The sequence below is a fragment of the Microcoleus sp. Z1_A1 genome (genome assembly GCF_036700305.1).
Taxonomy (GTDB): domain Bacteria; phylum Cyanobacteriota; class Cyanobacteriia; order Cyanobacteriales; family Microcoleaceae; genus Microcoleus.
In genome coordinates this window covers 1-55,809 of record NZ_JAUBOR010000031.1, presented here as the reverse complement: position 1 = coordinate 55,809, position 55,809 = coordinate 1, and the positions used below count along the sequence as shown (strand labels likewise).

Here is a 55,809-nt window from a genome sequence, read left to right as displayed (position 1 = left end):
TCGGTTAAAACCGACTAAAATACTAATTTTCAGTCCTCTTAAGAGGACTTTCGCTATGAGACAGGGAATTCATTCCCCGTCGGACTGTCGGACTCTCCCAAAACCCGCCAGGGAATGAATTCCCTGGCTAATAGCAGAAGTCGGTTAAAACCGACTAAAATACTAATTTTCAGTCCTCTTAAGAGGACTTTCGCTATGAGACAGGGAATTCATTCCCTGTCGGACTGCCGGATGATGGAATTAACTGAAAAACCAATAACAATAGCTAACAAATTACTATGCGCGACTCCGATAAAGTTCAATCGAGTGCAAAGGGAAAAGAGTATCTCCGAGAACAAATTAAAGAAAAAGATTTTACTCAAGAAAAATTTGCCCAACTCGCCAAAGTTTCCACCGACACGATTAAGCGCTTACTCGGTACAAAAGACTGCCCCAATGGCGTAGAAAGATGGTCAGTTACCAACATCGCTAAAGCATTAGGAATAGAACCCACAGATATTGTTGACCCAAAAGATTGGAATGCCGACAATTCGCTGCCACCAGAGTTTCAATCACTTATAGCAGAAAAAATTAAAACCTTTTGCGGCCGCCGATTTGTTTTTGATAATTTTCAGCAATTTGTCAGCGAAAATCCTCACGGTTATTTTACAATCATCGGGGATGCGGGAATGGGCAAAAGTTCGATCGTTGCCAAATACGTCTCCGAACATAAATCTCCCTGCTATTTCAATATTCTCGTCGAACGCCGCAACAGACCAGAATTGTTTTTGAAGAGCATTCGCCAGCAATTAATTGACCGCTATCAATTGCCAAATTCAGAAAATGCCGATTTACCAACTTTACTGGCAAAGGTGGCGGGAAAACTCCCTGCTGGCGAGCGTTTGGTAATTGCGATTGATGCACTGGATGAAGTCCAACAAGAAGCGGGAGAAAATCTTTTACATTTACCGACTACTCTGCCAGATCGGGTTTATTTCTTGCTGACGAGGCGACCCTATAACCTCGGAAAAAAGCGGCTTTCCGTATCTCCTGGAGTTTTGGTAACCGAGTTAGATTTAAGAGATGAAAAGTATGCTAATTATAATCAAGATGATATCAAAGAATATATTAGATTTGTTATAAATACCGATTCTGAGTATAATAATGGGCTGAGGAACTGGATTCAAAGTCGCAGCATTGCCGATACAGCTTTTGTCGAACAATTGGCAGACAAGAGCGAAAACAATTTTATGTATTTGCGGTATGTTTTGCCAGCAATTGCTAAAGGCGATTACAACGACCTCAGTTTAAAGCAATTGCCCGACGGGCTGCAAGAGTATTATCAAAACCATTGGGTGCGGATGGGGATGGACGCTAAGCCTGGGCAATTGATGGAGATTGTTTTGTATATTTTACTAGAGATTGGCACGCCGATTCCCTGCGAGATGATTGCTGGAATTGCCGGGGTGGATGAATGCGATGTGGCACAGGTTTTAGAAGATGAGTGGGTTGAGTATTTGAAAAAGCAGAATGTAGACGGAAAAATCTGCTACAGCATCTATCATGCGAGTTTCCTTGACTTTCTGAAAGCCCAACGAGAGATGGATTCAAAGCGTAAAATTTTTCAGGAAGTATATCAACGGATTGCTGAGAATTTAGAAAAAGGGATGGCGTGAGATGGGAGAATTTGCTGAGAAGTTAGAGGCCAAACCACTTTTCTTTCAACGTGCTTATCTGGGCAGCTTACTGCCAAATTATATCAAGTCTGGAAAATTAGGAAAATATTATGAAAAGCTGACAGATTTTAACTTCCTGATGGCAAAAATTCAGCATCCTGAGTTTGGAGTGCAGGCACTGATTGATGATTTCCATTTAGTTGACGATTCAGAAGCATTAAGTAACCCAGAGTACAACCCAGAAAAAGCAAAAGCTCTGAACTTGATTCGATCGGTATTGTGGAGATCATCGGATATTTTAGAGCGAGACAAAACGCAACTAGCAGAGCAATTGTGGGGGCGATTGGTACACTTTAAAAAACCACAAATTTATACAATACTGGAGAAAGTAAAGCAACAGAAAATAGGATTTTGGTTGCGTCCTTTGACACCTTGTTTAACTCCCCCTAGCAGGGAAGTAATCCGTACCCTCAAAGGTCACAGACACTGGGTAAATGCAGTAGCCGTCACTGGTGATGGCAAGCAGGCGATTTCTGGTTCCAGAGACAACACCATTAAAATCTGGGATTTAACAACTGGAGAGGAACTGCTTACTCTTACTGGTCACAGAAAAGTGGTAAATGCAGTAGCCGTCATTACTGATGCTAAGCGGGCGATTTCTGGTTCAAGAGACAACACTATTAAAGTCTGGGATTTAACAACTGGAAAGGAACAGTTTACTCTTACTGGTCACAGCAAATCGGTAAATGCAGTAGCCGTCACCGCTGATGGCAAGCGAGCGATTTCTGGTTCCGATGATAAAACTCTCAAAGTCTGGGATTTACAAACAGGAGAAGGATTTTTTACTCTTACTGGTCACAGCAAATTGATAAATGCAATAGCCGTTACTGCGGATGGTAAGCAGGTGGTTTCTGGTTCGAGAGACAAAACCCTCAAAGTTTGGGATTTAACAACTGGAGAGGAACTGCTTACTCTTACTGGTCACAGTGACTGGATAAATGCAGTAGCAGTCACTGTTGATGGTAAGTGGGCGATTTCTGGTTCGAGAGACAAAACCCTCAAAGTCTGGGATTTAACAACTCGAAAGGAACTGTTTACTCTTACTGGTCACAGCAAATCGGTAACAGCAGTAGCCGTTACTGCTGATGGCAAGTGGGCGATTTCTGGTTCGAGAGACAACACCCTCAAAGTCTGGGATTTAACAACTCGAAAGGAACTGTTTACTCTTACTGGTCACAGGCAATCGGTAAAATCAATAGCCGTCACTACTGATGGCAAGCGGGCGATTTCTGGTTCAGATGACAAAACCCTCAAGGTATGGGATTTAACAACAGGAGAGGAACAGTTTACTCTTACGGATCACAGCTACTCGGTAACAGCAGTAGCCGTTACTGCTGATGGCAAGCGGGCGGTTTCTGGTTCGAGAGACAAAACCCTCAAAGTCTGGGATATAACCACTGGAAAGGAACAGTTTACTCTTACGGGTCACAGATACCCGGTAACAGCAGTAGCCGTCACTGCTGATGGCAAGCGGGCGATTTCTGATTCGTCGCGCAACCCCTGTGTTGGTGAAAAGCTGAATCTTTCTGATATAAACAGCACCATTAAAGTATGGGATTTAACAACTAAAAAGGAAATGTTTACTCGCGAAGATAGCCGATTCTTGGAAAATGCACTAGCATTTACTGCTGATGGCAAGCGGGTGCTTTCTCGTTATTTCAAAAGCATCAGAGTCTGGGATTTAACAACTGGAGAGAACCTGTTGATTCTTGCTAATGAGAGTTCCTTGGTAACACCAGTAGCTGTCACTGCTGATGGAAAGTGGGCGATTTCTGGTTCGTGGAACTACATCACAGTCTGGGATTTAAAAACTGGAGAGAAACTGTTTATTCTTGCTGGTCACAGCGACTGTGTAAACGCAGTCGCTGTCACTGCTGATGGCAAGCACGCAATTTCTGCTTCGAGAGACAACACCCTTAAAATCTGGGATTTAACGACTCGAAAGGAACTGTTTACTCTTACCGAACACAGCAAATCGGTAAATGTAGTAGCCGTCACTACTGATGGCAAGCGAGCGATTTCTGGTTCAGATGACAACACCATCAAACTATGGGATTTATCGACTGGAAATCTCATTGCTAGTTTCACCCTTGAAAATCCGATCGCCTCTTGCGCGATCGCCCCCGATGGAGTCACAATTGTCGCAGGCGACGAATCCGGCCGCGTATATTTCCTGCGGCTAGAAGGGATGGAGGAACTAACATGAATTCCTTACCTCTCTCAACTCCCATCTCTACCGATTCTTACCCAAAAGAATTTCAGCAACTCCTGCGAGAAAAAACCGAGAATTTTGCAGGCCGCAAGTTTGTTTTTTCTGCGATATCCGACTTTCTGAACTCCCACAGCCGCGGTTATTTCACAATTGTCGGCACTCCCGGCTGCGGCAAAAGTTCCATCCTCGCCCAATATGTCAGGGCCCATCCTCGCAGTATCTATTACAACGCTGGAGTTGAGGGCAAAAATCGAGCTGAAGATTTTCTCGCTTCTGTCTGCACTCAACTGATTGACAAATACCTTGCCGCCAATGGGGAAACATCCGAAATTCTCAAGCTCAAATCTCAACTTCAAAATCTCGAATCCGATGATGGGAGTTGGTTTCTGTCTTTGTTGCTTCAGCAAATTAGCGATAAATTAGACTCTCGCCAAAAGTTGATAATAGTCATTGATTCTGTAGACGCGATCGCCCGCACCAGTCAGCCTCCCAGCACAAATCTGTTTTATCTGCCGAGATATTTGGGCGATCGTACTTATTTTATCCTCGCCCGCCGCCCGTTTTTGAGAGAGAAATCCGGTTTGTTAATTGAAACTCCCTCCCAAACTCTCGATTTAAGAGATTATCCCGCCCAAAATCGCGAAGATGCCCTGAACTACATTCAGCAATACCTATCAACCGCACCGGATTTAACTCAACCCGAATTCTGCCAACAACTCGCCACTGTCAGCGAAAACAATTTCATGTATCTGAGTCAGATGTTAAGGGCGATCGCCGAGAATTCACGCCCCGATGCTAATCTGGGAGAGTCCTCACTTCTCTCTGAACTTCCTCCCGGTTTAGCAGCGTATTATCAAAACCACTGGCTGCGGATGACAGGTGATGGCTTATCGGCGATCGACTTGTCTGCGATCAATGTTTTGGTAAAATCCCCAACAGGTTTGTCTGTAAGTGTGATCGCCAATATAATTGATCGGGATGAATACGATGTTGAAAAAGTGTTAGACAATTGGATCGAGTTCTTAAATAAACAAGAAATTGGAGGAGAAATTTGCTATAGTTTGTATCATAATAGTTTCCGCGAATGGCTAGGCAAACAATCTATTTTAGAATGATGATGAGGACACGGCGCCGTGTCCATTGGAGTCAACAAACACGTTAAACCGATAGTCCGACAGGGGTTGAAACCCCTGCCTCAAAGCTGAACTCCTCTAAAAGAGGACTAATGAATGAGTCAGTCCTCTTTTAGAGGACTTTCGCTATTAGACAGGGAATTCATTCCCTGGCGGACTGGCGGGTAGGCGGGAGGACTAGCCGACGAAAAGCTTAAGTAATATCAATTCCGATGCCACCGAGTTTTATATTATATCAAAAACAATACAACAATGAAACGAGCAGTATTTCTTGACAGAGATGGCGTCCTCAATATCGAAGCTGGTTACATTCACAAAGTAGAAGATTTGCATTTAATCCCCGGAGTCGCCCAAGCTGTACGCCGTTTAAATGACCAACAAATATTTTGCTGTCTGGTTTCCAATCAATCCGGCCCAGCGAGGAATTATTATCCGGTTAGCCACGTAGAAGCTTTGCACAAACGCCTTTGTCAGCTATTAGAAAATGAAGCAGGAGCCAAGTTAAATGCTCTTTATTACTGTCCTTATTTAAGCGCAGCAGAAGGCGGAACCAACCCAGAATTTACGCGCTATACAACCTGGCGAAAACCCAATACGGGGATGTTGGTAGCGGCCGCTTGGGAACAGGATTTAGATTTGCGAAATAGTTTTATGGTGGGGGATAAAGCGACTGATGTTGATATGGCTCACAATGCCGGCTGTACTGGTATTTTGGTGCAGACTGGTTACGGGGAAAGCGTGTTGAGTGGGGAGTATCAGCACCATACTAAACCGGATTTTATTGCAGCAAATTTAGCGGTGGCGGTGGAGTGGATTTTGCAACAGTTTGATTAGTGTTTGTAGGGGCATTTAAGTTTTTTGCCGTTGAGTCGAACAGGAAAGTGCTACGTAAGGAAGGGCGACGGTGAAGGTTGTACCAACGCCGATTTTGCTTTCGCAGGCGATCGCCCCTCCTTGCAATTCCACAGCTTTTTTAACAATTGTTAATCCCAAACCATTACCTTTAATTTTCCCACTATTCTTGCAGCGGTAGAACATTTCAAATATTTTCCCTACTTCGGTTTCTGGGATGCCGATACCTTGGTCTCGGATACGTATAATTAGTGAGGGAGAGTTAATTTTTGTAAATTGGGAATTGGGAAACAAACACTGAGGAGACAAGCAGAAAATAGCTTCTTTGTCTCCTTCGCTTGCTGGACGGTATTCCAATTCCAAGGTGACTTGCCCGCCGTTGGGAGAATATTTGATGGCATTGACGATTAAGTTAGAAATAATGCCGTGCAGCAATTGTTGATCTAATATTGCACTGGTAACATCTGACGGGATTAATGTTAGTTTGTGCTTGGCTTCATTTCCTAACTGCAATTGAGCGAGCAAGTCTTGACAAAATTCGACTAAATTTATCGGTAATGGATTGCATTTGAGTTGGCCTGCTTCTGCTCGACCCATAAACAGCATATCATCGATTAGCTGGTTCATCTTTTGGGTAGCTGAGTGCACCAGCCGCAGGGTTCTAACTTGGGATTCGTCACTGCTGCGAGTTCGATCGAGAAGTTCCGCAGAGATTAAAATCGCGTTGAGGGGATTCCGCAATTCGTGAGCGGCCATTGAAATATACTGGTTTTGGCGGTGCGATTTTTCTTCCACCGACTCTCTGACTGCTTCCGCGGCTTTGAGAGATTCTCGCATCTTGGTTTCGATTTCGTGTCTGTGCAGGGCAATCTCGATCGCCACCCGCAAATCATTTTGTTGAAATGGTTTGATAATATAACCGAATGGATCTGTAAGTTTCGCTCTTTGCAGCGTTTGATCGTCGGCATAAGCTGTTAAAAATATTGTCGGCACATTCCTATTAGTTCGGATTTTCTCGGCTGCTGTTACCCCGTCCATGTCACCTTTAAGCACGATATCCATCAACACTAAGTCGGGCGGGTTTTCGATCGCTTTTTTAATTGCTTCTTCTCCTGAAGAAACTGTAGCTGTTACTACATATCCCAGTTTTTTTAATCGACCTGCTATGTCTTGGGCTACAATAACTTCGTCTTCTACAACCAAAATTTGTATAGGGTTCATTTTTTGTTAAATACGCTGCCGATAATTTAACTCTTGGAAAATCAGACTGTAGCAGGTTCCACGCTGACTGTCAATGGCAATACTCGCCTCTAATTGGTAAGCCAACATTTTTACTAATCGCAATCCTAATGTTTCAGTATTTTCCCAGTCAAAATTCGCCGGAAATCCGCGACCGTTATCTTGAATAGTTAAATGAAATTGGGAATTATTTATTTCATGAAAATTGATATATATTTCACCAGCAAGACTTGAGATAAAGGCATATTTTAAAGAGTTAGAAACCAGTTCGTTAATAATTAAACCGCACGGAATTGCTGTTTCTATGTTTAAATAAATGGGGTCAACTTTGAGATTAAATTTGATTGAAGTGTTGCCGCAACCAAAAGATTGATACAAATTAGCAACCAAGTTTTCGACGTAGGGGGAGAGGGCGATGCGATCGAGATGTTCGGATTGATAAAGTTGCTCGTGAATCAGAGCCATTGAATGGATGCGGGTCTGGCTTTCTTCAAATAAAGTTAGCGTCGCTTCGTCTTCAATGTATTGAGCTTGAAGTTGCAGCAAGCTGGAAATTACCTGCATATTATTTTTGACTCGGTGGTGAATTTCTTTGAGCAATACTTCTTTTTCGCGGAGTGCTGCTTGGATGCGGGCATCGGTCAATTTGCGATCGCTGATATCTTCGCCAATACCCGCGATGCGGTAAATTTTACCCGATTCGTCGTAAATGGGAAAAGCTCGATCGCACACCCAGCGAATTGTGCCCTCTGGCAAAAAAATCCGATATTCGGTATTGGTGGACTCGCCCTGCAACACTCGCCCCATTGCCTCTTCCAACAGGATTTTATCTTCTGGATGCACCCACTCCATCATTTTTAATGGATCAGCATACAATTCTTCGCGACTGCGCCCCCAGATTTGTTCGTAAGCTGGACTCAGATACAATAAATCGGTGAATTCTGCAGACATTAGCCAGACGGAATCTTGGATATTTTCTGCTAGCTGGCGGAAGCGTTCTTCACTTTCACGAATGGTTTTTTCTGCCTGTTTGCTTTCACTTATATCTTCTGCAATGCCAACGATGCGGTAAACTTGACCAGCTTGATTTCTAATCGGAAAAGCCCGAGCGCGAATCCAGCGAATTTGGCCGTCAGGTCTGAAAATTCGATATTCGATATCCTTTTCAGACTCCATTTGTTTCGTGAAGGTAGCAATAACGCGGTCGCGATCTTCTGGATGGAAAGACTCTGTAAAAAAGCGCCCGTAAGCATACAAATCAGCACAGCTTCTGCCCCATATTTTTGCATAAGCCGGACTAATATAAATAATTTCCTGGGGTTGAACGTTTACCATCCAAAACACGCTTTCAATGTTTTCTGCTAGCTGTCGGAACCTTTCTTCGCTCTCTTTCAGTGCTGCTTCGGTTTTTTTGCGATCGCTAATATCTTCTGTCACTACTACATTGTAAATTGCCCCACTCAGCGGTTCTTTGATTAGCGATACTGTAATATTTACCCAAACTACAGTGCCGTCTTTGTGCAGCAAGCGTTTTTCCATTTTAAAACTGTCAATTTTTCCGGCAAATAATTTCTTGTTTTGTTCTAAATCTGCATCTATATCTTCTGGGTAAGTAACGTCCATCCAAGTTCGCGACAGCAGTTCAGTCGCAGTATATCCCACTATCTCGCAGAATTTTTGATTGACTCGCAAATAGCGGCCTGTTGCGTCAGGGTGCGTAATACCGACTGCCGCTTGTTCGACGGTGGCCCGAAAGCGTTCTTCGCTATCTCTGAGGGTTGCTTCTGCTTTTTTGCGATCGCTAATATCGCGCTGCACGCCAAAATAGCCCACGATTCTGCCGTGGGAATCGTAAATGCAAATATAGTCGCCTTCCACCCAAATTAGAGCCCCGTCAAACTTGCGATTGTCATTTTCGATGTGGATTCTGCCCGCATCAAAAAATTCCCTGATTATCTCTCTGCCACCAGTCAAGTTGTGCGATAACAAAGAGTAAAGCGTGCGACCAATAAACTCTTCCCTAGTACCCCCGTATTGAGCTATCAAAGCATCATTTGCCTTCGTTACCCGCCCGTTAGTAAATACATAATCCAAAACTTTTTCTTTGTCAACTGTATCGTCCCAGTGCACTGGTTCGTCCAGCATCATAAATAAAAAACCATCTAAAGATTGAGAGAAAAACAATTCTAGCTGTTCCTGGCTTTCTCGCAAAGCTTCTTCTGCCTGCCAGCGATAGATAATTTCTTCCCGCAATTGAGTGTTAGCTGTTTTTAAGTCTTCTGTGCGCTTTTGATATTTAATTTTTAGCTGATTTTTGATTTCTTGCAGCGCTATTTCTGCCTGTTTTTTTTCGGTGATATCATGAGTAACTACCATGCCGGCAAAAATTTCTTCTCGGTCGTTTTTGACGGGAACAGTTGTTGTTAAATAAACGCGATCGCCGTATTTATATTCAAAAGTATTCTCTTTTCCTGCCAAAGCAGCGCGATATGTAGTCTCAAAAAGTTGCCAATCTTCAGGTGGCGATGCTTCCCACAATGTTTTGCCTTCCAACAGTTCTTTGGACAAACCAACTACTGCCAAACCTTGGCCGTCAACCAGAGTATAGCGCAAATCGCGATCGAACAAAAACACCGACCCATTGGGATAATGTTTGATGAGAGTTCGGTACATTTCCTGGCTTTTTTCCAGAGATGTGATTAACCCAATGCGATCGTCCTCGATGATATCAAATTCTGTTGCCGAACCCGAAAAGCCAGCATTCTCGACTGCTTTGAGTTGTGCTTCTAATTTCTGGCACAATTCTCTCTGCTGCTGCAAATCCTCTTCTAGTTGTAGAATTTTTGCTTTTTGCTCTGCTACTAATGCTTCGCAGGTTTCCAGAGGTCGATCGATCTTGGTAGGATCAATACACATAATTGCTCTAGGTTTAGCAGTTGCGGACTTGAGCTTTTTCAAGTTAATACTAACTCACATTTTGCACCATTGTCAGCAACAGGCTTTCCGGCCTGTTCCACAAGAAAATTTATCTTTTGTGGAACAGGCCGAAAAGCCTGTTCATAAAAGGCTAATTGAGAAGGGTGCAATATCTCAATACTAACAAAGCTCAAGCCTTTACTGCCAACTTAATTAATCAATTTTTCTTGACTTATCCCCAAAGCCTTCTATCTTTATTTAGGAACTCCCGCCGTCAAGACTTCATGACTTTCCAACGTCACCAAAACATCATCTTCAATTCTCACACCAATACCGCGCCATTTTTCAGGGACCTCCGGCTGTCCTTCAACCGGTTTAATATAAGGAGAAATATAAATCCCCGGTTCCACCGTCAGCACTTGTCCTGCCTGCAAAACTTGCGGATTTTCGCCGTACTGATAAACGCCGACATCATGTACATCCAATCCCAGCCAATGACCAGTGCGGTGCATATAAAATGGCTTGTATTTCTCTTCTTTAATTATCTCTTCAATGTCCCCCACCAAAAGTTTTAAATCCATTAAACCTTCCACCAAAACGCGCACCGCTGTTTCATGAATTTTGCTGTAAGGATTTCCGGGATATACTTGACTAATTGCCTGCAATTGTGATTGCAAAACTAAGTCATAAATTATCTGTTGTTCAGTTGTAAATTTGCCACTAACAGGAAAGGTGCGAGTAATATCAGCGTTGTAGTAGTCGCAAGCACAACCGGCATCTATTAGCAACAAATCGTTTTCCTGCATTTGGCGGTTGTTTTCGATGTAGTGGAGGACGCAGGAATTGTAGCCGGATGCAACAATTGAAGGGTAAGCGGGAGTGCAGCCATTTAAGCCGAAAGTATGTTCTATTTCAGCTTGAATTTCATATTCGTATCTGCCCGGTTTAGCGAATTCTTGGGCGCGGTTGTGCGCTGCAACTGAGATATTAGCGGCTTTTCGCATTAATGCTAATTCAGTTTCGCTTTTCACCAGCCGCATTGGGTGTAAAATGATGTTGGAATCTTCGATTGCTGTCGGGCCTGTGCCACGTTTGGGATAGGTTGCCATCAAGCGCTGCCAGTGATTGAGGACTGTTTGGTCGAAACTACGATCGCGCCCGAAGTGATAATATATGCGATCGGCTTTTTCTAAATATTTCGGCAATTTTTCCGCAAGTTCGGCGATGGGGAAAGCTTCATCCGCGCCGTACAATTCCTTAGCGCCTTCTACTCCGGCGCGATAACCGTGCCAAGTTTCTTTTTCCAAGTCTTTTGGCTGCACAAACAAGACAAATTTGTGTTCTTCGTGGTGCGGCGCGAGCACCGCTACCGCCGCAGCTTCGTTGAAACCGGTTAAATAGAAAAAATCGCTATCTTGTCGGTAGGCATATTCTACATCGTTGTGCATGACGGCAGCGGGGGCGCTGCGAAATATCGCCGTCCCGCTGCCAATTTTTGCCATTAATTGTTCGCGTCTTTGCTGATATTCGGTGGGGTTTGTCATCCGATTTTAGATTTTAGATTTTAGATTTTAGATTGAGTGTCATATTAACACTCGGCGGTTTCAAGCGCTGTCAAACTTGCACCCGCAAGGCAAGGGTGGAAGATATAGGTGTCTGTTTTTTTCTGGGTCTACTTATTTATTCTCTTGTTCTGCGATCGCCAATTTACAAGTATAGTCAACCAGCCGAGACAAAGATGAGTGGCCATCGACTAAAGTCCATTTCGGAGAGAAATTCGACCAATTTTCGCCATCTTGGCTAACTCTGACAGTTCTCAACTGTCGTTGCTGGCAGTCAACTTCCATTTGCGCCAACAATTTATCGTTACTAAACTCTTGAGTTACTAAAATAGTTCTGACTGGATAAGAGGGAGCACCGGGAATATCGGATTTGCTTAATTCAACGCTGCTGGAGTCGATGCAAATATCTACAAAACATCTTGATTTTTCGGCGCGGACGCTCAAAGTATTGACACCAACACAAATAAAAGCTGCTATAAAAAAAAATGACAAATTCTTAGTATGTAGGGCCAATGTAGTATTCATCTGCGTTAATTGGCGTTTAGGGGCGGTTTAATATTATTGACAGTTTAATAAAAAAGTAGGGACGTGGCAATAGTCTTGCGTCCCTACTTTTTAAAGACACGGCAATGCCGTGTCCCTAATGTTCAAACAAGTATTAAAGCTGAGGAACGTATTGTTCTTTTTCAGGAACAAAAGTGTATTCAGAGACGATTAGGCGCAACTCTTCGCCGTCGATGGTTTCTTTTTCGATCAACAAATCGACTAAGCGATCGATCACGGTGCGATTTTCGCGAATAATTCGGCGGGCGTCGTCGTAGCAGTGATCGACAATTGCTCGAACTTGTCCGTCAATCCGAGAGGCTATTTCTTCGGAATATTCTGATCGCGCTGTGTAGTCGCGGCCGAGGAAAATTTCGCTTTGCTGGGCTTCCAGGGCGATCGGGCCCAAGGTAGACATCCCGTAGCGAGTTACCATTTGGCGCGCCATACCGCTGACTTGCTGCAAGTCGTTGCCGGCACCGGTGGTTACTTCGGCATCGCCGAAAACTACTTCTTCGGCTGCGCGGCCACCTAAAGCACCGCTAATCCGGGCTAAAATTTGCGATCTTGAAATCAAACCTTGGTCTTCGCTGGGCATGAACCAAGTCAAGCCCCGGGCCTGTCCGCGAGGAACTAAGGTAACTTTTTGAACTGGATCGTGGGCTTGAATGATTGTACCGACGATCGCGTGGCCGATTTCGTGGTATGCAATCAAGCGCTTGCTCTTGCTGTCCACCAAAGGAGTGCCTTCCATACCTGCTACCACGCGATCGACTGCATCGTCAATTTCGAGCATCGTAATCGCTTCTTTGCGGCGGCGGGCGGTTAAAATCGCAGCTTCGTTGAGCAAGTTAGCCAAATCAGCGCCGGTAAAACCAGGAGTGCGGCGGGCGATGGCGTCCAAAGAAATCTCTGCAGACAGCTTCTTGTTGCGCGCGTGAACTTCCAAAATTTCCAAGCGGCCTTTGATATCTGGCGTATCTACGGTAACTTGGCGGTCAAAACGTCCCGGACGCAGCAGCGCCGAGTCGAGCACGTCGGGGCGGTTCGTGGCAGCAATGATGATAATGCCAGTATTGCCCTCAAAACCGTCCATTTCGGTCAGCAACTGGTTCAGGGTTTGTTCCCGTTCGTCGTTACCGCCACCGATACCGGCGCCGCGCTGGCGGCCGACTGCATCGATTTCATCGATAAATATGATGCAAGGAGCATTTTCTTTAGCTTTCTTGAACAAGTCCCGAACGCGGGAAGCGCCGACACCGACGAACATTTCGACAAATTCTGAACCGGAGATGCTGAAGAAAGGCACGCCGGCTTCGCCTGCGATCGCTTTTGCCAAGAGGGTTTTACCGGTTCCGGGAGGGCCCACTAGCAGCACGCCTTTGGGAATCTTCGCCCCGACTGCGGTGAAGCGTTCGGGTTTTTTGAGGAATGTCACTACTTCTTGTAGTTCTTCTTTGGCTTCCTCAACGCCTGCTACGTCGTCGAACAGTACGCCTGTTTTAGCTTCCATTTGAAAGCGAGCTTTGGACTTGCCAAAGTTCATGGCTTGGCCAGGGCCCCCTGGCACGTTGCCACCGCGGCGGAAGAGGAAAAACAGCCCTCCTACTAACAAGAGGGGAAATACTAGATTGCCTAAAAGTCCCCAGACAGCGCCGTCGTTGCGTAGTGGGTGAGTGTCGAAGCTGATTTTGGAGTCTCTGAGCCTAGAAACCAGTTCCGGGGCATTTGATGGCAAGTCTACCCGCCACCGCTGCTCGTGATTGTCCAGTTCGGGATCGACTGCTAGGACAATAGCCGTCCGACCTCCGTCGTAAAGGTCAACGCTGGTCACTCGACCGGCGTTTAAGTAATCTAAGAATCGACCGTAGCTCAGGCGGGTGCTGGCGGTGTTCTTGCTCATTTCTGCCGGGGATGGCGCAAAGGCCCCCTGCCACAAGAAAAAGCCGATGACTAAGGCGGGTAAAGTCCAAAGTAGTATAGTTCGCCAAGAAATTTTCATAAACGCGGATGCCTTGAATTGGGGACAGATCGGGTAAGATCGCGGTGTGGGAGAAGTGCGACAAAAGTTTACACTCAGAATCTTAACTAAATTTAACTTAACAATGCACTCTCAGGCAACAGGCCGTATTGCCGCGATCGATCGAGAATACTCCTCGACCGAAACCATCCAGGGTACAAGCCCCCGGACCGCGGCCCCTGTTGTCGCCTCTAAAATCTAAAATCTAAAATCTAAAATCTAAAATCTATTAAGGGCGATCGTCCCGAATATAATGTTTGGTGCTGATTTCGATACCGATCTAGGTAGAGTTAGAAGAATCGCCGCAAAACCCACTGTCTTTAAGCGTGGCAGTGTCAAGGGATAAGGCATGATAATGGTGAGGCTCAGTGAGGTAACACATTTCAATGACAACTAGACAGCTTGTTCCTAATTCGGCTATGCTGACCCAGCAGACTAAAGTCGCTTCTAACAAATCGATTATTAGTGCTGATTTGGGTCGGACGGCAACTAAAGCTTGCGTGAGTCGCAACCCGAGTAGCGTTGTTTTCATCCCTGCCAACGTGGCTACTATGCCCGTAGAAAAGGTGCGGGGCGGCAGCTTTGAGTCCAAAGCAACAGACCCTCTGTTGGATATGTGGCTGGAGTACCAGGGCAAGGGCTACGCGATCGGTCAATTGGCAGCAGATTTTGGCGCTAATCTCGGTGGCGCTGACCAATCGAAAGTAGTAGATGCTTTGGTTAAGGTCTTTTCCTGTGCTGGATATTTCCAGATGAAAGGCGAAATAGCAGTTGTGCTGGGTTTGCCGTTTTATTCGCAGGATCAGTTTGAGAAGGAAAAGGAAGAGATTATCAGCCAACTGCGCTCTCCCCACGTTGTGGTGTACCGGGGCGAGCGGGTGGATATTAACATCAGTCACGTTTGGGTGATGCCGGAAGGGTTCGGCAGCCTGATTTGGTGCGAGGCTCAAGATAACAAGGAGTTTACGCCGGAGTTGCCCGAACTGTCGGTGGCTGTTGTTGATATCGGACACCAAACTACCGATTTGTTAATGGTCGATCGTTTCCGTTTCGCCCGGGCGGCTTCAAAGAGCGATTCCTTCGCAATGAACAAGTTCTACGAACAAGTTGCCTCAAAGATTCCGGGGGCAGACCCTCAATCTCTGTCTTTACTGGAAGCGGTGAATAAACCCGAAGGCCAGCGTTTCTACCGTCCCAGAGGAGCGACTAAGCCGACTAATTTAGATCCGATTATTAAGGACTTGCGGGAGGCTTTCGCTAACGAACTGTCCGAACGTTTGGTGCAGTGGCTGCCGGAACGTGTGACGGATGTGGTTCTGACTGGCGGTGGCGGCGAGTTTTTCTGGGAGGTTTTGCAACCTTTGCTTAAAGACGCCAATCTTAAGGCTCACTTGGCTCAGCCTTCCCGGAAAGCTAATGCTTTGGGACAGTTTATTTATGCTGAGGCTCAGCTAGCCACGATAAAGTAACGCATTAAGGCTTGAACCCTATGGCACTGTGGGCAAAAAATAAGGCGAATTTCTCGGTGGCGTTTACGGAAGATGCTGCGGATCAAACTTTGCTGGCCGCTATTGAAAAAGAGTTGGCTTTCACGAAGTATCAGACTTTCAGCAATCTCTGCAAGCAAGCTTTGTGGCAGTTTTTGTCTGTATCTGAGTCTGCTAGCTCTACACAGAACTTTCAGCGGTTGGAACAGCGTATTGCTGAACTTGTGGTGAAATTTGCTGAGTTTGAGCACAATGTTTCGGCAGAGGAATTAAGCCGTTTGGAGGGACTGGAACATCAACTGAGTCAACTCAGCGCGCAGTTGGATCAGTTGCAGGGGAGTGTTAACAGTAAGTTTGCTCAAGTTTCTTTTGCCCCAGTTTCAAAAGTAGTAGAGCCTGGCCCGATTGAGTCTGACTCTGTGGCGGATGATAATGTAGTGCCTGATGCTGAAGTTGCTCCTCCTCGGAATTCCGATCCTTTGTTGGAGCGTTTAAGTTCTTTGTTACCCCAAGATTTCTAAAATGAGGTAGACCCAGGCTAAAAAGCCTTGAGATGTAATGTTAGTGGCCCGCTGTTAGCAGCCGGTACTGAATACAGAAACAAAGCGATCGCTCTTTTGAAAAAAAAGGGCGATCGTTTTGTTATTGCCGATTTTAGATTTTAGATTTTAGATTTACTCATTTTTGTCTATACCATTCCCATTATTCGATTAATCCTAATTTTTGTAATCGCGAACGAATGGCACTAGGCTGTCGCTGAAATCTCTGAGCTAATTCGTCAATTTGTTGACCGCTAGCGTATTCTTGCTTCAAATTTTCGTCTTCATCCTGACTCCACTTGACATAAGCTCTGGGATATTTCTGGCGAATTTTCTCATTCTGGGTTTTAGGTCGATAACCATTCTTTTGCTCGCCATTCAAACCAGAACCCAACTGTGGGTTAATTTCCCCACCGCGATGGGCTAGCGCCTCTTGCACGCGGTTGGGAATCACAGCAATTTCTTCTGAGAGTTCCGCCAAAGCATTGTCTACTTTTTGCTGAAGTTCTGTTAGCTGCCGCTGCTGCAAATTGCCCCACTGTGGCAGTTCGTTGATAAACTGCTGCAAGTCCAGAATTATTGTGGTCAAAGTTTCGACTTGTTGCAATTCCGGTCGCTGTTTGAATTGGCGGCTGGTGAGTTCGATCTCGCTTTGAATCATTTTAATAGTTTTTTCTAAAATTATTAGTCGCTGGCGCAGGTTCTCAATTGCTGAAATTAGAGAGTGTACGTTTTCTCCAGGCCCAACATTGAGATTTTCGCGAGATGTTTGAGAAAGAGCTTCGTCTAAAGCATTTACAGCAAGTTGCAATTGCTCGATCGCGCGATCGGTAGTAGCTGCTTGTTGATTTACGCGATCGAACGTGGCCGCCGTACTTGCTTTAACTTGCTTGTGCAGCTTCTGTCGGTTCACAAAATTCAACACCAACGCAATCACGATCGCGCCTTGAGCATAAACGCTCTGTTCCCAAACCAAACTAGCAGCCAATCCCACAGCAGAGGCAGCAATAAAAACCACTTCAGCAGTTTCTAACAAATTGCTGGACGTGGGATTTTGGATTTTCGTTGGTGAATTGGATGATGACATAGGCTAATACCATTTTAGATTTTAGATTTTAGATTGTAGATTTTAGATTGGGAATGACTGAGGAAGCTCGGAGTTTGGAGCACGGGCCTATAGTTGCATTCTTTTTTTCAACTGGTGCAAGTATGCGGATAAAAATAAAGTACGCGCGACGGCAGATATCCGGTATGTAATCGCACGTAAACCCCGAATTTAGCAGTGGTGAAAAACAGATTAAGTTTTTTATTCACAGCCATGTAATTAAATATATTAAAGCTGCAAAATTTGTCGAGCTAAAGTGAAATAAATCAAGACCCCGAGGACATCAACTGCGGTGGTAATAAAAGGAGCAGACATTAAAGCGGGGTCTAAACCCAAAGAACGAAATAGAAACGGCAGAGCTGAACCGGCAAGAGAAGCTAAAATTGCGATCGCAAACAAACTCACTCCCACCGCGAGTGCCACTGCTAAACTCCCTTGCAAAGTATAAGCCCAGCCCGTCGCTACAGTCCCCAATATAGCTCCTAGCAGCGCTCCCGCCATCCCCTCGCGAACAATTACTTGAAACGGCCCCATTGCTGTAATTTCATCAGTGTTCAAACCGCGAATTACAACTGTTGAGGACTGAGCTCCGACATTGCCTCCAGTGCCAGTCAGCAGGGGAATAAAAGCTGCTAAGGCGACTACTTGGTTCAAAATATCTTCTTGAGCTCTAATAATTGCGCCGGTGACAGTATTAGTTAAAAGCAGAACAAACAGCCACACGACCCTTTTCCGGGCAACAGTGATTAAATCGGTCTGAAAATAATTGTCGCCGCCGGACTGGACGCCGCCCAAGGTATAAATATCTTTGGCTGCTTCTTGTTCTAAAATGTCGATCGCATCGTCAACTGTAATGATGCCGACCAAACGCTGTTCGCGGTCTACAACGGGCACAGCTAAAAAATCGTAACGCTGGATCAGCCTAGCTACTTCTTCTTGATCCGTTCCTGTTTGAACAGAAACTACGTCGCGGGTCATAATTTCGCCGACGGTTTTGTCGAGGGGCGAAGTGACTAAATCCCGCAGGGATAAAATACCTGTCAAGCTGCGTCCGGCGTCAGTGACGTAAAGAGAATAAATTGTTTCGGTAGTTTTAGCCAAAGAGCGAATTCGGTCTAAAGCTTGGGCGACGGTAAAGCTTTCTTTGAGAGAAATGTATTCCGGGGTCATGATCCGACCGGCGGTACTGGCTTCGTAACCCAAAAGTTGAGCCGTAGCTTCCCGTTCCGTTGGGCTCAATTCACCCAACAGGCGACGGACTAATATTGCCGGCAGTTCGTCAAACAGTTTAGCTCGATCGTCCGGGGACATTTTGTCTACAATGTCAATGACTTCTTGGCGTTTGAATTTTTCGCAGAGGGACTGCTGAACGCTGGAGTCGAGATATTCGTAGACTGCGATTGCTTCGTCTTTGGAAAGCAAGCGGAAAGCTATTACTTGCATGGTTTCTGGCAGGCCTTCGATAGCTTCAGCTATGTCTGCTTCCTGCACCGGGTGCAAAATCGCTTTTGCTCCTTTAAAGTCTCCTTCTTCCAACAGGGCCCTTAACTGCGATCGAACTAATTCCCGCAGTTCTTTTCGCGCGTAGGTTGGTAGAGAAGACGATTGATAACTTTTTTCTGTCACTGATGACCCTCCTAAACCTGTGCTGCGCGCCTTCCTGAATCCAGTTTAGAGCCTATTGACGCCACTGGTTGCAGCGATCGGACTTGCCCTGACAAGATCCGCACCTGACCACGAATTTCAAAGGTAGTACCCGCCACGTGATTTATCCGTGGAATCAATCCCAAATCGAAAATCGAAAATCACTTATTGCCCCCGCATTGATCCGTGGGGTCGCCTCTAAAATCTAAAATCTAAAATCTAAAATCTAAAATCGATTGACCCCTATTCTTCTGGTGCGCGCCCAGCATCTTGCCCGATTTGGGTTCAAATACATTTATCTTGAGCGGCAACACTCATCGGTAGGAAAGGAGAATTGCGCCCCAGCACTTTTTCCAACAGGTTTGTCGAACTTTGATTGCGAATATAATTATTGACTGTTTCTTGCCATTCAGTGTCACTTGCTGGCAATATCATGCCGTAAGAAATGCAGGTTAAAGGCTGCTCCGGTATCACAGAATATTGGCTTGGACTTAAACCCTGTCTCAGCGTTTCTCCTACTAACAGCATTCCGTCGCTAGCGAAGGCATCGATTGTTCCTGATACCGCATCTTTTACACCAGACTGTCGGCCCGCGATACCTTCATACAAAGGTGTAGGGCTAGGATTTAGACTCTCATATCAAATCAAGGAACAGGGAACAGGAAAATTCTTTGATGTAGGAATGAGTCTCAAAAGCTGCATCTGAATAGTATATAATTATCACACAACAGATGTGATATTACAAGGTGCGTATGGTGGGATAAAAATTCTCTGCGGTCTTAATTTTATTACGGAATGTTTAAACTTGTATCTTTTCCTTAACCCTTTTATATTCTTTACCAAATCTTTATTTTTTTTGTATAGGGTCTTGTTATCGTTGCTTCAAGCGAGCTTACAGCATTTTGCAACAACAGTGAAATAGCCTTTAGTTAAAAAAGAGGTCTTTATGACACAGTGCCCCTGCTGCTCGAATCAAATGCTCCGTCACGTTCGCCAGCATCAAATCTACTGGTTTTGTCGCCAATGTTGGCAAACAACACCTATTTACAATCTGAACAGATGTTGCTCATCGCCCTCTATAAATCTAGTTAAAGGGCTAGGGATTAAGGAACAACATTCTTTACCGGTGGAATCTAATAGCTCATTTGAGGGGGTATAAAGTTTAGATATTGCCTTATAACTAACGGGTTTTCCGGCTCAATACTTAGCTCTCTTGCCTCAGTAAATTACCCAATTATAGCCCAATCAATCGAAAACCGCTCTATTCATCTATCGCTTAATTTATGGTGATACATCGACGCAAAGTCATTATAAGTTTAGACCAAACACCAATTAAACGATTGCTACCTCTTTTGCTTGGTGTGGTGGCTTCTTTTGCTGTTTTATTTACGTGGCAACAGCTAACCATCAATGCACAAATTCACATTGAGCAGTTAATTCAGCAGGAAGCCAATGCGATTCAGTCACAACTAACCGAAGGATTATCCATTCGAGTGTTGACGCTTCGGCAAATGGCGAGTCGCTGGCAAGCCAATGGCGGTACACCAAAGGCTCTTTGGGAAGCCGATGCTGAGGCTTATGTAAAGGATTTTTACGGTTATCAGGCGATCGCATTAGTCGATCCATCATTTAAAGTGCGATGGGTTGCACCACTGGCAGGGAATGAGGCAGCGCAAAACCTAGATTTGAATGGGGAACTACGTCGGAAAATTACTTTGCAAGTAGCTCGTGATTTGCGTCAACCTATCTTAAGTGGCAATATTTCACTTGTTCAAGGGGGTAAAGGATTTTTAGCAAGTTTTCCTTTGTTTGTAGGTGAACGGTTTGATGGGTTTATTGTCGGAGTTTTTCAATTTAAAACTCTATTTGAGAGTATTTTAAAAGTGTCATCTGGGTACAATATGGCTATATATGATGGCCCAAATTTGATCTACGGTCAAAAGTATTTGCCTCAAAAACCCGAGGATAAAACAGTTGTAGTGAAAGCCTATGGTGTAGACTGGAGGATAGAGGTTTTTCCAACTTCATATCTACTAAATAATGTCAAGTTTTATTGGCCAAGAGTTGTATTAATTGGTGGTTTAGTTTTGGTTTTGATCCTGATGTGGGTCGTGTATCTCGCACAAATTAGTTATGGCAAAGTCGATAAATTCAAAAAAGCTAATCGCCAGTTGCAATGGGAAATTCACCAGCGAGAACAGGCAGAAATTGCGATCGCCCGACTAGCTGCGATCGTTGAATCTTCGGAAGATGCCATTCTTAGTAAAGATTTAGAGGGTGTAGTTACAAGTTGGAATGTAGGAGCCGAAACAATTTTTGGTTATACAGCGGCCGAAATAGTAGGGCAATCAGGGAGAAAGCTGATTCCCGAAGAATATCGAGAGGAGGAAAACGAAATTCTCGCCAAAATCCAGCGAGGAGAACGCATCAAACACTACGATACCAAGAGGCGGAGGAAAGATGGAACATTAATCGATGTCTCGATGAGTGTCTCCCCCATTAAAGACCAAGCAGGGAATATAATTGGAGCCTCAAAGATTGGCAGGAATATTGCCGATCGCAAACAAGCAGAAGCAGCACTACGTGAAAGTGAAGAACGCTGGGAACTTTCTGTACGCGGGAATAATGACGGCATTTGGGATTGGAATGTTCAAACCAACGAGGTCTTCTTTTCTAGTCGTTGGAAGGAAATGCTGGGCTATGAAGACCATGAAATCCAAAACATTCTAGACGAATGGGCTAATCTGGTACATCCCGATGATTTGGGATGGGTGATGCAAGCCGTTCAAGATCATTTTGCCAAGAAAACTCCTTTCTATATCACAGAACATCGCATTCGCTGCAAAGATGGTTCCTACAAATGGATTTTGGATCGTGGTCAAGCACTTTGGGATGATGCAGGTAACGTAATTCGGATGGCTGGCTCTCACACCGACATTACGGAGCGCAAGCAAGCTGAAGTTGCTTTACAGGTAAGCGAAGCCAGATATCGGCAATTGATCGATAACTTAAATGCGGGTTTTGTGATTCATGGGACAGATACCTGCCTCCAATTATGTAATGAAACAGCCGCTGAATTACTAGGGTTTTCAATTGACCAAATGCTGGGAAAAACAGTGAGCGAGTCGGCATTGCAGTTGGTGCGGGAAGATGGCAGCGTTATCCCCCTAGAACAATATCCCGTGAATCAGGTTTTATCCACTGGAAATTCCATCAAAAATTATGTTTTAGGAATTAAAAAAAGAAGTGATTGTTGTATTTGGGTATTAGTTAATGCCTACCCTGAGTTAAATCAAACTGGTCAAATCCAACGAGTTGTAGTTACGTTTATTGATATTAGCCAGCGCAAAAAAGTAGAACTGGAAATCCAAAAAACGCGCAATTTCTTACAAGCACTGCTGGATAATTTACCGATCGCAATTTTTGTTAAGGACGCACAGCCTAAACGATTTGGGGTATTTCAGTTTTGGAATAAAACCAGCGAACGGTTATTTGGCATTTCAGCGGAACAAGCGATCGGCAAAAGTGGCTATGATTTTTTCCCAACAGAACAGGCTATCTTTTTTGACCAGAAGGATAGAGAAGCCTTTGAGAAAGGTAAGAGTGAGGATATTGCTGAAGAAATCATTGACAGTCATAGTCTCGGAAAACGTTGGCTGCATACGGTGAAGATTCCCATTTTCGACCAGCAGCATCAGCCCCAGTACCTACTTTGTTTTTCCGAAGATATCACCGATCGCAAACACGCAGAAGCAGAGCTTAGAGAACTGAGTGAGGTGATGAAAAATGCGCTGTCCGGCATTTCCAAACTGGATGTACAAGGGCGTTACATCTATGTCAATAAAGCATATTCTGACGTGACAGGCTATCAGCCAGAAGAAATGATCGGGATGTCCTGGGAAAAAACCGTAGATCCCGATGAGTTGAAAAAACTCGTTGCAGCCTATGAGCTGATGGTGCAAGAGGGCAGAGTTGAAGTAGAAACCAGAGGGGTTCGTAAAGACGGTTCGGTTTTTTATAAGCAATTGGTGATGATTTCAACTTACGACGAACAGCATCAATTTTTGGGGCATTACTGCTTCATGAAAGATATTAGCGATCGCAAAAAAGCCGAACTTGCACTAGAACAGGAACTCCTGCGGAGTAAAGCCTTCTTCAACACTTCAATGGACGGTGTTGTTGTCATGGATTGGGTCGGAAAAGTTGTCGAAGCTAGTCCCAGTTTTGCTCAAATGCTGGGCTACACCCTAGAAGAAACCCTGAATCTGAGTGTGTTTGATTGGGATGCTGAATGGACGAAGGAAGAACTACAACTTATGCTCCAGAGAGAGGAGGTTATTCCGCTGTTTGAAACGCGACATCGCCGCCCGGATGGTTCTGTATATGACGTGGAAATTAGCTGGAACCGGGTGGAATTACAAGATGAGATGATGAACTTCTGTATCTGCCGGGATATTAGCGATCGCAAACGCAACGAAGCGGAACGCCAACAAGCAGAACAGGCACTCCGAGAGAGTGAAACTCGCTTCCAAGCCTTCATGAATCACAGCCCTGCCCTTGCCTGGATTACCGATGAAAATGGTGTAATGCTCTATGCCAGCCAGACTTATCTCAATACCTTGGAGTTACCCAGTGAGGATGTGATTGGAAAATCCATTTTTGAACTTTACCCTGCCGCCTTCGCCCAACAATATCTAGACAATATCCAAACGGTTGTTGAAACCAACGAGCTAATTGAAACGATTGAGATGGCGTCCCGTCGAGATGGGACTCTGGGTGAGTTTTTGGTTTACAAATTTCTCATCCCCGACTTACCTGGGCAAATGCTAGTAGGTGGTGTGGCGATCGATGTGACACGACAACATCAAGCGGAAACCGCTTTACAACTGAGTGAAGAACGCTTAATGCTGGCACTAGAAGCTTCGGGAGATGGATTATGGGATTGGAAAATTGCAACTGGAGAAGTTTACATTAATTCCTACTACCAGGAGATGCTGGGCTACAAGCCCGGTGAGTTGGTGATGGATGTGAAAGTCTGGGAACAGATGATTCACCCTGATGATAAATGCTGGGTTTTTGAGACTCTCAATAGTAACTTGCAAGATAGCTCTCTCAAATATGCCTTTGACTATCGTGTGCGTTGCAAGTCAGGTGAGTGGAAGTGGATCGCTAACTACGGGAAAATCGTTGCCTACGATGAAGAGGGTAAGCCTTTACGGATGATTGGAACGCATAAAGATATCAGCGATCGCAAACAAAAAGAACTGGCACTGCTGCACGCCATGGAAGCAGCAGAAGCAGCGAATTTGGCAAAAAGTACCTTCCTAGCCAATATGAGCCACGAATTACGCACTCCTCTCAACGTAATTCTAGGATTTGCTCAGGTAATGACCCATGACATCTCTTTAACTCCCAACCAAAAACAAGACCTGCAAACAATTCGACGGAGTGGGGATCACCTCTTGAGTTTGATTAACGATGTGCTGGATCTCTCGAAAATTGAATCGGGACACTGCACAGTTGAACAAAGCGGATTGGACTTAATTGCGCTGCTGCATTCCCTCCGAAATATGTTGGCGGAACGAGCAAGTTCTAAAGGACTTGACTTTTGTTTCGAGATTGCGCCAGAAGTTCCCCAATTTATGATTGTCGATGCTCAAAAACTGCGCCAGGTTTTGCTCAATTTGCTGAGTAATGCCATCAAATTTACCGAGAGGGGAAGCATTACTTTGCAAGTCAGCATTGAGGCGGACGGTACAGGGGCATTAACCACAACTCGGCAGATTCTCCAGTGTGTAGTCGCTGACACAGGTGTAGGGATTGCATCGGTCGAACTCGATACTATCTTCGATGCGTTTGTGCAAGCCCAAGCTGGGAAGCGATCGATCGCCGGTACTGGTCTAGGTCTCACCATTAGCCGCAAATTGTTGGAACTCATGGGCGGAAAAATTTCTGTCAGCAGCACTCTGGGAGAGGGGAGTACCTTCACATTTACCCTTCCCGTCAGCCCCATCAGTGGAGTTAATGTTACACCGGAAGAGAATAATCGCCTCGTGATTGGGCTGGCTCCCAGTGAACGGGATCGTCGCATTTTGGTGGTTGACGATCAAGCAGAAAATCGCTTGCTAATGGTCAGATTACTGACACAATTAGGATTAGAGGTAAAAGAAGCTACCAACGGACAGCAAGCTGTGCAGATTTGGCAACAATGGCAACCCGACCTAACCTGGATGGACATTCGGATGCCCGTGTTAGATGGATACGAGGCTACGAAGCAAATTCGGGCAATGGAAGACGGACAGAACAGTATCATTATTGCACTTACGGCCCAAGCTTCCCAGAGCGATCGCGCCCTAGCCTTGGCTGCTGGCTGCAACGACTACATCAGCAAGCCCTTCCGGGAACAGACCCTATTTCTCAAGATGGCCGAATACCTGGGGTTAGAGTATGTATATGAGGAAGAGGAAACAGAAAAGGGGGAACGGGGAACAGATTGTTTTCCTTCTAACCTCTGTTCTGTTGCCTCTTCCGTTTCAGATTCCTTCGATCCAATGCTTTTGGCGACATTACCAAAAGAATGGGTGGTTGAGCTGGAAGATGCTGCTTTATGTGGGGATGATTTTGCGATCGTTGAACTGGTAGCTGAACTTTCATCAGACCTGGCTCAATTCGGTACTCATCTGACGGAACTCGCCCACCAGTATCAATTTGAGAAAATCCTTAATCTAATTCAAGGTAATTTCCCAAGTGGAATTCCTCCATTGGATTTATAAGCTGTTGTGCAGTTAAACGTTTGATTAGGACTAAGCTGTGGAGCATTTAACCAGTAACGAGGCTAGTAGGGTGCGTCATTCGCGAACCCTTACGCTGAAACGGAAAACCTTAGATGCTGACGCACCTTACGCAAGTCCTTTAAATGCCGAACAGCTTAGGAAATTAGGCACAGCCAACAATAATTCAATTTGATTGTTGGTAAAGTTTTCCAAAAAACATCCTTGATTTTTATTGATAACTACTGCTCTAAAATGCCTCATAAAGTACCAAAGATTTCGGAAATTACTCCTTTAGATTTAACAAATTTAGAGGACTGCAGTGAAGAATCAGTATATGCTCCCGGTCATATTCAGCCCCACGGAATACTTTTATTGTTGCAAGAAAAAACGCTCAATATTTTACAAGTAAGTGACAATGTAGAAGTGTTTTTTGGCATTGCTGTCGCAGAATTGCTAGGTCAGCCATTGCCATGGCTATTTGGTCACGAGCAAGTACAAGAAATGGTCAGGTATCTCAATCAAGAAAAGCTCAAGATTCATAATAGTTTTAATCTGAAAATACCTCTAAAAGACGGAAAAATTCAAAGTTTTAGAAGCACAGTGCATCAGCGACCCGATGAGTTGATTCTGGAACTAGAGCCCCAATTGACTATTGAAAATAATCATGCAATGGATTTTTATCAGCGTCTGCAAACAGTTATCCTCAACTTTCGCACTGCGCTCGGTCTTTCTGATTTAGCTCAAACCATTGCTAGAGAAGTAAAAGCCATGACAGGGTTCGATCGCGTTATGATTTATCGGTTTGAAGCCGATGAGCATGGGGTGGTGATTGCTGAAGAGAAAGAAAGCTATCTAGAAAGCTACTTGGGATTGCATTACCCGGCGATCGATATTCCCGTACCCGCCCGCAAATTGTTTTACAGCAATTGGGTGCGCCAAATTCCCAATATCAATTACACCCCGGCCCGCCTAATTCCCACCAACCATCCCCTAACCAATACACCCCAGGATCTCAGTGCTTGTGTGTTAAGGGGAGTATCTCCCTACCACATTGAATATTTGCAGAATATGGGAGTGGCTGGGACACTGACGATTTCGTTAATTGACGATCGGCGTCTCTGGGGATTAATTGCCTGTCACCATTACAGCCCGCGATTGGTAGATTACGAAACTCGCAAAAGCTGTGAATTTTTAGGACAATTTGCCTCGATCGAACTGGTGCATCAGCAAGAGCGAGAATTGAACGTTTACCGATCGCAGGCGAAAACTATTCAGGATAAACTTCAGCAGGCATTCCGGCGGGATTCTAATTTTATCGAACAGGTATTGACCGAAAATGCTTCTCAATTGCTAGATTTAGTTCATGCTCAGGGAGCTGCAATTCTGCTCGATGGTCGTCTGACATTGGTGGGTGAAACACCATCTGAAGCTGAGGTAGACGAACTCGTGCAGTGGTTGCTGCAACAGAACAAAGAACGAGTGTTTGCAACAGCTTCTTTGTCTCAGTTGTATCCCCAAGCCAAGCAATTCAAAGAGCGAGCTAGCGGTGTTTTAGCAATCTCAATCTTCCTATGCTATGCCAAACAAAAGTCATATCATATCCTTTGGTTCCGACCCGAACAAATTCAAACCATAAACTGGGCAGGTAATCCACAGGATGCTGTGTCGATCGACGAAATTGGAAAAATGCACCTGTGTCCCCGCAGATCCTTTGAACGGTGGCAAGAGACAGTGCGCCAGATGTCTTATCCGTGGCAGATTGCAGAGTTAGAAGCTGCTGCCGAAATGAGACATATCCTCATGCTGGCGGTGTTAGAATTTTCGCAAGCAGCCCTAGAACACGCTGCTGAAAGGGCCGCTATAGCCAACCGTGCCAAAAGCCAGTTCCTTGCCAACATGAGCCACGAGCTCAGAACGCCACTCAACGCGATTCTGGGATTTACCCAGCTTATGAACCGCAGCCCCTATATCCCAGAAGAATTTCAAGAGCATTTAGGGATCATTACCCGTAGTGGAGAACACTTGCTGACATTGATCGACGATGTTTTGCAAATGTCTAGGATTGAAGCAGGGCAATTGGTACTGAGTAAAAGCTGTTTTAATCTGCATCGACTGCTAGGTTCTATTAACGAGATGTTTACCATCAAAGCGCCTGAGAAAGGGTTACATCTGAGCAGCGAGTGGGATGCTACTGTCCCCCGTTATGTGTGTGGCGATCAAGCAAAACTTCGCCAAATCTTGATTAATCTGCTGGGGAACGCGCTCAAATTTACAACAACAGGAAGCATAGCCCTACGTGGACGAGCTTTTTCATTAGATGATATGCCATCCGGTACAAATTGCGATCGCGCCACTAATCCACCCGATATTAAACCAACTATTACCTTGTGTCTCGAAGTTGAGGATACCGGGCCTGGCATTTCTCCCTCAGATTTAGAATCAATTTTTGAGGCTTTCATGCAAACCAATCGCGGTTGCCACGATCGAGGAACAGGTTTAGGACTGTCTATCAGTCGTGAGTTTGCGCGTCTGATGGGAGGGGATATCACCGTGCGAAGCACCCTGAATCGAGGCTCGACTTTTACCTGCCAAGTCGTTTTGGAACTACCAGAGTCGGTTGATTTAGATGAACCTGAAATTAGCGATCGGATTATCGGGATCGAACCTGGGCAACCTATCTACCGAATTCTAGTAGTAGAAGATGTTCTAGAAAATCGGCAACTGCTGGTGACGCTGCTGGAGTCAGTTGGGTTTGATGTGTGTGCGGTGGAAAATGGGGTAGAGGCGATCGATCGTTGGCAAACATGGCACCCTGACTTGATTTTGATGGACATTCAAATGCCTGTCATGGATGGTTATGAAGCGACGAGACAGATTCGAGCACAACAGTCATTAGTCATGAGTCATGAGTCATCAGCAGATAACTCAGGGCAAATGTCACAGGACAGAAGACAAATTACACGCATAATTGCCCTCACTGCCTATGCTTTTGAGGACGATCGCACCGCCAGCCTGCAAGTCGGTTGCGATGACTACATTGCCAAGCCGTTTACTGAAGACACACTTTTCGACAAGATAGCTCATCACTTGGGCGTCCGCTACTGCTACGCCGAAAAAATTCCGCCAGACTCATCAGCTTCGCCACCAAAGATATTGACTCCATACTTGAAAACCATGCCCCCCAAGTGGATTGCAGAAGTTCATGAAGCAGCACTCGATCTTAGTGATAATAAGCTTTATGAACTTATCGCTCAAATTCCCAAGGAGAAACAAGATTTCATCGCGGCGATGACATCTCTGGTAGATAACTTTCAGCTTGAAGCGATCGCAACTCTCACCCAGATTTAGGAATAAGAACATGACAGCTTTATTCAAACTTGTAGCCCAAACGCATATTCTCATCGTGGATGATACCCCAGACAATCTACGCTTGTTAGCCAAAATTCTAGAGTCACAGGGCTATATTGTCCGTAAAGCCCTCAACGGCAGAATGGCACTCCAAGGTGTTCATCGCGACCCACCGAGTCTAATTTTACTTGACATCAATATGCCGGAGATGAATGGGTACGAAGTCTGCCAAAAGTTAAAAGCATCGGAAGCGAGTGCTCAGATACCGGTTATTTTTATCAGTGCCCTCGAACGACTAGAAAACAAGGTACGAGCCTTTGAACTCGGTGGCGTAGACTATATTACCAAACCCTTTCAAGAACAGGAAGTGCTGATGCGAGTAAAAAATCAATTACTCATCCAACAGCAACGCCAACAACTGCTAGAACAAAATCAACGTTTAGAACATGAAATCCAAGAACGTCTGAGGGCAGAAGCAGAAGTAAGACAGCTATCCGTGACCGATGAATTAACGGGATTATATAACCGACGGGGCTTTTTTTTACTAGCAGAGCAACAACTAAAAATTGCGAGGCGCACGCAAACATCTTATTTTATTTTGTTCGCTGACTTAGATGGTTTGAAAAAAATTAACGACACTTTAGGACACGAAATGGGAGACCGAGTAATCGTGGACGCAGCTCAAATATTGAAACAAACCTTTCGTGAGGCGGATATTGTTGCTCGACTGGGAGGAGATGAATTTGCTTTATTTATTCCTAACTTTTCTGGTGATTCATCTACTAATTTTCATGCTCGGCTGCAAGACAATATAGATCGCTTTAATCAACAGTCAGAGCGAGCTTATATATCAATAAGTCTTGGTGTGCAGTTTGGGGATTTAAATAATGAAGTTTTATTAGAACAATTGCTGGCAAAGGCTGATAAACTGATGTACGAGCATAAACGCACCAAACGCTGTTTCAATCCTCAACCTTTCTTTTGAGAACACCGATATCGGAGCGTCATAAGCAGTATTTATTAAACGTGAGTTCAACCGAGAAAGAGTAAACTGAAAACAAGATCGGGAAACAGCTTGCAGACTTTAGCCCCTGGGCCAGAAAACACGATGCAGTACAGCTCATCACACCTAAAACTGAGAGGGTGACAACCGCGTTAAAAGCTCTCTCTGTATTAGGTTAAGGGTGTGTGCGAGCAAAAAATTTCGTAGCTATTGAACATTTGCTAGTTGAAATTGAGATGAATTTTAGATTCAGCGGACTTATGTAAAGTATTGTAGGATTAAATTGGCGATCGTTCTGGCTGTTCGCCATTAAAATTAAGAGAGAGTATTTATGCAAATTGTGCTGGCTGCCTTAGACGATAGTTTAGTTAGAGCCTGGGAAAGCACTTGCGGCAGTATGGAAAATGTAAAGATACATCACGGTTCAATATTTGATGTGAAATGCGATGCTATTGTTAGTCCGGGGAATAGTTTTGGTTTCATGGACGACGGCTTAGAGTTAGAAATTTCGGAATATTTTGGAGGGCAGGTTCTTGAACGCTTGCAAAAAATAATTCAATCTCGACATCACGGCGAACTCTTAGTAGGCATGGCAGAAATTGTAGACACGGATCATGCAGAAATTCCCTATTTAATAGCTGCCCCAATTATGCGCGTTCCCACAGTTTTAAGAGAAACAGTAAATGTTTATCTAGCAACCCGCGCTATTTTGACTCTCGTAAAATTTGGCTCAGTCGCAGATGGAACTCCTGTCAAACATATAATTGAAACTATCGCTATTCCCGGCATGGGTACGGGAATGGGCAAAATGCCACCACATATCTGTGCCAATCAAATGAAAGTTGCGCTGGAAGATATCCTCTTATCTCAGTACGAATTTCCTCAATCTTTACTGCACGCTCAAAGATGTCACCATTTGTTATATACCGACGATCGCGAAGATTTGCAGTTGGCAAATTGAAATTATAAAATTTGCCCGTTTTATTGGGTTGAGAAACCAAGTTGATTGGTGTGTGTTGTTTTAGGTAGAGAGACTTATCATAAATTTAAGGAATGAGAATTAAATAACTTCCACTCTTGAAAGTGGGATGGGCCTAAGAGCCCGTCCTTTTTGGACGGGCTCTTAGGCCCATCCCACAATAACAATTAAAATTGTAAGTTATTTAATTCGCGCTCCTAAGTGCGCTAAACCGTACCTGCAAGTTGGCGGTATCCTACAGACAAGAGAAACTTTGGTAGATATAATGTAATAGAACTGAGGTCATTCCAACTAGGTAAGCGCGGATACAAAAGTTGATAAAGCTGGAACAAGAATTGCCTAGTTCTTATTAAATGCCAGAATTCCTTCTGGCGCTACACGTACAAAGTCTGTATAAAAGACCACAATTCGTTCGGGCGCTACACCTACAAAGTCTGCATCCAGGGACTATGAGATTGTTTGAAAATGTTTACTACCAAAGGAGAAGATTGAGATGACAGATCCAAAAGTAACCGAGGAACCAGTTTTAGAGGCTACTCTCGAAACGACGGAGCTCGTCAAAAAAGAGATGCCCGACGCGACTGATGAGGCGATCGCAGAAACTGCCGCGCTGTTTGAAGCAATTAAAAAACGCGCCACCGCCGAAGTGCAAGCAGCGGGCGAACTCACCCGCGAAGCTTATTTAAAAGCTGTGAATAAGGCCTCCGGGGCGATCGAAGAAAATAAGGATCTCGCCCACGAGAGATTCACAGAAGCAGTCAAGCTGATTAAACAAGAAACTGAGAAAAATTGGCTGGTGGTAGATGCGATTAAAACGCGGGCGCAAGCGCAGGTGCAAGATGCAGGTGTTGTCAGTCGCGAAGCTTATTTGAAAGCAGTGCGACAAGCGCGAGAAGCGGTGGAACAAAATAAATTGATCGAACGCGATCGCATCGAACAAGCTGTTGACCACATTCACACGGAAGCTGAAAAGAATTGGCACCTTATTGTGAAGCAAATTGAGTCGATCGGCACTCGCTTGACGGATGCGGCTAAGTCTGCATGGAACTCGCTGACGGTGTTTTTTGACAAGAAGGATTAAACTCAGATATGAGACCATTTTAAAGAACAGGCAAGATGCCTGTTCCACAAAGATTGAATTTTCTTGTGGAACAGGCATCTTGGCTGTTCATAAAAGGTTTTGACACTAAGCGCTATAATCAAAAAGCATTATTTTTAGTCCATAACCCCCAACCATGAGAAGTTACTACTGCGGCGAACTGCGAAGCGAACACATCGGAGAGACTGTCACCCTTTACGGCTGGGTGGATCGCCGCCGCGATCATGGCGGGGTGATTTTTCTGGATGTGCGCGATCGATCGGGTATTGTGCAAATTGTTAGCGATCCTGAACGCACCCCCGATTCCTATCACGGGGCTGAGGCTTTACGCAGCGAATACGTGCTTAAAATTACGGGTAGAGTCAGCAGCCGCCCCGAAGATTCCCTCAACCCGAAATTGCCTACGGGTGAGGTGGAAATTTATGCTGACGAAATTGAGTTGTTGAATGCGGTTCGCAAACAGTTACCCTTTCAGGTGGCGACGGCGGATACCGAAAGCGTGCGGGAAGATTTGCGTCTGAAATATCGCTATTTGGACTTGCGGCGCGCTCGCATGAGTAGCAATTTGCAGCTTCGCCACCAAGTAGTCAAAGCGATGCGCCGCCACCTGGAAGATGTGGGAGGTTTTATTGAAGTTGAAACACCAATTTTAACGCGATCGACTCCTGAAGGTGCGAGAGATTATTTAGTGCCCAGCCGCGTCAATTTGGGCGAATGGTACGCTTTGCCGCAGTCGCCGCAGTTGTTCAAACAATTGTTAATGGTTTCGGGTTTGGACAGATATTATCAAATTGCCCGCTGTTTCCGCGATGAAGATTTGCGCGCCGACAGACAGCCGGAATTCACACAATTAGACATGGAAATGAGTTTCATGTCTTTAGAAGAAGTTATCGAATTAAACGAAGGTTTAGTCTGCCATATTTTCCAAAGTGTCAAAGGGGTAGAATTGCCTCGTCCTTTCCCGCGCTTGACTTACGCTGAAGCAATGGATCGCTACGGTAGCGATAAACCGGATACTCGCTTCGGTATGGAATTAGTCGATGTTTCCGATTTGATGAAAGATTCGGGATTTAAGGTATTTTCCGGGGCGGTTGCTGCGGGCGGAATTGTGAAAGTTTTGCCGATTCCGGGCGGGAATGATGCGATTTCTAACGTGCGGATTAAACCGGGCCCGAAAGGCGATTTGTTTAAGGAAGCCAGCGACGCCGGTGCGAAGGGATTGGCTTACATTCGCGTGCGGGATAATGGCGAAATTGATACGATCGGCGCAATTAAGGATAATTTGACGGAAGCACAAAAACAGCAATTGCTCGATCGCACGGGCGCGCAACCAGGTCATTTGTTGTTATTTGCTGCGGCTGATGTGACAACTGTCAATAAGACTTTGGATAGATTGCGTTTGTTCGTGGGTAACGAATTGGGATTGATTGACAAAGATAAGATGAATCTGCTGTGGGTGACAGATTTCCCGATGTTTGAATGGAACGCTGATGAGAAGCGTTTGGAAGCATTGCATCACCCGTTTACTGCGCCGCATCCTGACGATATTAATGATTTGAAAACTGCGAGAGCTCAAGCTTACGATTTGGTGTTAAACGGTACAGAAATCGGCGGCGGTTCCCTGCGGATTTATCAGCGGGAAGTTCAGGAAAAGGTGTTTGAGGCGATCGGCTTATCGACTGAGGAAGCTTACAATAAGTTTGGCTTTTTGTTGGATGCGTTTGAGTATGGAACTCCGCCCCACGGAGGCATTGCTTACGGTTTGGATCGGTTGGTGATGCTGTTGGCTGGTGAGGAATCGATTCGGGATGTGATTGCGTTTCCGAAGACGCAGCAGGCGGGTTGTTTGCTGACGAATGCGCCGGCTGGGGTTGATGAGAAGCAGTTGAAGGAGTTGCAAGTGCGATCGACTTATACGCCGAAGTCATAAGGGCGATCGGGACTTAGGCAAAGCCGATGTGTCATGCTGAGAGAAGCGAAGCTTCACTAGACTGCGTTTTGTTCAGCATGACAGACACGATTCTGCGTCCAGGACTGTCATTGAGTCAAAACTTTGGCTGATACTGTATGCTAGAGTTACATTCCAGGTCTTTAGACTAAAAACGCTATAATTAGCATAATCGAAAATAGGTAAAAACGATGTCAACAGTTTATCGTTTAAAAGCCAGCGAAATCAATCATCATTTTTTAGAACAAATCAAGGCGACTTTTGGAGATAAAGAGATTGAAATAATTGTTTCTGAGTGTGATGAAACAGAATATCTTTTGAAATCCGAAGTCAACAAAAATAGACTTTTAAAAGCTATTGAAAATGTTAACGAGCGGCAAAATTTAGTTGAAGTTAACTTACAGAATTTGCAATGAGCAGAAGAATTGTTTTTGAATCTTCTGCTTTTGCAGATTTTAATGAATGGGCAAAATTAGACAAAAAGATTTATCGCAAAATTGTAGAATTGATTAAAGATATAGACCGATCGCCCTTTGAAGGATTGGGAAAACCTGAACCTCTGAAATACGAGTTAAGTGGTTTTTGGTCTAGGCGCATTGATAACGAACATCGTTTAGTTTACCAAGTTACAGATCAAGAAATTGCGATCGCGGCTTGTAAGTATCATTACACTGAATAGATGTGATTGCGTTTCCGAAGAGGCAGCAGGCGGGTTGTTTGCTGACAAATGCGCCGTCTGGTGTGGATGAGAAGCAGTTGAAGGAGTTGCAAGTGCGATCGACTTATACGCCCAAGTCATAAGGCGATCGGGACTTAGGCAAAGCCGATGTGTCATGCTGAGAGAAACGAAGCATCTCAGTTGAAATGCCTAAATCATAATTATGAAACACCTTGACAATTTAACCATTCATCGGTTCCGAGGCCTGCGAGATTTAACCTTGCAGGACTTGGGTCAAATCAACATATTGGTTGGTGGAAATAACTCAGGTAAAACCAGCGTTTTAGAGGCGATATCAACCTATTGTCGCCCCTTAGATCCCCTGGAATGGCTGAACACATCGTGGCGGCGAGAAATCAAATATTCTCGCAAGCCAAGACTGGAGGCACTACAATGGCTGTTTCCTCAAAATAAAGAAGAAGAACAATTGGATTTTTACCCAATGGAAACTCGTGTTTCTGGTAATGGTAAGTTTTTAGTGAGAGAGTCGAGGGCAATTTACCAAGAAATTGAGGGAGTGGAATTATCGGAAGATGACGAAAGTCAATCCTCAGACGATCTTGGATTTGATAATACTCTGCGAGGTGCAGAAATAGAGCTAAAAGCTATTATATCGGATTCACCAAATGAATTATCTGAATTTTTTGAAATTTGGGAAAATGAGCGTTTAACTAATCGGCGAATTCGCTCAGATGCAATGCTGTCAGTTGATACTGTGACACCTTTTTCTCACCGCATAGAACAGTCACAAGTTGGCTTGCTGTCAGAAGCTATTTTTCAGCGTTTTAAGCCGGAAGTGATTAAGCTATTGCAAGTGATGGATTCAGGAATTATTGATTTAGTGATTCTCTCGCATGGCGGCAATCGTAGCAGTCTCTATATTGACCACAAACAAGTGGGAATTGCACCATTAAGTTCTTTTGGTGATGGAGTACGTCGCTTGCTATTTATTGCTCTAACGCTGACAAAAGTCAGAGGTGGAGTTTTGCTAATTGATGAGATAGAAACAGCAATTCATACTGAAGCACTTCGCAGTTCATTTGCGTGGATTGTGCAGTGGTGCAAGCAAATGAATGTTCAGTTATTTGCAACTACTCACAGTTTAGAAACAGTTGATGCGATGTTGGATGCTAGCGATACGGAGACGGACTTAGTTCTTTATCGTTTAGAGAAACACGAGTCACAAACTAAAGCAGTTAGAATTGAACGGGAAAGATTGCAAAGATTGCGGGAGGATTTGGGTCAGGAGGTGCGCGTGTGAAATACGCCATTATTGGAGTAGAAGGGCCACACGATCAGGCCTTTACAGGCAAGGTTCTCAAGCTTTTGGATTTCAAAGATTTGCGGGAAGAGTTGAAAGGATTAGAGTCTCAGTTAGACCCCTTCTGGCGCAAGTTTATTCCCGTTTATCCCAAGAAAGGAAACTTGTACAAACGTCTTGATATGCCTTCTATTCTGTTTAATGATACTATCTCTGTAGCAATTTATGCAGGTGAAGGAAGCAATCTTGTGACTAATTTGGATGACATTTTATTCACAAATTATGAGTATCAGACAAACTTGGCAGCCTTCGGGATAGTTGCTGATTGCGACAAATCAACTCCCGATCGCATTGCGGAACCATATGCTAACAAATTCCGAAGTTATTTTCCTAATTTTCCCGCTCGCCCTGGTGTTGTAAATACTAATAGCCCGCGTACAGGAGTCTATGTTTTGCCAGATAACGCTTCGCCCGGTGTGTTGGATACTTTGCTGTGTGAGTGCGGACAGATAGCTTATCCCGCGTACATGGAGAAAGCTAGTTCTTATCTAAATGAGTTTTCTGAGTCAGATAGAAAATCTTTAAAGTGGAAAAATTTCGATCCCGAAAAAGCTTTAGTTGCTACTGTTGTCAGCGTTCTCAAACCTGGGAAGACTAATACAACAAGTATTGCTGATAATAATTGGGTCAGCGAACAGACAAAGCAGCAGGTTCCTGCTTTGGCAAATTTTATTGAGTTTTTGAGCCAACTTTTGGAATTGAGTTAAGGGACGATCGCACTTCTGGAATTCGTGCGATCGCCCTCAACAATTACTCTTTCCAGTAACGGGTTAAAATCCGAATTACCTCACCCGCGATAGGCGATGGTAGAGGCGGGCTCCATTCCCCAACTTCTGCAAAACCTAAAACGTGCAACAGATTAACAATGCTGTCTACCGCTTTGGGAACGCCACACAACAGCAAACGAATCGGTTGCTTACCTTGAGGTACGTCAGGAATTTCTTCCCGGAGTAGTTCGGGAACTGACTTTGGCTGTGATATCATAGACTTTGAATTACACGAATAGTGGAATTGCGATCGCCCTCAAGTTTTCCAGGCCAGGGGCGATCGCTTTTCCGTTTGTACATCCTGAGTCTAGTTCATTTTCTGCAATTAGTCAACTGTTCCAGATAAATAATTAACCGCAGCGGTTAATTAGCGGGTAGTGAAGGTTACGGAATGCTAACATCAGCTTGCAATATCATGGCTAGCAGTTGAGAGTCAGTAGTGATCCGTTGGAAATTGGCAGTTGTGATGGCCGAGCGTAATATCAGCAATAAAGAGTTGGCTGCTTTAATTGGAATGCACCCAACTTCCTTTTCTAGACTCAAAACCCGCCGCCGACTCACGAGAATTGACGAAGCCACTCTCAGCGCTTTGTGCAGAGCACTGAACTGTCAGCCTGGGGACTTAATGGTTTACGAGGAGGACAATCCCGATGGCTTAAAATGACATAATTAACACATTAGAGCGCAGCAGGAATGGAGGTTCATGAATCCAAATACGATTAAGCCACTAACTCTACCCTCACTGCCATTGGCCGATCGCTCTCAACTTCCAGCCTGTCCTGCCGTATACTTCGTTTTAGACGGTGACGCGGTTTTGTATATTGGCAGGACTAGGAACCTTCAACAGCGTTGGCTAGCACATCATCGCTGGTATCAGCTAAAGGTAATGAGCGGTAATATTCGGATTGCTTGGCTCGAATGCAGCGATGCTAGTCTGCTGGTAGCTATTGAAAAAGCCTTGATTGAACACTTCCAGCCATCTCTTAACCAAACAAGGGTTGGAGGCGAAGAAGACACCATCAAACTTGTAATTCCCAAGGCATTGAAGATCAGGTTCAAAGCCTTGTGCGTTCGTGCGGAAAGGGATATGAGCAGCGTCGGAGGTCAACTAATAGAAAACTGGTGTCAAGAGCAAGAGCAAGCCCAGGCGAAACGGGATGAGTCAAACACCTGAAGGGGCGACACCAAAGAGGCGTACAAAGAAAGTACGATCGATCTATGAAGTAAATTCCCAGTTGCCTAACTTGCCAGCAAAAAACCTAAAACGAGTCACCAGCTACGTTCCTCCAAACGCCTACAACGTCTTGGAAGATTGGGCCAAGAAAGAAGACCGGACAGTCAGCAATCTGGTAAGTCGGATTGTCTCTGAAGCTGTAGATGCTTACTTGGCTAAAAAAACTACAGAAGATGAACCCAGCAGCAATTAACCTTTGATCTCTACGCTGATGGGTCATTCTCAACTGCCAACCTGTCGGGCCGTTGATTTTGTGTTGGAGTGGGGTTTGGTTTTTGGGTGTTTAGATTACTTTAGCCTAAACTAGATTGTGGTGTGCTACCTTGGATTAAAGTTTTTCTAAAAAATTTGCAGTCAGCTAAAATGACATCGTGAACACGCTACCCCCAAACAATGTGAGTCCTGCAAAATCTCCTAGAGTTGCCTTTTACCCGCCACCCGAAATCAAGGAGAAGTTAGAAAAACTGGCGAGTATTGAGCGTCGTTCGATTTCCCAAATGGCATTACTTTTGGTGGAAGAAGGACTCGAAAGAGCGCAGAAGGAAGGCAAGTTTAATGAATCCAAAGACGATTAAACTACCAACTACCACTGCGGGCGATCGCTCTCAACTGCCTGCGTGTCCTGCCGTGTACTTTGTTTTGGACGGTGACGCGGTAAGGTACAATAGGGCAGTAAAAGCACAAATAACAGCCTTGCCAGCAAAACTCCCCAGAATAGTTGTATATCTTCCAGAAGAACTTAAAGCAGACCTAGAGCGGTTAGCCAAATCGCATTATCGGCCGGTCTCGAATATGGTGTTGACATTAATTCAAGAAGCAGTAGATGAGGCTAAATCTGAGGGGAGAATTCAAAGCGACGATCGATCGCAGCAACAGAAAATCGACAGCGACTCTGGATGATTTAACCGCAGAGGACGCAGAGAGCACAGAGGAAGAGAAGAGAGAAATGTCTACTTCCTGCTTCAGTTCTGTAGGTCAAATTCAGGAACCTGTTTTTGACGAAGAGAGGTAATTGCTAAGACTAAAACACTTAACGTAAGACCTAAAATCGCATAACTCGGTAGTGAAAAAATAGTTACTTTAAACAAATAAGGCAATTCCCCCCCCTTCCAGTTCCACCGCTTTCCTAGAAACACCAACAGCCCGCCATGAATCACTGCGGTTTGCACCATGACACAGCCAACGCCCAATAACCAAACCGACATTCTTTGCCTAGAGAAGGCACAATTTTTAATCTGAAAACATAAATCATTCAGCAAAAAAACCACCGCCGGTGCTAACATCACAGAACTGGTGGGCTGAGAATAGTTGATAGCAATACTCAAAGTAGAAATTAGCACCATTTCAGATAAGTCAACCTTTTTTGACCAAGCATTGCGAGATTGTTTTTTGTAAAAATACCAACACACTAAACCAACTAGCACCAGAACAATCAAGTCAGAAAATAGCTTCGCCACGAAGGGACTATCGGGGAAAAATCTCGGCCCCATAACCCTTAAATCAAGGCGACTCATAGAAATATAAGCATTATTCGATGGATCGTTGAGCCAGAGTGGAAATCCACGAGTCGCATCCTGTATAAATCCTGTTAAAGAATTGCCCGTTACAGCTAGACCTATAACTGCCAAAACAGTTACCGTGACTATAGATATAAAAACTAGCTGAAACCGTCTTTTGATTAAAAAATAAGGAAGAAACAATATAACTAAAGTTGGTTTAAAAAGGGCAATTCCTAAGAAAAGTCCTGCAATTATATCCCGATCATTTCTAGCATAAATAAACATCCATAACAGCAGAACCGCAATAAAAGTTGCCACATTGCCAACTTGAAGATCGAAGACAAAACCGTAGAGGAATGCAACTGATATACTACAAATAGTCCTAAAAGCTCGTGAGTGGGACTCCAACAAAATATTCGCTCCCCATAAAACAAAACCTGTGGCAATAAGATGCAGCCAAATCCAGATTGTGAATGCAGTCTTCATCGGGAAATAGCCCAAAAACCACAGCGGAGGAATGATATTAGGTGGATAAACAAAAGAAGGAATAAACCCACACACTTTTGTGATGCTACAGAAACCGCTGTTAAACACCTCGACATTAAAGGGACTCAAATGCTGATGGGCTAATCTACTCGCTACATAAAACCACTTAAAATCCCAGTAAGGCGGATCGGGCCGAGTAGTCAGATTGTAAACCAACCAACCGGTATAACAGAGAAATCGGGTGAGAACTAATACAATAACTGCTTGCAAAATAAAGTTAACGATAGGTTGACGAAAAAACTGAGTCAACCTTTGGCTCGAAGGATGTTTGAAAAACAAAGAATCTTGCCATGCTGTTTTTTCGGTATCTAATCGCCAATTAAATTTGAGGAACAAAGCGACGGTAATTATAATAATTATATTCCAGAATCCCAAGCTAATCATAGGTCATAATTTTGATCAAATTACTATTTGATGATATCACAACCAGAAATTATCTCATGTCCGATCCATCGACCCTAATATCCCGGTCGGGGCGGGTTTTTGAGATAGTAAATTATTAACAGGTATTGTTGGTGAACCCGCCCCTACAAAAATCGCGGTTGCTCGACCGGACATCATATTATTAACTAAAAATCAGCCTTTGAACCTAGAATATAGACGTTTATTCCTGGTTTCAACCTAACTCTCTTTCCTCTCTATTCTCTGCGTCCTCTGCGCCCTCTGCGGTTAAAAAAAAAATCCTATTCACAAACGAAATAGCATTGCCATCCAAAAGCCCGATCGCACTTTAGCCCCTTATAACCCTGTTCACCCCCAAACATATGCGTTAACCTAGTTGACTACAACTTGTACCGCACTCCCCAACAAAATTCATGCTTCCCCGCATCCAAGAATTAGCCGCCACCCTAGCACCCCGCTTAATCGAAATACGCCGCCACATCCACTCCCACCCCGAACTCAGCGGCCAAGAATATCAAACCGCCGCCTACGTAGCCGGAGTTCTCGCATCCAGCGGAGTCCGCGCCATCGAAGGAATCGGCAAAACAGGAGTGCTCGGCGAACTCAAAGGCAACAGCAGCGAGTCCCGGTGGCTGGCAATTCGCACCGATATGGACGCTTTGCCGATTCAAGAACGCACTAACTTAGAATTTGCCTCCCGCAACGAGGGAGTCATGCACGCCTGCGGCCACGACATCCACACCACCGTCGGTTTGGGCGCAGCAATGATATTGTCTCAGCTAGAGGAAAAATTGCCCGGTAACGTCCGCTTCTTGTTTCAGCCGGCGGAAGAGATTGCCCAAGGTGCTCAATGGATGATTAAAGACGGGGCGATGCAAGATGTTGACGGCATCCTCGGAGTGCACGTTTTTCCGACGATTCCCGGCGGTTGCGTCGGTATCCGCCACGGGGCCCTGACGGCGGCGGCAGATGACCTAGAATTGATTGTGATGGGCGAATCCGGCCACGGTGCGCGTCCCCACGAGGCGATCGACGCAATTTGGATTGCTTCTCAGATAATTACCACTTTGCAGCAGGCAATTAGCCGCACGCAAAATCCTTTGAGGCCACTGGTTTTGACGATCGGGCAAATTAACGGCGGACGAGCGCCGAACGTGATTGCCGATCGAGTAAAATTGCTGGGAACCGTGCGATCGCTGCATCCAGAAACCCACGAAAAACTGCCGGCTTGGATCGAACAAATTGTTTCCAGCGTTTGCGCGACTTACGGCGCTAAGTACGAACTCACCTACAAGCGCGGCGTGCCCGGAGTCCAAAACGACCCCAAACTCACGCAATTAGTCGAAACTGCGGCTTTAGAAGCTTTAGGTCGATCGCGCGTCCAGATTTTACCAGAACCATCCCTCGGCGCGGAAGATTTTTCGATGTACTTAGAACACGCACCGGGAACCATGTTTCGCTTAGGAGTGGGACTGACTGACAAACCGAACTATCCCCTCCATCACCCGCAATTTGAGGTTGATGAAGCGGCTATTGTCACCGGCGCTGTCACCTTGGCCTATGCCGCCTACCAATATTGGAAACAGCAAGCAAGTAGGTAAACTCGCTTTCATTGAATTACCCGTAATAAGATTGTGGGGTGGGTAATAGCTCAAAATTGCTTGATGTAAAGTTTATTTGCGCCTAGCTGCTTAACAGAATTCTGGCAACCAAACCACCTTATCTTCCGCAATTCCCCTATAGCAGTCGCTAAATGTGCTAACCTACAATCAAAAATCCCCCAATTTCAACTATCGCGAGACAGATAACCGTGTTCGCTCAAGCACCTCCAACTCCCAATTACAAATGGTTTAGCTGCATTTCTAGGACTGTTTTCACCGCATTGTGCCTGTTACCTCTTTTCAGCGCTGCGGGATACGCCCAAAGTCCCCAAAATAGACCCATCAAAATCGGCGTGGTGCAGCGGTTTGGCACCAAAGCAACCGACAAACTGACGCTGAAAGCATTACCGGGCGACAGCTTAACTTTGCGTTACAAAACTCCTCAAGGCATAGAAACCAAAACTGCTGCTAGCGTCAAGTTAGAAATAGCCCCGAAACCGCTGGAAACGCCCTTAGTAGAAGAACGAGTGGTACTAAGTTCTCACCGCAGTTTCGAGAGTGCGGAAGACAGCGCTAATCAGTGGCGCGCCCAGGGAATTGAGGTAGAAATTGCTCAACCTTTTCGCTGGCAAGTTTGGGCAAAAAGAGATATTTACAACTCTCCTTTGGTGCGGCGCTGGCTGTTGCAAAGTTTGCAAGCTCAAGGGAACACAACAGCTTTTTTGGATTCCAAAGTTTTGAAGCAAATACCCCAGGCTTTTTGGGTTTTAAACGGCTTTCGTTTCAACCGCAATGAGTTGGATGTGACGGCCGGTAAAAATGTGATTGAGGTATTGGAACAAACTACCCAAGAGGCGACAGCTATTGAACCAGAAAAAGCTATTCAACAAACTCGCCGTTATGGTGGGAATTTGCGCCTGCAAAAAAATGCTTACGGCACTTATACTTTGGTGAATGAAGTGCTGACGGAAACTTATTTGCGGGGTGTTGTTCCTCACGAAATTGGGGCTTTTTCGCCTTACGCTTCGATTGTCGCTCAAACTATTTTGGCGAGAACCTACGCCCTGAGAAATTTGCGCCGGTTTGCTGTGGATAATTATGAGTTGTGCGCTGATGTTAACTGTCAAGTTTATAAGGGTTTGACGGAGGTTTACCCGCAAAGTGATAAGGCGATCGCCCAAACGAGCGGTTTGGTGCTAACTTACGAAAATCAGCTAGTAGACGCGCTCTATTCCGCGTCTAGCGGCGGCGTGACAGCCTCTTTTAACGATGTGTGGCAGGGCGCGGAACGTCCATATTTGCGATCGATCGTCGATTCCCCTAATAAGGTGTGGGATTTGTCCAAGCAGAGTTTGTCTGACGAAAACAATTTCCGCCGCTTTATCAGTTTGGAAAAAGGGTTTAATGAGGAAAAAGAAGACACATTTCGGTGGCGCGAACCCGCTTCTTTGACCGCGATTGCTGGATTTCTCAAACAGTATCTTCAGAAGAAACAGCACCCGATGGCTAATTTGAAAACTGTCACTCAGGTGGAAGTGGTAGAAAGGTCGCCCGCAGGTCGAGTTTTGAAAATGAAGGTTCAAACTGACTTGGGCCCGATTGATATCGACAAAGACGAGATTCGCAATGCTTTTTACCCGCCGATTAGCACGCTTTTTTACCTAGAACCAATTTACAATCCAGACAAAACTCTCAATGGTTATGCTTTTGTCGGAGGCGGTTTTGGACACGGCGTGGGAATGAGTCAGACTGGTTCTTACAATTTGGCTAATTTGGGCTGGAATGGATCTCAAATTCTGGGCTTTTATTTTCCCGGCGCCCAAGTTGTCCCGCTTAGCGATAACATTACATTTTGGCGCGAATAGGCGATCGAAGTCTGCCTAAGAGTCGGCGAGTTAAATCGCCACTACACAAATAAATTTCGCGCCACGCCAGACTAAATATTAGCCGTAAAACTTTTAGATTTTAGACTTTGGATTCTAGATTGGTTTCACAGTTAATCTAAAATCGGCCATCTAAAATCTAAAATTATTGGGCCAGCTATCTGCTCAAACAGCTACGAATTCATAGATGGGAGTGAGAGACTGCTGGCGGCTTTGTTGCAGTGTTAGACACCGAAACCCGGTTTCTTAAAATAATTGCCGTATTTCAGCTTCTTAATTCTGGAAACGAGCAACCGGGTTTCTTAGGGTATCACGCAGAGCGTCCTTTCTTAGTAGAGCTCTTCTTCTTTGTGAGTTTCGATCGTACAGTCAGACTTGGGATAGGCGACGCAGGTGAGGACAAATCCAGCTTCGATTTGGTCGTCGTCCAAGAAAGATTGGTCGGATTGGTCAACTTCGCCTTTGGTAATTTTGCCGGCGCAGGTGGAGCAAGCTCCAGCGCGGCAAGAGTAGGGGAGGTCGAGTCCTGCTTCTTCAGCAGCATCAAGAATGTAAGTATCGTCATCAACGTCAATGGTCTGGTTAATTCCTTCGGCTTCGCTGATGAGGGTAACTTTATAAGTTGCCATGCACTAAATCCTCTCAAAAATTCAACAAGATTGATAATTTTTCCTAATGCAACCTTCAAGGCTCTATTAGCTTTGAGGTTAGGTATTAGGTTCGTTCCCTCTATGATATTAGGGGATATAAGGGAGGTTGACACACTTATTTACAAAACATTTGAATGGGATTAGTTATAACTTTTTCTAATTTCATCTTGATTACTTATACCTATCTTGGGTTCAGCCTTGTGATACTGTTGCCGCAAGACTTGCGCGAATTAATCCGGTTTCTAGGAAAAATCCTGTTTTGAGCCCTACAGCACAAAAACCGGGTTGTGGGTATGCGCTGTGTCGATCGAGTTTCAGCAAGACTTGCTGCAAGGCAAGTCCCTGCCGGCGGTGAAATGTATAGTTAGATCGACATCAAGACTTGGGTGTTGAAGGCTCGATCCCATAAATCGCACCACAACCACAGGTTAAAATCGGGGCCATAGAACCCCTAAACCCCTGCAGCGCAAGTCTGTAACTATCTAAAATCTTAAATCTCAAATCCCATGACTAATATTGATACTCGCTTTGGTTTTTCAGTTAATTCTCCAATTCGCGTGGGGATTGTGGGTACTGGTTTTGCCGCTAAGTTGAGGGCCCAGACAATTCAAGCTGATGGGCGATCGCACTTGGTAGCGCTTGCGGGCCACTCCCCGGAGAAAACCGCAGAATTTTGTCAAGGGTTCGGGGCAGAAGCTGCGGTTTCCTGGCGCAAGCTGGTAGAAAGAGACGATTTAGATTTGGTGATTGTCTGTACGGTGAACCGGGATCACGGGGCGATCGTCCTGGCAGCCCTAGAAAATAACAAGCACGTTGTGGTGGAATATCCTCTATCTTTAGACGTATCTGAAGCAGAAAGGGCGATCGAACTTGCAGCCCAAAAGCAAAAACTCCTCCACATCGAACACATCGAACTCTTAGGCGGTTTGCACTCCTCAATCAAAGAATCTTTGCCCTTAATCGGTAAAGTTTTTTACGCCCGCTACATTACTATTACTCCTCAACATCCAGCGCCGCAGCGGTGGACTTATCAACATTCCCTCTTTGGCTTTCCGTTAGTTGGTGCAATTTCGCGACTGCACCGATTTACTGATTTGTTCGGGGAAGTGGCAAGCGTTAACTGTCAAGCTCAATTTTGGGACAGTCAGCCGGATTTCTACAAAGCTTGTTTGTGCAACGCACAGTTGCGCTTTGCCAATGGCGTTGTCGCTGAAGCTGTTTATGGAAAAGGAGAGACTTTTTGGCAGTCGGAAAACATTTTTACTATCTACGGTGAAGCAGGAACGCTGGTTTTCACTCCTGAATCCGGTCAATTTATTCAGGGAGAAAATCGGCGCAACCTCAAAGTAGGAACGCGGCGCGGCTTGTTTGCCAAAGACACCGATATGGTGTTGGAATATTTGTCAAACGGTACGCCTTTGTACGTGAATAATGCCAGTAGTTTGTACGCTTTGAAGGTGGCAGATGCTGCGAGGCGATCGAGCGAAACTCGACAAACTATCGCACTTATAAATTAATAAAAAGCTAGGAAAAAGAAGGTTATTTAATTTGGGTAAAAATCCAATATAACTGAGATATTGCACCCTTCTCAATTACCTATAGCAATCCTCGCATCATTTGTGTAATTCTTGTAGGGATCGCGAATTAAATAATTTACACTCTTGAAAGTGGGTTGGGCTCTTATAGCCCGCCCTTTCTGGACGGGCGGGACGCCCATCCCACAAGAACCATCAAAATTCTAAGTTATTTAATTCTCATTCCTAGAGGCAAACCCCTCGTGGTTGCCCCCATGATGCCGGGTAGGCAAAGAAAGGCATTACCCCTAAATTTTTGTACGACTCCTGGAAGGATTGCTATAGCAATCCTTCCAGGAGCTGAGCTAGTTTCCATCCCAAAAAGATGGATTCAAACTGTCGAAGTTTATGAACAAGGATAGGCATTCCGGGAGGCACGGAAATGGAATATCAGCTTCAATAGTGGTATAAAAGTAATGATGGCGATGGAGCTCGCCGAAACCGCCCTTCGTTATTAATAATCTTCATAACGTTTAAAAGGCTGATGGCTCCTACTGTTCCGACTTGTGGCGGAAGGGTAGGATGGTGCGGATGCCTCGATCGATCTTTCCCCTACAAGTCACCTTCATCGATTCAAATTTAAGGTGGCGTGATGTTAGAAAGTATAATCTGGATTTTATTAATGGGCTTTTTTGTCGGGCAGATTGCTCGACGGCTGAAAGCTCCAGCACTCGTAGGTATGGTGCTGGTGGGCATTTTATTAGGCCCGCAACTGGGGAATGTCATTAGCCCAGAGGTTTTGGGCGCAGCGAATTCTCTTCGCACCATAGCCGTGATGGTGATTTTGATGAAGGCGGGGTTAGGACTCGATCGCGAAAAGCTATCCCAACAGGGAACCGTGGCGCTGCGATTAGGCTTTCTGCCTGCTGCTTGCGAGGCTATCTCTATTGCTGTCGCTGCGATGTGGCTACTTCAGTTTGATTTTTTGACGGGGCTACTGCTAGGCTGCATCATTGGCGCAGAATCTCCAGCAGTAATTGTTCCCGGAATGCTGCGGTTAAAAAGTCTTGGTTGGGGAGTAAAAAAAGGAATTCCCGATGCAATTCTGACGGGAAGTGCCTTGTCAGATGTATTGCTGTTGCTGGTGTTTAGCCTACTGCTAGCTTTTCTGTCCCAAGGGAAAGCTACAGCCATTACCTTACTCGGAGGAATCACCCTCAGCCCTCTGCAATTACTGCCATTTCAAATCATCATCCAAATTACCTTGGGGGTGCTGTTGGGATGGGTGAGTGCTCGAATTTTGGTGGCACTATTAGTCAAGCAAAACTGGACTCAAACTGCGGTTCAGGACTCCCTAGTGGCTGCTGGCTTTGCCCTAGGGCTGGTAGTATCAGCCGAACATATTCCGGTTTTCTCTGGCTATTTAGCTGTCATGGGGGCGGGGTTTTTCCTGATTGAGTTGGATGCGCCTTTAGCACGAAGATTACGGGGTGGGTTTGATAGTTTGTGGACGATCGCGGAAATTATTTTGTTTGTGCTGCTGGGAGCAAGTATTCAACTTAATGTATTAGGCAATACCTTGCTGGTTGGTTTGTTGGTGTTGGCGATTGGGACTCTGATTGGGCGATCGCTCGGTTGGTATCTTTCCACCTTGGGTAGTAATTGGACTGGGAAAGAACGGCTGTTTCTGCTAGCAGGAAATTCGGCTAAGGCAACGGTACAGGCGGCAATTGGGGCGATTCCCCTAGCTCAGGGCATTGCTGGTGGCGAGACGATTTTGGCGATCGCAGCCCTCTCAATTTTAGTAACGGCTCCCTTGGGTGCTTGGGCAATTCCTACCTTTGCTCCCAAACTATTAGAAAAAGGCGAAGTTGACCCGACCAAAGTAGCGATTTCCGGCCGTCCAGTTTTTCTCGCCGCCGTAGACAATTCTCCCCTAACAACAGATGTTTTAACTAAGGCGGCAGACTTAGCTCGGCGCAGTGACGGGGATGTGATTGTTTTGTATGTGGATAACCTGGGAGATAAAAAGGCGATCGCCCAATTACAACAACAAGCACAACGAATCTTATCAGATATTCGCTATGAGTTCCTGAGTCTTTCTGGTACAGTGCCAGAGGAGATTATCCGCGTGGCGCAAGCTCGGCAAGTGACATATATTGCGATCGGAAAACGAGGGCATCAACCTTGGGAACAAGTGCTAGTAGGTTCAGTTTCTCAAGCCGTATTAGAAACCAGTCCTCTTCCTGTCATCTTGGTAGAATCTAGTTACAAGTAATCCCAAATATGGGTTTTATATCCCCTCGATCCTCTTCTCCCCTCTCTGTGTCCTCTGCGCCCTCTGCGGTTCATAATCAAGGCGTTATTTAACCCCGATTTAGGCTCGATCGCAGCGAGCCTAAATTTATTCAAAAGAATTTTTTATTATCAAACCTCTCCTTCAATTTGAGCAGTTCACAGTCATTCCGCAACTGGGCAAGTGGTTCATTGTCAGTCTAGGCAGACCAAGCTTCGCGAAAGTCAGCATAGAGGGTCAATCCACCATCAATATAGAGCGTTTGTCCCGTAATGTAAGCCGCTTCATCTGATACGAGAAACGCAACAGATGCTGCCATTTCCTCCGATGTGCCTGCCCGTCCCATTGGGATATGGCTTTCCACTACTGCCTTTTGTTCTGGATTGTCCGTCCAGCTTTCATTAATCGGTGTAATCGTCGCACCGGGCGCAATAGCATTGACACGGATGCCTCGGTTTGCGTATTCCAACGCTAGGGTTTTAGTCAGATTTCCCATGCCGCCTTTGCTGATGGAATAGCTAATATACATCGGGCGGGGAATGATTTCATGCACACTCGAAATGTTGATAATCACGCCAGGGCGCTGCTGCTCTAACAGATGCTTAATGGTTTCCCGCGCACAGAGATATGCACCTCGCAAATTTACTGCAATCACACGATCGAATTCATCGGTTGGCACTTCATGGGATGCGCTTTCTGTTTGAATCCCAGCATTATTAATCAGGATATCGAGACTACCAAATTTATCAATGACAGTATTCACCATACGAAGGATGTCGTCTTCTTTGGAGACATCTCCCTGAACTAATAGGGTTTCAACCCCGCATTCCGATGCTTGTCCACAGGCTTTTTGCAGAGCTATTTCTTCCGTATCTTCTGCCTCTTCTAAGCTTTTGCGATAGTTAACGGCAATGTTGCAACCTTCTTGGGCGAGACGAATGGCGATCGCCTGCCCAATGCCTGAACTCGCTCCAGTAATTAGTGCGTTTTTTCCCTTTAAACCTTTCATAATTGCTCTCCCAGAGATTCACAACAAAATATCTTAACCGAAACCTTAAGCCAACTGGCTTCTACATCAACCAGAAGGTTGTTCTGTCTTTTCCCCACGCATTTCATCAATATCCAGGATGCCGATCGCCACCCCCGCGATCGTCCGGGAGCATCTCATATTTGTAAAAACACTTATTCGGGATCCTTCCTTCTTCCTCTTTCCCCGCAGCAAGAGAGCCTCAAAATTCCTGCCTCAAAACTCCAATTTTGGGCTGGGCTGCTTTCATTGAGATGCTCCCAGTGCTAAGCTGTTGTGCATTTAAACTGAATGTCACAAAACAATCCCCTTGGGGTGGGGTGGGCCTAATATCCCGCCCAGAATATGCAATTTAAATGCGTGACAGCTTATATACCTTCTTGATTTGATTTATGCTGACCTAATTATTGAAGTTTCCCCGCAATTAGACCAAGCAGCACAATCAGACCTAATGCTCTACGAAAGTAATTAACGCCTTGAAACAATTCTTCCCAAGCCCAAGTAAACAAAGAGCCAAAGGCTACTATATCCAACCCTAGATTAACTTTTCCTGTTGTAACAATGAGCGTTAATAAACTAGCTATAATCCCGACACTCAGTGGTAGATTTGGCATCTGAGCTATAACAATTTGACCTTCGCTGTCGCGGAATGTGCGATCGAACAATGTGTTTTCCATGAGTTTCTCGTGTCAATGTAATAAATAGAATCAGGTTAACATTCAATACAGTTGGTTTTTTGGGGATGATACTACAAGCTTTAGATGGCAAGGAACATAAGAAAGTCGAATTAAATGCAAGTCAGGAGTGGAGATGACATTGATTTAATTATCCACCGGGGCTCAAAGTCATAGAAAATTAGCCATTGGGTCCTAGAAAAATAGTCCGCACTATTGAACAGTGCAATATAGGATTTATCCTGAATCAAGTTTTTTGGGATTCCCTGTCATGAATTTATTCGGCTTGTTTTTTCCCTTATTTTAAGTAGTTTTATGTGAGTGGGTAGAGGGTATTGTTATAGTAAATTTCCCAAAATCAAAAATCATCTATCGCTTGGAAGAGTTTAGAGTAAAAGGTGATCTATAATTGGACAGACATCATCGATTCTATAGTATCGCATCGAGAGCGATCGACTTCATGCTCAAATCCAAGGTTAGCAATTCACAAGTCTAAACCTTTTCGTCAAGCAGGATTGAACCTTGGCAGTGCAGTAATTTCGGTTGACACTGCTTGAATTGATTGTGTAGCCGCTATTTCTGATCGATCGCTCTCAGCATCCTGACTCACAAAAAATGTAGGCAGCGTTGCTGTCAAATAACCGCATAGGGCGATCGATTAGGAAGTTCGCGCTCAAACGCATAAATTCCAGCCGCGCCAATTAGAGTGACGATCGCTATCACATTACGCAAGAGGAGCAAACCGCTTTAAAAACAGAGCAGGCACAATGACTGGAATCCCTGCACCGATACAAATGAGAGCTTGAATAAAACTAAGCGGTTGGGTAGCAAATAGCGGGTTTATGAAAGTCAACTGGCTAAAGAAAACTTGAAATATAAACACACAAGCCACACCGATCGCAGGAATCAAGGCAATTTCTGGAGTGCGATATTTAAAATACGCAAACAGAGATGGAATACATTGGCTAATACTCAATAAGTAAAAGGTTTCTGCGGAAACGATGGTATGGACTGCCATTGTCCGAGCCAAATTGATATTACCTGTGGCTTGCGAAGCCAATTCAAAAATTCCAAGTACAGCAATGAGATTGAAGATGGAAATAATCAGGATGCGCCACAGCAATTTTTTCGTTAATAGGGGTTCATTGGGACGGCGGGGCGATCGCTGCATAGTCTCAGGTAACGAGAATTTACGGCCTCTAGGCTCCCGTGCAAACACAGTGTGGTGTCGGTAAGTACGGGTAAGGCAAGCTAGTTCAACAGTTGTAATGCTTTATATACAGTTGTGGTATATAGCAATCCTAAATGATTATCAAGACTATGATACTATTATATGCAATACTCGATCGTGAATAAAAAGATGAATAACTTAAAACTGCCCCTCAAAGATATGGAAAAGGAAATAACTCAATTAGAATCTTTCATTAAAAGTGATATCGATGCAAGAGAACTTAAACGAGCAATAGCTGTAAGGATGGCTGTCGAAGGCAAGTTTTACCATGAGATTAGCAAAATTCTCGGTGTAAGTGAATTTTTTGTTGGTCATTGGAAAAAACAATTTCAAACCAAAGGCATCGAAGGAATCAAGCTAGGGCATAAAGGGTCAAAAGGGTATTTAACAGCTCTACAAAAGACTGAAGTAATTGAGTGGCTAAAGAATAAAGAATATTGGAATTTAGATGAGCTGGTTACTTATGTAGAGCGAGAGTTTGGTGTGATCTATAAATCAAAACAGAGTTACTATGAACTTTTCGAGCGGGCGAAAATTAGTTGGAAAAAAACTCAAAAAATCAATCCTAAATTTGATGAAGAACTGGTAAAAAAAAAGACGGAAGAAATTAACAATATTTTATTCAAAAACAAGGCTGGCATAGAATCTGGGCAAATAATAGTATTATTTATAGATGAATGTCATCTACTTCATGGCGATCTAACTGGTTATGTTTGGGGTCAATCAAAAATCAGAATTGAAGTCCCAATTACCAATGAAAAAGATAGACAAACTTATTTTGGTGCACTCAATTATCAAAGCAAAGAATTCCATGTTCAGAGCCATCCATCTGGGGATGGAAAATCAACAGTTAAATTTATAAAATACTTACAAGATAAATATAAAAATCGCAAGATTATCTTGATTTGGGATGGAGCCAGTTATCATAAATATGGCGAATTTAGAGATTTTTTATTAGAAGTAAATGGTGACAAAGAGCCTGATGAGTGGTCAATTACTTGTATTTTATTTGCTCCCAATGCTCCCCAACAAAATCCCGTTGAAGATATTTGGTTACAGGCTAAAAACTTTTTAAGAAAGTATTGGTATTTATGTAGGTCTTTTAAGATTCTAAAATTTTTGTTTGAATTTTTTACTAACGAACATAAATTTGATTTCCCCAAAATACATAAATATAATTGCACGGAAAAAATTAATTAGGATTGCTCTAGGTCTAGAAAATCATTTAGGATTGCTATATATACCATTTTATATACCATTTTGGTATGTATTACTGAAAAACTAGAGCTTGTTAATCGCTAAAACCTTTATCAGTCAAGGGATACGGAGAGGGTGGGATTTGAATTAGCGCTGAGTTCTCAATCGACGCTTTTACGTTGTTCTAGCCATTTTTTGTGCCTACTCTGAAAGTCCTGTTTTGGATTTGAGCGAATACCGAGCGACTTGCTGTACGCTGTCTACAGCAAGCAAAGTCGGCATTCTTATAGTAGGGAGCGAAAGATGAGCGAAAAGTCTAATCCAGTCACGGCAAGTACCACTGGAGACTACCTTGTTGGTTACGAGCGGATTCTGGACTACTTCAAACAAGCACAGAAGGAATGCCCCAAGGGCGTAGGACTAAAAAGAGACAGGAAAGCTAGCGGTGGCTACATAAGTAGGTCGGCGGGAAAATCCATAAGTATGTAACAAAATATTAAGTCGGGTGACTGGACTTGAATTTAATACGTTGTGTAGGGTAATCTCCTCTTTTTCCTCTAACTTCTACTCCATGAATTACGGCGTAGGCGAGTTCTAATTCATCCTCAAACAAATGTCGCTGCTAATTCATCTTCTTTAATGTGTTGCCACTCTAATTCAATTGGGTTCATTTCGGAACAATATTTAGGCAAGAAAAAAATATATAAACCCTGAGCTTCCCACTTTGACCACAACTGTTTAACCTCCTGACATCGGTGTATTAGACCGTTGTCTTGTACAATAATTCTAATCCGTTTCATTTGGGCCGCTTCTTCTGCTTCTTTTTCCATCATCTGAATATAAGCTTTTCGATCAACACCTCCAATTACCAAACCATATACAAAGCTACTTAAAGGTTCAAAAAGCCCCACAATACTTAATCTACGACCTCGATTTTTAGTTTGCTGTATCCGTTTTTGTTGACTTTTTTGTAATATGTATAACTTGCTTTACTCCACGCACAAAATCCTGATTCATCTAAATATTTTAAGTCGATTTCTCCGGCTGCCGCTGCTAATTCCAGCATATCTAGGTCTGATTGCTTTATTGCTCGTTGTTTGGGGTCTTGTTTTCCTTTATGACTTGGACTAGCTCTTTTCCAAATGATCCCTTTTTTTTTTAGTACCCGTCTTAGTCGGTCGGGACTTAATTTAATAGAGCGCTCTTTTTCTAACTTATCAGCTAATTGAAAACTGTTATATGTACGTGGTTCTTTTTTTAAGCATTCTGACAAAAACTCTATATCTTCTTCTTTCCATTTGGCTTTTACCCCTCGACCTGGTTTTTTCCAAAGGCTTTCTATACCAAATTCTTCCCATTTATGTAAGACTGCTCTCACTGTTTGTGAAGCCCAGTTAAAGTGAGTAGCTATTTTCTCAACATACCAGCCATTTGCGTTTAACCTGATTACTTCTGCTCGATCTTTGACTTTTTGTGGTACTTTCGCCGTTCTCAGATTATAGTTATTTCAAATAAGTATGAGACACTCTTCATGCACAATAAGCACGAATAACTTCATCAAGAGATGTGTTAGGAGACGCATACATTTTAGCTCTCTTTAATGCACTAAAATCATGCTCAATATCATTTAAGTCAGGAGAGTATTTTGGTAAAAATATTATCTGATGACCTGCCTCCTCAACCAATAGTCTAATGACCGTCTTACGATGAATGGGTGCATGATCCATAATCAATATAGATGGACTGGTTAAATCTGGTAACAAATATAAAGATAACCATCCTTCAAATCCTTCTGCATTCAAACTAAGCTGTTGCACATTTAAACTGTGATACAAGCATTACCCTTATTTTTAATTTTTCGACCCCATTTAATTATTAATTGCCCTTCATTTAAGAGGCTGTGCAATAAATACTCTAGCTCTTCAATAGATGTAAAAAGTCGATTGGCAATATATTCTTTTGCCGAATGCCATACTAATTCAATTAAGTTATAGTCGGGGCTGTATTCGGGGAGAAATTCTAAATGAAGGTTAGGCATTTCTGTTTCAATTATTTTCAGGTACTCTTGTTTCTTGTGAAAACTAGCATTATCAAGGATAATCACTATTTTCGCTCCTTTTTCCGCAAATTCTGAGGCTTGATTACCTGCTGATACCCATTCATTAATTAGCTCTTCATGAAACAGTTTTAGCACTTGACAAAAATTATATGAGTTGCCTTTTTTGAGGAACTCTACCCACCTTTTTTTATCGGAATTTCTCACGCCTCCCATTACATTAACTCTGCCTTTTCTTCGGTCTCCTCTGACCTTTTTTCGGCTGCCTTTTTTACACCAGTTCTTTCTTCGGGTGACTCTTAAACTAAATCCACTCTCGTCCCAAAACCATACCTGTAATCGTTCTGGAGTTTCTTTTTCTATTTTTAAATATTCGGCTATTTTTATTTTAAACGCTGTTCTTTTTTCAGGATTTCTCTTCGACTCTAGGCTATACTTAGCCCAGATGTAAACATACTTTTTTTTCTTTAATATCCTCCGAACTTGTCCTCCACTTAATTTTATTCCTGTGGATTCCTCTAAGTATGTTGCTAATCTCTGCGCTGTCCATCGTCCAAAATCATACCCTAATTCTTGAGGGTCTTTTTCTATAGTCTCTAATAATATTTCTATATATTTATCTGTGGCTTTTTTGTGATTTCCCTTCATCCTCTCATCTATTAGACTTTCTAAATTGTCGGGATCTCCCTTTATACACCAATAAGATACTTTGTTTACTGAACAGCCCAAAAAATCAGCAATTTTAGATTGTGTCTTGCCGTCATTGAGCAATAACAAAATTAGAATTCTTTCTCTAATATTTGCCTTTTCTTCCTCTCTTAAGGCTTTTTGTAGTTTCTCTATTTGTTGGGAATTGAGATGGTTTTTAGCTGGCATTTTTGTATATATTGATTAAACTCATTTTTTATGATACCCTATTTAAAGGCACAACAGCTTACCCATAAAGAGCATTGGTGCAATTAAGTCCTTCTTTCCTTTTCTTCTTCCTGCTACTAAATCTTCTCTTTTCCCCCGTTTTCCTGGTATGAGCGCCATAGACTTTCTTTCCTCTTTTTGCCCAGGCCTAGACAGAACCT

General features: G+C 44.3%; 43 protein-coding genes, 2 pseudogenes and 1 riboswitch. Of the genes and pseudogenes, 27 read left to right on the top strand and 18 right to left on the bottom strand.

Translation table 11 applies throughout. The features are described 5' to 3' along the window. Nucleotides 1–278 precede the first annotated feature (278 nt). From QT973_RS19620 to QT973_RS19605, 4 genes are all read left to right on the top strand, one after another. Nucleotides 279–1,655 carry an AAA family ATPase gene (locus QT973_RS19620; RefSeq protein ID WP_333392015.1) on the top strand — a complete coding sequence of 459 codons (1,377 nt, stop codon included), beginning with the start codon at nucleotides 279–281 and terminating at the stop codon, nucleotides 1,653–1,655. Between the two features lies 1 nt (nucleotide 1,656). Next, nucleotides 1,657–3,921: a WD40 repeat domain-containing protein gene (locus QT973_RS19615; RefSeq protein WP_333392013.1), complete on the top strand. Its 2,265-nt coding sequence runs from the start codon at nucleotides 1,657–1,659 to the stop codon at nucleotides 3,919–3,921. Further along, a complete protein-coding gene (locus QT973_RS19610; protein WP_333375363.1) occupies nucleotides 3,918–5,042 on the top strand; it encodes an ATP-binding protein in 1,125 nt (374 codons plus the stop codon). Before QT973_RS19615 ends, QT973_RS19610 begins: the two co-directional genes overlap by 4 nt. Nucleotides 5,043–5,312: 270 nt before the next feature. Then, nucleotides 5,313–5,894, top strand: a complete 582-nt coding sequence (locus tag QT973_RS19605; protein ID WP_333056940.1) for an HAD family hydrolase — start codon at nucleotides 5,313–5,315, stop codon at nucleotides 5,892–5,894. Between the two features lie 15 nt (nucleotides 5,895–5,909). Here the strand turns inward: QT973_RS19605 and QT973_RS19600 are convergent, their stop codons facing one another. The 5 genes from QT973_RS19600 to ftsH2 form a co-directional block, all read right to left on the bottom strand. Further along, nucleotides 5,910–7,133, bottom strand: a complete 1,224-nt coding sequence (locus QT973_RS19600) for an ATP-binding protein (RefSeq protein ID WP_333392011.1) — start codon at nucleotides 7,131–7,133, stop codon at nucleotides 5,910–5,912. A 6-nt stretch (nucleotides 7,134–7,139) separates the two neighbouring features. Beyond that, nucleotides 7,140–10,067, bottom strand: a complete 2,928-nt coding sequence (locus tag QT973_RS19595) for a PAS domain S-box protein (protein WP_333392010.1) — start codon at nucleotides 10,065–10,067, stop codon at nucleotides 7,140–7,142. Nucleotides 10,068–10,321: 254 nt separating this feature from the next. Beyond that, nucleotides 10,322–11,611, bottom strand: a complete 1,290-nt coding sequence (locus QT973_RS19590) for an aminopeptidase P N-terminal domain-containing protein (RefSeq protein ID WP_333392008.1) — start codon at nucleotides 11,609–11,611, stop codon at nucleotides 10,322–10,324. A gap of 132 nt (nucleotides 11,612–11,743) precedes the next feature. Next, nucleotides 11,744–12,154 carry a hypothetical protein gene (locus QT973_RS19585; protein ID WP_333392006.1) on the bottom strand — a complete coding sequence of 137 codons (411 nt, stop codon included), beginning with the start codon at nucleotides 12,152–12,154 and terminating at the stop codon, nucleotides 11,744–11,746. A 133-nt stretch (nucleotides 12,155–12,287) separates the two neighbouring features. After that, the gene (gene ftsH2 / locus QT973_RS19580; RefSeq protein ID WP_333170560.1) at nucleotides 12,288–14,174 is read right to left on the bottom strand and encodes an ATP-dependent zinc metalloprotease FtsH2; all 1,887 of its coding nucleotides are present in this window, start codon (nucleotides 14,172–14,174) and stop codon (nucleotides 12,288–12,290) included. A 404-nt stretch (nucleotides 14,175–14,578) separates the two neighbouring features. On the opposite strand from ftsH2, the gene QT973_RS19575 reads away from it, so the two are divergent. After that, entirely contained in the window at nucleotides 14,579–15,661 is a 1,083-nt protein-coding gene (locus QT973_RS19575) for a ParM/StbA family protein (RefSeq protein ID WP_333041971.1), read from the top strand. 20 nt (nucleotides 15,662–15,681) lie between these two features. Beyond that, nucleotides 15,682–16,200, top strand: coding sequence for a hypothetical protein (locus QT973_RS19570; RefSeq protein WP_333056950.1), 519 nt, complete (start codon nucleotides 15,682–15,684; stop codon nucleotides 16,198–16,200). A 181-nt stretch (nucleotides 16,201–16,381) separates the two neighbouring features. Here QT973_RS19570 and QT973_RS19565 read toward each other — a convergent pair whose 3' ends face one another. From QT973_RS19565 to QT973_RS19555, 3 genes are all read right to left on the bottom strand, one after another. Continuing rightward, complete coding sequence (locus tag QT973_RS19565) at nucleotides 16,382–17,305, bottom strand: hypothetical protein (RefSeq protein WP_333392004.1); 924 nt, start codon at nucleotides 17,303–17,305, stop codon at nucleotides 16,382–16,384. A gap of 246 nt (nucleotides 17,306–17,551) precedes the next feature. Next, nucleotides 17,552–18,949 (bottom strand): magnesium transporter, encoded by a 1,398-nt coding sequence (gene mgtE / locus QT973_RS19560; protein ID WP_333211535.1) that lies wholly within the window; start codon nucleotides 18,947–18,949, stop codon nucleotides 17,552–17,554. Between the two features lie 303 nt (nucleotides 18,950–19,252). Beyond that, on the bottom strand, nucleotides 19,253–19,576 hold the full coding sequence (locus QT973_RS19555; RefSeq protein WP_333211537.1) for a hypothetical protein: 324 nt from the start codon (nucleotides 19,574–19,576) through the stop codon (nucleotides 19,253–19,255). Between the two features lie 674 nt (nucleotides 19,577–20,250). Between QT973_RS19555 and QT973_RS19550 the strand changes: the two genes are divergently transcribed. From QT973_RS19550 to QT973_RS19505, 10 genes are all read left to right on the top strand, one after another. Continuing rightward, nucleotides 20,251–25,740: a PAS domain S-box protein gene (locus QT973_RS19550; protein WP_333313841.1), complete on the top strand. Its 5,490-nt coding sequence runs from the start codon at nucleotides 20,251–20,253 to the stop codon at nucleotides 25,738–25,740. A gap of 252 nt (nucleotides 25,741–25,992) precedes the next feature. Next, the gene (locus tag QT973_RS19545) at nucleotides 25,993–29,088 is read left to right on the top strand and encodes a response regulator (RefSeq protein WP_333233390.1); all 3,096 of its coding nucleotides are present in this window, start codon (nucleotides 25,993–25,995) and stop codon (nucleotides 29,086–29,088) included. Nucleotides 29,089–29,098: 10 nt separating this feature from the next. Further along, nucleotides 29,099–30,073, top strand: a complete 975-nt coding sequence (locus QT973_RS19540) for a diguanylate cyclase (RefSeq protein WP_333056958.1) — start codon at nucleotides 29,099–29,101, stop codon at nucleotides 30,071–30,073. A 349-nt stretch (nucleotides 30,074–30,422) separates the two neighbouring features. Next, the gene (locus QT973_RS19535) at nucleotides 30,423–31,052 is read left to right on the top strand and encodes a macro domain-containing protein (protein ID WP_333056959.1); all 630 of its coding nucleotides are present in this window, start codon (nucleotides 30,423–30,425) and stop codon (nucleotides 31,050–31,052) included. A 511-nt stretch (nucleotides 31,053–31,563) separates the two neighbouring features. After that, nucleotides 31,564–32,151, top strand: coding sequence for a hypothetical protein (locus QT973_RS19530; RefSeq protein WP_333056960.1), 588 nt, complete (start codon nucleotides 31,564–31,566; stop codon nucleotides 32,149–32,151). Nucleotides 32,152–32,305: 154 nt separating this feature from the next. Beyond that, the gene (gene aspS / locus QT973_RS19525) at nucleotides 32,306–34,099 is read left to right on the top strand and encodes an aspartate--tRNA ligase (RefSeq protein WP_333056961.1); all 1,794 of its coding nucleotides are present in this window, start codon (nucleotides 32,306–32,308) and stop codon (nucleotides 34,097–34,099) included. Between the two features lie 209 nt (nucleotides 34,100–34,308). Further along, complete coding sequence (locus QT973_RS19520; protein WP_333056962.1) at nucleotides 34,309–34,533, top strand: hypothetical protein; 225 nt, start codon at nucleotides 34,309–34,311, stop codon at nucleotides 34,531–34,533. Then, nucleotides 34,530–34,796 carry a Txe/YoeB family addiction module toxin gene (locus tag QT973_RS19515; protein WP_333233383.1) on the top strand — a complete coding sequence of 89 codons (267 nt, stop codon included), beginning with the start codon at nucleotides 34,530–34,532 and terminating at the stop codon, nucleotides 34,794–34,796. The genes QT973_RS19520 and QT973_RS19515 overlap by 4 nt, the downstream gene beginning before the upstream one ends. A 202-nt stretch (nucleotides 34,797–34,998) precedes the next feature. Beyond that, on the top strand, nucleotides 34,999–36,096 hold the full coding sequence (locus QT973_RS19510; RefSeq protein WP_333392001.1) for an AAA family ATPase: 1,098 nt from the start codon (nucleotides 34,999–35,001) through the stop codon (nucleotides 36,094–36,096). Then, the gene (locus QT973_RS19505; RefSeq protein ID WP_333391999.1) at nucleotides 36,093–36,863 is read left to right on the top strand and encodes a DUF3226 domain-containing protein; all 771 of its coding nucleotides are present in this window, start codon (nucleotides 36,093–36,095) and stop codon (nucleotides 36,861–36,863) included. Before QT973_RS19510 ends, QT973_RS19505 begins: the two co-directional genes overlap by 4 nt. A gap of 43 nt (nucleotides 36,864–36,906) precedes the next feature. Here the strand turns inward: QT973_RS19505 and QT973_RS19500 are convergent, their stop codons facing one another. Next, the gene (locus tag QT973_RS19500) at nucleotides 36,907–37,140 is read right to left on the bottom strand and encodes a hypothetical protein (RefSeq protein ID WP_190663608.1); all 234 of its coding nucleotides are present in this window, start codon (nucleotides 37,138–37,140) and stop codon (nucleotides 36,907–36,909) included. Between the two features lie 222 nt (nucleotides 37,141–37,362). Between QT973_RS19500 and QT973_RS19495 the strand changes: the two genes are divergently transcribed. The 5 genes from QT973_RS19495 (at nucleotide 37,363) to QT973_RS19475 (ending at nucleotide 39,057) form a co-directional block, all read left to right on the top strand. Continuing rightward, the gene (locus tag QT973_RS19495) at nucleotides 37,363–37,587 is read left to right on the top strand and encodes a helix-turn-helix transcriptional regulator (RefSeq protein ID WP_333056967.1); all 225 of its coding nucleotides are present in this window, start codon (nucleotides 37,363–37,365) and stop codon (nucleotides 37,585–37,587) included. 39 nt (nucleotides 37,588–37,626) lie between these two features. Further along, on the top strand, nucleotides 37,627–38,097 hold the full coding sequence (locus tag QT973_RS19490) for a GIY-YIG nuclease family protein (RefSeq protein ID WP_333056968.1): 471 nt from the start codon (nucleotides 37,627–37,629) through the stop codon (nucleotides 38,095–38,097). Continuing rightward, nucleotides 38,081–38,350: a ribbon-helix-helix domain-containing protein gene (locus tag QT973_RS19485; RefSeq protein WP_332957635.1), complete on the top strand. Its 270-nt coding sequence runs from the start codon at nucleotides 38,081–38,083 to the stop codon at nucleotides 38,348–38,350. The genes QT973_RS19490 and QT973_RS19485 overlap by 17 nt, the downstream gene beginning before the upstream one ends. 178 nt (nucleotides 38,351–38,528) lie before the next feature. Further along, a complete protein-coding gene (locus QT973_RS19480; protein ID WP_015178320.1) occupies nucleotides 38,529–38,732 on the top strand; it encodes a ribbon-helix-helix domain-containing protein in 204 nt (67 codons plus the stop codon). Further along, nucleotides 38,713–39,057, top strand: a complete 345-nt coding sequence (locus QT973_RS19475; protein WP_333262516.1) for a ribbon-helix-helix domain-containing protein — start codon at nucleotides 38,713–38,715, stop codon at nucleotides 39,055–39,057. Before QT973_RS19480 ends, QT973_RS19475 begins: the two co-directional genes overlap by 20 nt. Before the next feature lie 62 nt (nucleotides 39,058–39,119). On the opposite strand, the gene QT973_RS19470 is transcribed toward QT973_RS19475, so the two are convergent. Further along, nucleotides 39,120–40,586, bottom strand: a complete 1,467-nt coding sequence (locus tag QT973_RS19470; protein ID WP_333391996.1) for a glycosyltransferase family 87 protein — start codon at nucleotides 40,584–40,586, stop codon at nucleotides 39,120–39,122. 431 nt (nucleotides 40,587–41,017) lie between these two features. Between QT973_RS19470 and QT973_RS19465 the strand changes: the two genes are divergently transcribed. Together QT973_RS19465 and QT973_RS19460 are read left to right on the top strand one after the other, a co-directional pair. Further along, nucleotides 41,018–42,205 (top strand): M20 family metallopeptidase, encoded by a 1,188-nt coding sequence (locus tag QT973_RS19465; protein ID WP_333212620.1) that lies wholly within the window; start codon nucleotides 41,018–41,020, stop codon nucleotides 42,203–42,205. A 209-nt stretch (nucleotides 42,206–42,414) separates the two neighbouring features. Further along, a complete protein-coding gene (locus tag QT973_RS19460; protein WP_333056973.1) occupies nucleotides 42,415–44,070 on the top strand; it encodes a SpoIID/LytB domain-containing protein in 1,656 nt (551 codons plus the stop codon). Between the two features lie 347 nt (nucleotides 44,071–44,417). Here QT973_RS19460 and QT973_RS19455 read toward each other — a convergent pair whose 3' ends face one another. Next, nucleotides 44,418–44,717 carry a ferredoxin gene (locus tag QT973_RS19455; RefSeq protein WP_333056974.1) on the bottom strand — a complete coding sequence of 100 codons (300 nt, stop codon included), beginning with the start codon at nucleotides 44,715–44,717 and terminating at the stop codon, nucleotides 44,418–44,420. A 527-nt stretch (nucleotides 44,718–45,244) separates the two neighbouring features. On the opposite strand from QT973_RS19455, the gene QT973_RS19450 reads away from it, so the two are divergent. Beyond that, complete coding sequence (locus QT973_RS19450; protein WP_333056975.1) at nucleotides 45,245–46,255, top strand: Gfo/Idh/MocA family oxidoreductase; 1,011 nt, start codon at nucleotides 45,245–45,247, stop codon at nucleotides 46,253–46,255. A gap of 469 nt (nucleotides 46,256–46,724) precedes the next feature. After that, nucleotides 46,725–46,813, top strand: a riboswitch (Fluoride riboswitch). A gap of 91 nt (nucleotides 46,814–46,904) precedes the next feature. Next, nucleotides 46,905–48,530, top strand: coding sequence for a cation:proton antiporter (locus tag QT973_RS19445; RefSeq protein ID WP_333056976.1), 1,626 nt, complete (start codon nucleotides 46,905–46,907; stop codon nucleotides 48,528–48,530). Between the two features lie 217 nt (nucleotides 48,531–48,747). Here QT973_RS19445 and QT973_RS19440 read toward each other — a convergent pair whose 3' ends face one another. From QT973_RS19440 to QT973_RS19430, 3 genes are all read right to left on the bottom strand, one after another. Further along, entirely contained in the window at nucleotides 48,748–49,557 is an 810-nt protein-coding gene (locus tag QT973_RS19440; RefSeq protein ID WP_333056977.1) for a glucose 1-dehydrogenase, read from the bottom strand. Between the two features lie 422 nt (nucleotides 49,558–49,979). Next, complete coding sequence (locus QT973_RS19435; protein WP_333056978.1) at nucleotides 49,980–50,252, bottom strand: hypothetical protein; 273 nt, start codon at nucleotides 50,250–50,252, stop codon at nucleotides 49,980–49,982. Nucleotides 50,253–50,973: 721 nt separating this feature from the next. Further along, nucleotides 50,974–51,420, bottom strand: a complete 447-nt coding sequence (locus QT973_RS19430; RefSeq protein WP_333056979.1) for a cation transporting ATPase C-terminal domain-containing protein — start codon at nucleotides 51,418–51,420, stop codon at nucleotides 50,974–50,976. Nucleotides 51,421–51,609: 189 nt separating this feature from the next. On the opposite strand from QT973_RS19430, the gene QT973_RS19425 reads away from it, so the two are divergent. Together QT973_RS19425 and QT973_RS19420 are read left to right on the top strand one after the other, a co-directional pair. Then, the gene (locus QT973_RS19425; protein WP_333344266.1) at nucleotides 51,610–52,680 is read left to right on the top strand and encodes an IS630 family transposase; all 1,071 of its coding nucleotides are present in this window, start codon (nucleotides 51,610–51,612) and stop codon (nucleotides 52,678–52,680) included. A 300-nt stretch (nucleotides 52,681–52,980) separates the two neighbouring features. Next, nucleotides 52,981–53,166, top strand: coding sequence for a hypothetical protein (locus QT973_RS19420; protein WP_333212884.1), 186 nt, complete (start codon nucleotides 52,981–52,983; stop codon nucleotides 53,164–53,166). A gap of 116 nt (nucleotides 53,167–53,282) precedes the next feature. Here QT973_RS19420 and QT973_RS19415 read toward each other — a convergent pair. The 4 genes and pseudogenes from QT973_RS19415 to QT973_RS19400 form a co-directional block, all read right to left on the bottom strand. After that, a protein-coding gene (locus tag QT973_RS19415; RefSeq protein WP_333058666.1) for an IS630 family transposase occupies nucleotides 53,283–54,172 on the bottom strand; the annotation gives its coding sequence in 2 pieces (ribosomal slippage) (nucleotides 53,283–53,647 and nucleotides 53,647–54,172; 891 coding nt in all). Nucleotides 54,173–54,206: 34 nt separating this feature from the next. Continuing rightward, nucleotides 54,207–54,482, bottom strand: a pseudogene (locus tag QT973_RS19410) (transposase); the annotation flags it as partial. A gap of 14 nt (nucleotides 54,483–54,496) precedes the next feature. Further along, entirely contained in the window at nucleotides 54,497–55,609 is a 1,113-nt protein-coding gene (locus QT973_RS19405; RefSeq protein ID WP_333264565.1) for an IS630 family transposase, read from the bottom strand. Between the two features lie 54 nt (nucleotides 55,610–55,663). Beyond that, a pseudogene (locus QT973_RS19400) lies at nucleotides 55,664–55,796 on the bottom strand (IS630 family transposase); the annotation flags it as partial. Nucleotides 55,797–55,809 lie beyond the last annotated feature (13 nt).

Bases quoted from the DNA above. Each gene is read 5' to 3' on its own strand.
- QT973_RS19520 (WP_333056962.1), top strand. From the start codon at position 34,309: ATGTCAACAGTTTATCGTTTAAAAGCCAGCGAAATCAATCATCATTTT.
- QT973_RS19615 (WP_333392013.1), top strand. From the start codon at position 1,657: ATGGGAGAATTTGCTGAGAAGTTAGAGGCCAAACCACTTTTCTTTCAA.
- QT973_RS19545 (WP_333233390.1), top strand. From the start codon at position 25,993: ATGCCTCATAAAGTACCAAAGATTTCGGAAATTACTCCTTTAGATTTA.
- QT973_RS19605 (WP_333056940.1), top strand. From the start codon at position 5,313: ATGAAACGAGCAGTATTTCTTGACAGAGATGGCGTCCTCAATATCGAA.
- QT973_RS19470 (WP_333391996.1), bottom strand. From the start codon at position 40,586: ATGATTAGCTTGGGATTCTGGAATATAATTATTATAATTACCGTCGCT.
- QT973_RS19420 (WP_333212884.1), top strand. From the start codon at position 52,981: ATGAGCGAAAAGTCTAATCCAGTCACGGCAAGTACCACTGGAGACTAC.
- QT973_RS19445 (WP_333056976.1), top strand. From the start codon at position 46,905: ATGTTAGAAAGTATAATCTGGATTTTATTAATGGGCTTTTTTGTCGGG.
- QT973_RS19565 (WP_333392004.1), bottom strand. From the start codon at position 17,305: ATGTCATCATCCAATTCACCAACGAAAATCCAAAATCCCACGTCCAGC.
- QT973_RS19485 (WP_332957635.1), top strand. From the start codon at position 38,081: ATGAGTCAAACACCTGAAGGGGCGACACCAAAGAGGCGTACAAAGAAA.
- QT973_RS19550 (WP_333313841.1), top strand. From the start codon at position 20,251: ATGGTGATACATCGACGCAAAGTCATTATAAGTTTAGACCAAACACCA.
- ftsH2 (WP_333170560.1), bottom strand. From the start codon at position 14,174: ATGAAAATTTCTTGGCGAACTATACTACTTTGGACTTTACCCGCCTTA.
- QT973_RS19620 (WP_333392015.1), top strand. From the start codon at position 279: ATGCGCGACTCCGATAAAGTTCAATCGAGTGCAAAGGGAAAAGAGTAT.
- QT973_RS19540 (WP_333056958.1), top strand. From the start codon at position 29,099: ATGACAGCTTTATTCAAACTTGTAGCCCAAACGCATATTCTCATCGTG.
- QT973_RS19585 (WP_333392006.1), bottom strand. From the start codon at position 12,154: ATGAATACTACATTGGCCCTACATACTAAGAATTTGTCATTTTTTTTT.
- QT973_RS19600 (WP_333392011.1), bottom strand. From the start codon at position 7,133: ATGAACCCTATACAAATTTTGGTTGTAGAAGACGAAGTTATTGTAGCC.
- QT973_RS19435 (WP_333056978.1), bottom strand. From the start codon at position 50,252: ATGGAAAACACATTGTTCGATCGCACATTCCGCGACAGCGAAGGTCAA.
- QT973_RS19450 (WP_333056975.1), top strand. From the start codon at position 45,245: ATGACTAATATTGATACTCGCTTTGGTTTTTCAGTTAATTCTCCAATT.
- QT973_RS19440 (WP_333056977.1), bottom strand. From the start codon at position 49,557: ATGAAAGGTTTAAAGGGAAAAAACGCACTAATTACTGGAGCGAGTTCA.
- QT973_RS19570 (WP_333056950.1), top strand. From the start codon at position 15,682: ATGGCACTGTGGGCAAAAAATAAGGCGAATTTCTCGGTGGCGTTTACG.
- QT973_RS19515 (WP_333233383.1), top strand. From the start codon at position 34,530: ATGAGCAGAAGAATTGTTTTTGAATCTTCTGCTTTTGCAGATTTTAAT.
- QT973_RS19405 (WP_333264565.1), bottom strand. From the start codon at position 55,609: ATGCCAGCTAAAAACCATCTCAATTCCCAACAAATAGAGAAACTACAA.
- QT973_RS19430 (WP_333056979.1), bottom strand. From the start codon at position 51,420: ATGCAGCGATCGCCCCGCCGTCCCAATGAACCCCTATTAACGAAAAAA.
- QT973_RS19530 (WP_333056960.1), top strand. From the start codon at position 31,564: ATGACAGATCCAAAAGTAACCGAGGAACCAGTTTTAGAGGCTACTCTC.
- QT973_RS19475 (WP_333262516.1), top strand. From the start codon at position 38,713: ATGAATCCAAAGACGATTAAACTACCAACTACCACTGCGGGCGATCGC.
- QT973_RS19535 (WP_333056959.1), top strand. From the start codon at position 30,423: ATGCAAATTGTGCTGGCTGCCTTAGACGATAGTTTAGTTAGAGCCTGG.
- aspS (WP_333056961.1), top strand. From the start codon at position 32,306: ATGAGAAGTTACTACTGCGGCGAACTGCGAAGCGAACACATCGGAGAG.
- QT973_RS19455 (WP_333056974.1), bottom strand. From the start codon at position 44,717: ATGGCAACTTATAAAGTTACCCTCATCAGCGAAGCCGAAGGAATTAAC.
- QT973_RS19575 (WP_333041971.1), top strand. From the start codon at position 14,579: ATGACAACTAGACAGCTTGTTCCTAATTCGGCTATGCTGACCCAGCAG.
- QT973_RS19425 (WP_333344266.1), top strand. From the start codon at position 51,610: ATGAATAACTTAAAACTGCCCCTCAAAGATATGGAAAAGGAAATAACT.
- QT973_RS19595 (WP_333392010.1), bottom strand. From the start codon at position 10,067: ATGTGTATTGATCCTACCAAGATCGATCGACCTCTGGAAACCTGCGAA.
- QT973_RS19590 (WP_333392008.1), bottom strand. From the start codon at position 11,611: ATGACAAACCCCACCGAATATCAGCAAAGACGCGAACAATTAATGGCA.
- QT973_RS19610 (WP_333375363.1), top strand. From the start codon at position 3,918: ATGAATTCCTTACCTCTCTCAACTCCCATCTCTACCGATTCTTACCCA.
- QT973_RS19465 (WP_333212620.1), top strand. From the start codon at position 41,018: ATGCTTCCCCGCATCCAAGAATTAGCCGCCACCCTAGCACCCCGCTTA.
- QT973_RS19500 (WP_190663608.1), bottom strand. From the start codon at position 37,140: ATGATATCACAGCCAAAGTCAGTTCCCGAACTACTCCGGGAAGAAATT.
- QT973_RS19510 (WP_333392001.1), top strand. From the start codon at position 34,999: ATGAAACACCTTGACAATTTAACCATTCATCGGTTCCGAGGCCTGCGA.
- QT973_RS19490 (WP_333056968.1), top strand. From the start codon at position 37,627: ATGAATCCAAATACGATTAAGCCACTAACTCTACCCTCACTGCCATTG.